The organism is Campylobacter sp. CNRCH_2013_0671h (assembly GCF_025773055.1).
Taxonomy (GTDB): Bacteria; Campylobacterota; Campylobacteria; order Campylobacterales; family Campylobacteraceae; genus Campylobacter_D; species Campylobacter_D lari_D.
On record NZ_JAKMTG010000005.1, the window covers coordinates 1 to 57671 of the forward strand.

56 protein-coding genes and 1 pseudogene (1 of these 57 running past the window's edge) are annotated in these 57671 nt (G+C 30.1%); 49 read left to right on the top strand and 8 right to left on the bottom strand.

What is annotated here, in order from left to right:
- Positions 1–35: 35 nt before the first annotated feature.
- Together L8X97_RS04545 and L8X97_RS04550 are read right to left on the bottom strand one after the other, a co-directional pair.
- Entirely contained in the window at positions 36–2555 is a 2520-nt protein-coding gene (locus L8X97_RS04545) for a molybdopterin guanine dinucleotide-containing S/N-oxide reductase (RefSeq protein WP_263662735.1), read from the bottom strand.
- A 1-nt stretch (position 2556) separates the two neighbouring features.
- Complete coding sequence (locus L8X97_RS04550) at positions 2557–3135, bottom strand: cytochrome c3 family protein (protein WP_133319461.1); 579 nt, start codon at positions 3133–3135, stop codon at positions 2557–2559.
- Between the two features lie 212 nt (positions 3136–3347).
- Here L8X97_RS04550 and L8X97_RS04555 point away from each other — a divergent pair, with 212 nt between their 5' ends.
- The 27 genes and pseudogenes from L8X97_RS04555 to L8X97_RS04685 all read left to right on the top strand — a co-directional run bounded on the left by L8X97_RS04555 (position 3348) and on the right by L8X97_RS04685 (position 36314).
- Positions 3348–7115: an Eco57I restriction-modification methylase domain-containing protein gene (locus tag L8X97_RS04555; RefSeq protein WP_263662736.1), complete on the top strand. Its 3768-nt coding sequence runs from the start codon at positions 3348–3350 to the stop codon at positions 7113–7115.
- 520 nt (positions 7116–7635) lie between these two features.
- Positions 7636–8194: pseudogene (locus L8X97_RS08400) on the top strand (pentapeptide repeat-containing protein); the annotation flags it as partial.
- An 884-nt stretch (positions 8195–9078) separates the two neighbouring features.
- Complete coding sequence (locus L8X97_RS04565; protein ID WP_259429215.1) at positions 9079–10734, top strand: L-lactate permease; 1656 nt, start codon at positions 9079–9081, stop codon at positions 10732–10734.
- 6 nt (positions 10735–10740) lie between these two features.
- Positions 10741–11481 carry a (Fe-S)-binding protein gene (locus L8X97_RS04570; RefSeq protein ID WP_115614003.1) on the top strand — a complete coding sequence of 247 codons (741 nt, stop codon included), beginning with the start codon at positions 10741–10743 and terminating at the stop codon, positions 11479–11481.
- Positions 11478–12893 carry a LutB/LldF family L-lactate oxidation iron-sulfur protein gene (locus L8X97_RS04575; protein WP_263662738.1) on the top strand — a complete coding sequence of 472 codons (1416 nt, stop codon included), beginning with the start codon at positions 11478–11480 and terminating at the stop codon, positions 12891–12893. Before L8X97_RS04570 ends, L8X97_RS04575 begins: the two co-directional genes overlap by 4 nt.
- The gene (locus tag L8X97_RS04580; protein WP_133319465.1) at positions 12886–13536 is read left to right on the top strand and encodes a LutC/YkgG family protein; all 651 of its coding nucleotides are present in this window, start codon (positions 12886–12888) and stop codon (positions 13534–13536) included. The genes L8X97_RS04575 and L8X97_RS04580 overlap by 8 nt, the downstream gene beginning before the upstream one ends.
- A 198-nt stretch (positions 13537–13734) precedes the next feature.
- Positions 13735–15678, top strand: a complete 1944-nt coding sequence (locus L8X97_RS04585; RefSeq protein ID WP_070255432.1) for a BCCT family transporter — start codon at positions 13735–13737, stop codon at positions 15676–15678.
- A 43-nt stretch (positions 15679–15721) separates the two neighbouring features.
- A complete protein-coding gene (locus L8X97_RS04590; RefSeq protein WP_263662739.1) occupies positions 15722–17257 on the top strand; it encodes an ABC transporter substrate-binding protein in 1536 nt (511 codons plus the stop codon).
- An 11-nt stretch (positions 17258–17268) separates the two neighbouring features.
- On the top strand, positions 17269–18207 hold the full coding sequence (locus tag L8X97_RS04595; RefSeq protein ID WP_318529650.1) for an ABC transporter permease: 939 nt from the start codon (positions 17269–17271) through the stop codon (positions 18205–18207).
- Complete coding sequence (locus tag L8X97_RS04600; protein WP_263662742.1) at positions 18200–18976, top strand: ABC transporter permease; 777 nt, start codon at positions 18200–18202, stop codon at positions 18974–18976. Before L8X97_RS04595 ends, L8X97_RS04600 begins: the two co-directional genes overlap by 8 nt.
- Positions 18973–19746, top strand: a complete 774-nt coding sequence (locus L8X97_RS04605) for an ATP-binding cassette domain-containing protein (protein WP_133319468.1) — start codon at positions 18973–18975, stop codon at positions 19744–19746. Before L8X97_RS04600 ends, L8X97_RS04605 begins: the two co-directional genes overlap by 4 nt.
- On the top strand, positions 19730–20398 hold the full coding sequence (locus L8X97_RS04610) for an ATP-binding cassette domain-containing protein (protein WP_263662743.1): 669 nt from the start codon (positions 19730–19732) through the stop codon (positions 20396–20398). The genes L8X97_RS04605 and L8X97_RS04610 overlap by 17 nt, the downstream gene beginning before the upstream one ends.
- Before the next feature lie 118 nt (positions 20399–20516).
- Complete coding sequence (locus L8X97_RS04615; RefSeq protein WP_220566531.1) at positions 20517–20936, top strand: NAD(P)H-quinone oxidoreductase subunit 3; 420 nt, start codon at positions 20517–20519, stop codon at positions 20934–20936.
- Positions 20915–21412 carry a NuoB/complex I 20 kDa subunit family protein gene (locus L8X97_RS04620; protein ID WP_039619352.1) on the top strand — a complete coding sequence of 166 codons (498 nt, stop codon included), beginning with the start codon at positions 20915–20917 and terminating at the stop codon, positions 21410–21412. The genes L8X97_RS04615 and L8X97_RS04620 overlap by 22 nt, the downstream gene beginning before the upstream one ends.
- A complete protein-coding gene (locus L8X97_RS04625; RefSeq protein WP_220566532.1) occupies positions 21412–22203 on the top strand; it encodes an NADH-quinone oxidoreductase subunit C in 792 nt (263 codons plus the stop codon). The genes L8X97_RS04620 and L8X97_RS04625 overlap by 1 nt, the downstream gene beginning before the upstream one ends.
- 1 nt (position 22204) lies before the next feature.
- Positions 22205–23431 carry an NADH dehydrogenase (quinone) subunit D gene (nuoD, locus tag L8X97_RS04630; RefSeq protein WP_263662747.1) on the top strand — a complete coding sequence of 409 codons (1227 nt, stop codon included), beginning with the start codon at positions 22205–22207 and terminating at the stop codon, positions 23429–23431.
- Positions 23428–23655: an NADH-ubiquinone oxidoreductase subunit E family protein gene (locus L8X97_RS04635; RefSeq protein WP_263662748.1), complete on the top strand. Its 228-nt coding sequence runs from the start codon at positions 23428–23430 to the stop codon at positions 23653–23655. The genes nuoD and L8X97_RS04635 overlap by 4 nt, the downstream gene beginning before the upstream one ends.
- Positions 23652–24368 (top strand): hypothetical protein, encoded by a 717-nt coding sequence (locus L8X97_RS04640; RefSeq protein ID WP_263662749.1) that lies wholly within the window; start codon positions 23652–23654, stop codon positions 24366–24368. The genes L8X97_RS04635 and L8X97_RS04640 overlap by 4 nt, the downstream gene beginning before the upstream one ends.
- The gene (locus L8X97_RS04645; RefSeq protein WP_263662750.1) at positions 24365–26818 is read left to right on the top strand and encodes an NADH-quinone oxidoreductase subunit G; all 2454 of its coding nucleotides are present in this window, start codon (positions 24365–24367) and stop codon (positions 26816–26818) included. Before L8X97_RS04640 ends, L8X97_RS04645 begins: the two co-directional genes overlap by 4 nt.
- A complete protein-coding gene (gene nuoH, locus L8X97_RS04650; RefSeq protein WP_263662751.1) occupies positions 26815–27813 on the top strand; it encodes an NADH-quinone oxidoreductase subunit NuoH in 999 nt (332 codons plus the stop codon). The genes L8X97_RS04645 and nuoH overlap by 4 nt, the downstream gene beginning before the upstream one ends.
- Positions 27814–27822: 9 nt before the next feature.
- A complete protein-coding gene (gene nuoI, locus L8X97_RS04655; RefSeq protein WP_133319477.1) occupies positions 27823–28455 on the top strand; it encodes an NADH-quinone oxidoreductase subunit NuoI in 633 nt (210 codons plus the stop codon).
- Positions 28448–28954, top strand: coding sequence for an NADH-quinone oxidoreductase subunit J (locus L8X97_RS04660; RefSeq protein WP_263662753.1), 507 nt, complete (start codon positions 28448–28450; stop codon positions 28952–28954). The genes nuoI and L8X97_RS04660 overlap by 8 nt, the downstream gene beginning before the upstream one ends.
- Positions 28954–29265 (top strand): NADH-quinone oxidoreductase subunit NuoK, encoded by a 312-nt coding sequence (nuoK, locus tag L8X97_RS04665; RefSeq protein WP_087699810.1) that lies wholly within the window; start codon positions 28954–28956, stop codon positions 29263–29265. Before L8X97_RS04660 ends, nuoK begins: the two co-directional genes overlap by 1 nt.
- Positions 29253–31055: an NADH-quinone oxidoreductase subunit L gene (gene nuoL / locus L8X97_RS04670; RefSeq protein ID WP_263662754.1), complete on the top strand. Its 1803-nt coding sequence runs from the start codon at positions 29253–29255 to the stop codon at positions 31053–31055. Before nuoK ends, nuoL begins: the two co-directional genes overlap by 13 nt.
- 1 nt (position 31056) lies before the next feature.
- Complete coding sequence (locus L8X97_RS04675; RefSeq protein ID WP_263662755.1) at positions 31057–32529, top strand: complex I subunit 4 family protein; 1473 nt, start codon at positions 31057–31059, stop codon at positions 32527–32529.
- The gene (locus tag L8X97_RS04680) at positions 32529–33926 is read left to right on the top strand and encodes an NADH-quinone oxidoreductase subunit N (RefSeq protein WP_263662756.1); all 1398 of its coding nucleotides are present in this window, start codon (positions 32529–32531) and stop codon (positions 33924–33926) included. Before L8X97_RS04675 ends, L8X97_RS04680 begins: the two co-directional genes overlap by 1 nt.
- 24 nt (positions 33927–33950) lie before the next feature.
- On the top strand, positions 33951–36314 hold the full coding sequence (locus L8X97_RS04685; protein WP_263662757.1) for a tetratricopeptide repeat protein: 2364 nt from the start codon (positions 33951–33953) through the stop codon (positions 36312–36314).
- Here L8X97_RS04685 and miaA read toward each other — a convergent pair.
- Positions 36305–37180: a tRNA (adenosine(37)-N6)-dimethylallyltransferase MiaA gene (gene miaA, locus L8X97_RS04690; protein WP_263662758.1), complete on the bottom strand. Its 876-nt coding sequence runs from the start codon at positions 37178–37180 to the stop codon at positions 36305–36307. The two genes, L8X97_RS04685 and miaA, sit on opposite strands and share 10 nt — an antisense overlap.
- A 69-nt stretch (positions 37181–37249) precedes the next feature.
- Here miaA and mqnP point away from each other — a divergent pair, with 69 nt between their 5' ends.
- The 19 genes from mqnP to trxB all read left to right on the top strand — a co-directional run bounded on the left by mqnP (position 37250) and on the right by trxB (position 50405).
- The gene (gene mqnP, locus L8X97_RS04695) at positions 37250–38125 is read left to right on the top strand and encodes a menaquinone biosynthesis prenyltransferase MqnP (RefSeq protein ID WP_263660452.1); all 876 of its coding nucleotides are present in this window, start codon (positions 37250–37252) and stop codon (positions 38123–38125) included.
- Positions 38122–38619: a hypothetical protein gene (locus L8X97_RS04700; RefSeq protein WP_263659526.1), complete on the top strand. Its 498-nt coding sequence runs from the start codon at positions 38122–38124 to the stop codon at positions 38617–38619. The genes mqnP and L8X97_RS04700 overlap by 4 nt, the downstream gene beginning before the upstream one ends.
- Positions 38612–39133: a DUF6115 domain-containing protein gene (locus L8X97_RS04705; RefSeq protein WP_133319486.1), complete on the top strand. Its 522-nt coding sequence runs from the start codon at positions 38612–38614 to the stop codon at positions 39131–39133. The genes L8X97_RS04700 and L8X97_RS04705 overlap by 8 nt, the downstream gene beginning before the upstream one ends.
- A gap of 9 nt (positions 39134–39142) precedes the next feature.
- Positions 39143–40111 (top strand): GTP 3',8-cyclase MoaA, encoded by a 969-nt coding sequence (moaA, locus tag L8X97_RS04710; protein ID WP_263660453.1) that lies wholly within the window; start codon positions 39143–39145, stop codon positions 40109–40111.
- A complete protein-coding gene (locus L8X97_RS04715) occupies positions 40111–40860 on the top strand; it encodes a 7-carboxy-7-deazaguanine synthase QueE (RefSeq protein ID WP_263660454.1) in 750 nt (249 codons plus the stop codon). Before moaA ends, L8X97_RS04715 begins: the two co-directional genes overlap by 1 nt.
- The gene (locus L8X97_RS04720) at positions 40857–41441 is read left to right on the top strand and encodes a 6-pyruvoyl trahydropterin synthase family protein (RefSeq protein ID WP_220566544.1); all 585 of its coding nucleotides are present in this window, start codon (positions 40857–40859) and stop codon (positions 41439–41441) included. Before L8X97_RS04715 ends, L8X97_RS04720 begins: the two co-directional genes overlap by 4 nt.
- Positions 41441–41641, top strand: coding sequence for a cytochrome C (locus L8X97_RS04725; RefSeq protein WP_133319490.1), 201 nt, complete (start codon positions 41441–41443; stop codon positions 41639–41641). The genes L8X97_RS04720 and L8X97_RS04725 overlap by 1 nt, the downstream gene beginning before the upstream one ends.
- Entirely contained in the window at positions 41641–42051 is a 411-nt protein-coding gene (locus tag L8X97_RS04730) for a hypothetical protein (protein ID WP_220566545.1), read from the top strand. Before L8X97_RS04725 ends, L8X97_RS04730 begins: the two co-directional genes overlap by 1 nt.
- On the top strand, positions 42051–42713 hold the full coding sequence (locus L8X97_RS04735) for a 16S rRNA (uracil(1498)-N(3))-methyltransferase (protein ID WP_263662759.1): 663 nt from the start codon (positions 42051–42053) through the stop codon (positions 42711–42713). The genes L8X97_RS04730 and L8X97_RS04735 overlap by 1 nt, the downstream gene beginning before the upstream one ends.
- 77 nt (positions 42714–42790) lie before the next feature.
- Positions 42791–42991, top strand: a complete 201-nt coding sequence (gene rpmE, locus L8X97_RS04740) for a 50S ribosomal protein L31 (protein ID WP_039664588.1) — start codon at positions 42791–42793, stop codon at positions 42989–42991.
- The gene (rsmI, locus tag L8X97_RS04745) at positions 42991–43809 is read left to right on the top strand and encodes a 16S rRNA (cytidine(1402)-2'-O)-methyltransferase (protein WP_263662760.1); all 819 of its coding nucleotides are present in this window, start codon (positions 42991–42993) and stop codon (positions 43807–43809) included. The genes rpmE and rsmI overlap by 1 nt, the downstream gene beginning before the upstream one ends.
- A gap of 19 nt (positions 43810–43828) precedes the next feature.
- The gene (gene rlmB, locus L8X97_RS04750) at positions 43829–44509 is read left to right on the top strand and encodes a 23S rRNA (guanosine(2251)-2'-O)-methyltransferase RlmB (protein ID WP_133319494.1); all 681 of its coding nucleotides are present in this window, start codon (positions 43829–43831) and stop codon (positions 44507–44509) included.
- Entirely contained in the window at positions 44502–45374 is an 873-nt protein-coding gene (locus L8X97_RS04755; RefSeq protein ID WP_263662761.1) for a hypothetical protein, read from the top strand. Before rlmB ends, L8X97_RS04755 begins: the two co-directional genes overlap by 8 nt.
- The gene (locus L8X97_RS04760) at positions 45368–46174 is read left to right on the top strand and encodes a hypothetical protein (protein ID WP_263662762.1); all 807 of its coding nucleotides are present in this window, start codon (positions 45368–45370) and stop codon (positions 46172–46174) included. Before L8X97_RS04755 ends, L8X97_RS04760 begins: the two co-directional genes overlap by 7 nt.
- A gap of 12 nt (positions 46175–46186) precedes the next feature.
- Positions 46187–47389, top strand: coding sequence for an LL-diaminopimelate aminotransferase (locus tag L8X97_RS04765; RefSeq protein WP_133319497.1), 1203 nt, complete (start codon positions 46187–46189; stop codon positions 47387–47389).
- A gap of 1 nt (position 47390) precedes the next feature.
- A complete protein-coding gene (locus tag L8X97_RS04770; protein ID WP_133319498.1) occupies positions 47391–48644 on the top strand; it encodes a homoserine dehydrogenase in 1254 nt (417 codons plus the stop codon).
- Entirely contained in the window at positions 48644–48982 is a 339-nt protein-coding gene (locus L8X97_RS04775) for a YraN family protein (RefSeq protein ID WP_133319499.1), read from the top strand. Before L8X97_RS04770 ends, L8X97_RS04775 begins: the two co-directional genes overlap by 1 nt.
- Before the next feature lie 52 nt (positions 48983–49034).
- The gene (trxA, locus tag L8X97_RS04780; RefSeq protein ID WP_039619298.1) at positions 49035–49349 is read left to right on the top strand and encodes a thioredoxin; all 315 of its coding nucleotides are present in this window, start codon (positions 49035–49037) and stop codon (positions 49347–49349) included.
- A 117-nt stretch (positions 49350–49466) separates the two neighbouring features.
- Positions 49467–50405 carry a thioredoxin-disulfide reductase gene (gene trxB / locus L8X97_RS04785; RefSeq protein WP_263662763.1) on the top strand — a complete coding sequence of 313 codons (939 nt, stop codon included), beginning with the start codon at positions 49467–49469 and terminating at the stop codon, positions 50403–50405.
- A gap of 19 nt (positions 50406–50424) precedes the next feature.
- On the opposite strand, the gene L8X97_RS04790 is transcribed toward trxB, so the two are convergent.
- The gene (locus L8X97_RS04790) at positions 50425–52206 is read right to left on the bottom strand and encodes a PhoX family protein (protein ID WP_263662764.1); all 1782 of its coding nucleotides are present in this window, start codon (positions 52204–52206) and stop codon (positions 50425–50427) included.
- A 135-nt stretch (positions 52207–52341) separates the two neighbouring features.
- On the opposite strand from L8X97_RS04790, the gene dapB reads away from it, so the two are divergent.
- Both dapB and purF read left to right on the top strand, forming a co-directional pair.
- Positions 52342–53070, top strand: a complete 729-nt coding sequence (gene dapB / locus L8X97_RS04795; RefSeq protein WP_263661500.1) for a 4-hydroxy-tetrahydrodipicolinate reductase — start codon at positions 52342–52344, stop codon at positions 53068–53070.
- Complete coding sequence (gene purF, locus L8X97_RS04800; protein WP_263662765.1) at positions 53071–54411, top strand: amidophosphoribosyltransferase; 1341 nt, start codon at positions 53071–53073, stop codon at positions 54409–54411. It begins immediately after the preceding gene.
- Between the two features lie 3 nt (positions 54412–54414).
- Here the strand turns inward: purF and L8X97_RS04805 are convergent, their stop codons facing one another.
- The 4 genes from L8X97_RS04805 to ilvE are packed head-to-tail and all read right to left on the bottom strand — an operon-like array spanning position 54415 to position 57496.
- Positions 54415–54945 carry a DUF2393 family protein gene (locus tag L8X97_RS04805; protein ID WP_220566554.1) on the bottom strand — a complete coding sequence of 177 codons (531 nt, stop codon included), beginning with the start codon at positions 54943–54945 and terminating at the stop codon, positions 54415–54417.
- On the bottom strand, positions 54945–55481 hold the full coding sequence (locus L8X97_RS04810) for a DUF2393 family protein (RefSeq protein WP_133319505.1): 537 nt from the start codon (positions 55479–55481) through the stop codon (positions 54945–54947). Before L8X97_RS04810 ends, L8X97_RS04805 begins: the two co-directional genes overlap by 1 nt.
- Before the next feature lie 17 nt (positions 55482–55498).
- Positions 55499–56569, bottom strand: coding sequence for a prohibitin family protein (locus L8X97_RS04815; protein WP_133319506.1), 1071 nt, complete (start codon positions 56567–56569; stop codon positions 55499–55501).
- A 12-nt stretch (positions 56570–56581) separates the two neighbouring features.
- Entirely contained in the window at positions 56582–57496 is a 915-nt protein-coding gene (gene ilvE / locus L8X97_RS04820; protein WP_263662766.1) for a branched-chain-amino-acid transaminase, read from the bottom strand.
- Between the two features lie 100 nt (positions 57497–57596).
- On the opposite strand from ilvE, the gene L8X97_RS04825 reads away from it, so the two are divergent.
- A protein-coding gene (locus tag L8X97_RS04825) for a tautomerase family protein (RefSeq protein ID WP_133319508.1) crosses the window boundary here: on the top strand, positions 57597–57671 show its beginning. It continues 132 nt past the right edge of the window; only the first 75 of its 207 coding nucleotides appear in the window; the start codon lies at positions 57597–57599; its stop codon lies off the right edge, out of view.

Consider the following 57671-nt stretch of genomic DNA (forward strand, 5'->3'; position numbering starts at 1 on the left):
TCTTAGAAGAAATTATCTTCTAAGAAAGAGAATGTTTATACAGCGCCTTTTGGAGCTGTAAATGCTGTTATTTTAGGTGGTAATCCTTTATATTTTTCTATATTTACTAAGCCTGTATGAGAAATGTTTCCGTTTGCTAATTCAGAAGTTGGCATATCAATAGTTAAGACATTTACATTTCCGTATTTGCACATTCCTTCATCATTTGGATCATACCAGCCACCTTCGCATAATCTTACAACATTTGGCATAATGTCTTTAGTTACCACAGCACCTGCGAGAACTTGACCTCTTTTATTGAAAACTCTTACAATATCACCATCTTTGATTCCAAGTTTTTTAGCATCAATAGGATTGATTAAGATAGGTTCTCTATCATTTACTGCATATTTTTCACGCAATGAGGTATGGCACATTTGAGAGTGAAGCCTATCTGTTGGATGATTAGTTAGTAGATGAAAAGGTGTTTCTTTAGTAGCATTTCCTAGCCATTCTATTGGCTCCATCCACATTGGATGTGCTTTGCAGTCTTTATAGTTATACTTTTCGATAGTTTTTGAGTAAATTTCTATCAAGCCTGATTCGGTGCCTAGAGCATTTAAGATAGGATCTTCAATAAATTCAGAAAATCTCACCCATTCCATGCTTTCTATGGTTGGAGAAAAAGTTATAGGCTCATTTTTGGCCCAAAATTCTTCAAAACTTGGCATTTTTGGCTCAAATACATCCCCATAAGCTTGAGTTTGTTTTAAAGCGCTATTGTAGTATTCTTTAATAAAATCTTTTGCTTTTTTACCATTTTCGGTATAAGCATTAAATACATCATCTCCATACACTTTACAAATATCAGCAAAAATTTCATAGTCATCTTTGCTCTCGCCTATTGGTAATACTGCTTGCTTCATTGGAGCTATATTCATATTAGAATAATCTCCACTCATGGTAATATCATCTCGTTCATAAGAACTTGTGGTAGGCATTACAATATCTGCCATTTTCGCAGTTGGAGTCCAATAAATTTCATTTACAACTATAGTTCTTGGTTTTTGCCATGCTTTGATGTTAGTGTTTGTATTTTGATGATGAACTAATGGATTTCCACCTGCCCAATAAATAAAGTCAATATCAGGATAGGTTATTTTAGAACCATTATTGTCTATAACTTTCCCAGGATTTAATAAAGCATCAGCTATTCTAGCTACAGGAAAAGAATAACTAGCAGTATTTTGTAGCCATTCAGCACCACCTTGAGATTCTCCATTTTTTGGCATACCTTTAAATTTACCATTTTCCCAAATTCCTACAGCTCCTGCTGTAATACCTCCTATAACACCACCTTTGCATGATGGAACACCGCCATTACTATAGTGATAACTTAAGCCAAATCCACCACCTTTAGTGCCAATTTGACCAAGCATTGAAGCTAGGGTTATTAACATCCAATGAGGTTGCTCGCCATGATGAGCTCTTTGCATGCCCCAACCACTCATGATCATAGTAGGGTTATCATAAAAACTTTCAGCTAGTGTTTTGATGATTTTTTCATCAATTCCACAAATTTTACTTGCCCATTTTGTATCTTTTTTAATGCCATCATTCTTGCCATCTAAATAAGCTTTGAACTTATCAAATCCACTTGTATAATTTTCTAAAAATTCATAATTGACTTTATTTTTTTCGATCAAATGACTAGCCATGCCTATCATCATAGCAACATCTGTATTTGGTTTTGGAGAGATCCATTGTGCATTTAAAAATTTAGCAGTTTCGGTTTTTATAGGATCTATGCAAATAACCTTGATTTTACTATTTTTTAATTTTTCAAAGTAAGCAAGACCTCTTTGATCGTTTGAAGTCCAAGCTATTCTTAAAGTAGCGATAGGATTAGCACCCCAAATAACTACTATTTTAGAATGTTCTAAAATGTTTTCCCATGAAGTTTGCTGTTCATATACTTCAATAGAGCCTACAACATAAGGCATTATTATTTGAGAAGCTCCGGTTGAGTAATCTCCGGTAGTCCCTACAAAACCACCTGTGACATTTAAAAATCTATGGAGCAATATTCTACAATTTTGCATATTTCCACTAGATTTCCATCCGTAGCTTCCACCAAATATAGCTTGAGTTCCTTTTTGCTCTCTTGTTTTTTTAAGTTCTTTTGCTATAAGTTTTATAGCCTCATCATAACTTACACGCACAAATTCATCTTTTCCTCTAAGTTCAGGTTTTGGACTGTCGGGATTTTCAAGATAGCTTTTTCTAACATAAGGATATTTCACGCGCGATTTGTAGATCATATCTGCTGTATAGTGTTGTAAAGGATTGTCAATTTGTGTTACTTTTTCCCATGGCTCACTTTTAATTACCACACCATCTTTAATGGTAAGTTTTAAAATTCCCCAATGTGCTGCTGTTATCACACTTCCATTTTTTACTAAACCAGAATTTATTTGAGAAACTTCTATATTTTTACTCATGGCTAAACTAGGAGCTAAAGGCAACACGCTTAACCCTGCTCCGATTTTTAAAAATTTTCTTCTATCAAGTCCCATTTTATTTTACCTCCTTAAAATCTTTTGCATTTTTTTGCAAATACTGTATCACTAGCCAATGATCTTTTTTATCAATTCCTGTTCTATTTACCATTGATCTAAAAGTAGCAGGCCAGCCATTAGCACTAAATTCACTTTCTTTATGAACGCTATGACAAATTCCGCAATTATTCATATAAAGCTCTTTAGCTTTTATAAACATTTCTTTGTTGCTTTTTGCAAAATCTTTCTTGTCAGTCCAAACTTCTATGGTAGCTTTATCCCATTTTCCATTTTTGCTTTTAGTATAAGTTTTAAAATCAAGTTTTGTATTTTTAGAAAATGCAGCAACTATGATTCTTTGACTATCGTTGTAATAAAGCACAGAAGGCGAAGCAGGATTAACATAGCCTGTGATCTTGACTAAAACTTTATTTCCATCAGTTTTTAATACTTCAAAAGGATTTGTGGGTAGCAATCTACCAACAGCTTTTGTGTCATTTTTGCTTAAGTAAAGTGAGCTTACTTCACTTGTAAAAAATTCATTTTTAGCGCAAACAAAAGAAACAAGCGCTAAACAGAAAACTAAAATTTTTCCCATTTTGCCTCCTTGATATTTTTAATATAAACTTATTGTATAACTTTAGTATTAAAATTTTCTTAGTATAAAAATATAAAAAATGCAATAATAAATATTATCTAATAATTTTTTATTAATTTTTAATTTATTTGTTTTTATATTTTCATAAAGTCTTTTCAATCCTTTAAAGTAAATTTTAGTAAAATATAAAATATTCTTTATAAAGGTTAAAAATGCACTTTACTTTGCTAAATGAAAAAGATTTTTTCAACCCCTACTACCGCAAAAAGCAAATTACACAAAATGAATTTGACACTTTTAGCAAGGCTTTAATGCAGTATCTAGAAAGGCTTGAAAGCTCACAAAGTGAAAATGAAGATTATCTTGTAGCTAACACACTTAGTCCATTTTTAACCACTCTAAATTTCAAAACCCACATCAAAACCAAGCAAAAAGGCAAAAGCGAGATTGATTTAGCCATTGCTAAAGATGAGTTTAGCAAAGACTTAGAAGTTCTCATCGAAGCTAAAAAGCCCAACTCAAAAGAATTCATCATCCACGCAAAGCCAAATTCCAAAGCCTTGCATGAAGCCATTTTGTATTATTTTAGAAACAGAGAGCATAGCTTTAGTTTGAAATTTATCATCATCACAGACTTTTATAAATTCTACATTTTCAAAGCTAGTGAATTTGAAGAGCTTTTTTATAAAAACACAAGCTTTAAAAAGCTTTTTGAAGAATTTCAAAGCCCAAATTCACTTTTTAAAGGCAACACCGATGAATTTTACAAAGAAGCAAGCAAACTCATAGAAAATTCCAAAGAAAGCTTAAAAGGCTTTTTTATCGATTTAGCATTTTTAAAAGACAAGCAAAAGTCAAATTTCAAAAACCTAGCAAGCATTTTTAAAACCTTTCATAGAGACTTTTTGCTAAATGAATTTAGCCCAAATGACGCAAACTCATTAAACAACGCATTCTATAAAGAGCTTTTATACATCTTAGGTTTAAGCGAGAGCAAACAACTTTCTAAATTCATCATCACACAAAGTGAGCAAAGCAAACAAGCCCAAGGCACGCTTTATCATCTCATAGCGAGCAAGCTTCCAAAGCATGACTTTGAAGAGGTGTTAAAATTCATCATACTTTGGCTAAACCGCATTTTATTTTTAAAGCTTATCGAGTCTAATTTAGTTAGATTTAATGATGATAAAACCCTTAAATTTCTAAACTATGAAAAAATTCCAAATTTTACTACCCTTTCACACCTTTTCTTTGATATCTTGGCTAAAGAAAAGCACACAAGGACGCAGAGTAAATTTAGCTATTTGCCTTATTTAAATTCATCACTTTTTGAAAAACAAGCCATCGAAAAAACCACACTAGAAATTGCCGCTTTAGAAAATGACGCTTTGCTAGAGTATCACCCACACACGCAGTTAAAAGATGACAAAGGCAAAAGTAAAAAAGGCAAAGTAGGTTTGCTTGAGTATTTGTTTGAGTTTTTAGATAGCTTTGATTTTGGAGCAGATGAGCAAAGCGAAGAACTCATCAAGCAAAAAGAACTCATCAACTCAAGCGTTTTAGGAAATGTCTTTGAAAAGCTAAATGGCTACAAAGAAGGTAGTTTTTATACCCCAAGCTTTATCACTTCATATATGTGTAAAGCAAGCATAGAAAAAGTTGTGCTAGATAAGTTTAACCATACTTTTAAGCTAAATGCCACCAAGCTAAGTGAGCTAAGAACCCAGCTACGCCAAGAAAAAATCCCTCAAGAGCAAAAACTAGCCTTGCTAAATTCCATTCGCATTTGCGATCCTGCGGTGGGAAGTGGGCATTTTTTAGTTTCAGCTTTAAATGCCATGCTTATGGTGCATTATGAGCTTGGTTTGTTTGAAGAGGACTTTTACCTAAGCGTGCAAAATGATGAAATTTTAGTGCAAAATCACAAAGGCCAGTTTTTAGAATATAAACGCCCTGATTTTGACAAAGACAAAACCCACCTTTGTCAAAAAGAACTTTTCGAGCGTAAAAAAGACATCATAGAAAACAATCTTTTTGGAGTAGATATCAACCCAAACTCATGCGAGATCACTAAACTAAGACTTTGGATAGAGCTTTTAAAACACAGCTTTTATGAAAGCTTTGATGATACAAACTATCATGATCTTAAAACCCTGCCAAACATCGATATCAACATAAAATGCGGAAATTCGCTTATAAGTTATTTTGAAATTCACAAAAGCCTTTCTCACTACCCCAACATCAAAGAACGCATGGATAAATACAAACGCATAGTCAAAGACTACAAAGAAGGCTTTTACACCGATAAAACTCTCATCGCAAAAGAGATCAAAAACCTCAAAGAGTCTTTTAAAAATTTCTGCTTAAAAGACAAATTTGCCAAAGAGATCAAGCAACTTACCAACGGCGCTAATGAATACTCTAAAAAATACGGCGATTTTTTAGCACAAGATGAAAAAGATGAGAATTTTAGAGCATTTTTCTCTAAAAATATGTTTGAATTTGACTTTGATGAAAGCACAGCTAAGAAAGAATTTAAAAAGCTTAAAAAGCTTTATGAGAGTATATTTGACTTAGAAAGTGCAAATCCTTTTGAATGGCGTTTTGAATTTAGCGAAGTGCTTGATGAGGGCGGGAGCTTTCAAGGGTTTGATCTCATCATCGGCAATCCACCTTACATCAGACAAGAAGACATCAAAGAACTAAAGCCAAATTTAGCTAAAAACTATAAAGTGTATAAAGGCACAAGCGACATTTATACTTACTTTTATGAGCTTGGGTTTAATGTGCTAAAGCAAAATGGTGTTTTGTCTTTCATCACTTCAAACAAATACACAAGAGCAGGTTATGGAGAGCCTTTGCGTGAATTTTTACTTAAAAATACTACGCTTTTAGAATACATCGATCTAAATGGTATAAAAGTCTTTGATAGTGCTACGGTAGATACTTCCATACTAAGCTTTGAAAAAGCAAAAACTAAAGATAATAGCTTCAAATATCTAGCCCCAAATACCGAGCTTTTAAAAGAAAACGACTTTAATATAGAAAGCATTTTAAATTTTAACAAAATCGCACAAAATTCTTTAAGTAAAGAAAGCTTTACTTTTAACGATGAGGGCACAAACGCGCTAAAAGCAAAGATAGAAAAGCACGGCACTCCACTTAAAGACTGGCATGGGCTTAATATAAACTATGGCATAAAAACGGGTTATAATGAAGCCTTTATTATCACTACTGAAAAAAGAGATGAAATTTTAGCTAAATGCAAAGATGAAGCCGAAAAAGAACGCACCGCCAAACTCATACGCAAAATGCTACGCGGTAGAGATATAAAAAGATATAGTTATGAGTGGGCAGGGCTTTGGGTGATCAACACTCACAATGGCTATAAAAGCAAAAGTGGAGAAAAGATAGAAGCGATAAACATAGATGAGTACCCTAGCTTAAAACAGCATTTAAAGCCGTATTATAAAACTTTAGAAAAAAGAACTGACAAAGGAAAAACACCTTATAACCTTAGAAATTGTGCTTATTTGGAAGAATTTGAAAAAGAAAAGATAGTGTATAGTGAAATAGTAAGAAAACCACAATTTTATTTAGATACAAAGTCAAATTTTTACGCAGAAGCAACAAGTTTTATTTTAACAGGGGAAAATCTAAAATATCTCATTGCTTTTTTAAACAACGATTTTGTGGCTTTTATGTTTAAAATGTTTTATGCCGGTGGAAACTTAGGTGAAAATGGGTTTAGATATAAAAAGGCATTTTTAGAAAGACTTCCTATACCAAAAATAAATTCTAAAAATGAAAAACTAGCAAACGAGCTTATAAGCTTAGTCGATGAGATTTTAGTTTTAAAAGAACAAGACAAAAAAGCAAATACCAAAACCCAAGAAGATAAAATAAACTCTATCGTTTACAAGCTTTATAACCTAAACGAAGAAGAAATATCAATAATCGAAGGCAAGTTATATGCATAAAGGAAGAGAAGATTTAATTTCTCCAAAAGAAGCAGAAGAAGGTATTGAAATAGTTTCTAAAATATGTGGAGTTGATAAAGAAAAAATAAATTATCCGACTGTAGAATGTAATGGGGTAATCATAAGTGAGCATAATTTTGATTTTTTTCCTAGAGAGTTGTTAGATGTGGATTTTAAACATGAAATTAAATTTATTAATTGTAAATTTGGCTCTTGGGAAAACTTTAATTTATATAATACTTCAAGTAATTTTTTGGTTTTTGAAAATTGTGAGTTTGATTATATATGCTTAAATAATGATTTAGTTACTGATAATATATTTGAATTAAATAATAAATTATATTTTTTTGGTTGTAAATTTAATGGAGATATTGATGTTGGAAAAGCTAATATTAATAGAGAAATAAAATTTAAAGGCTGTGATTTTAAATATAGTTTTCATTTTAATATTGAAAAATATTTGGAAATTATTAAAATAAAAAATTGTATTTTTCATAAATCATTTTTTATGTCAGGCAGTTTTAAAAATAATTTATATTTTAACAATTCTCATTTTAAAGATTATGCTGATTTTCATGAATGTGAATTTGAGAAGACAGCTAGTTTTTATGGAGTGACATTTGAAAAAACTCCAAATTTTTCTCAAGCAGTTTTCAAAGGAAATTTGAACATAGTCAATGCAAATTTAAATTTCACATTCGATGATTTGCAAGAAAAAATTAAGCAAGAATATGAAGATTTTAATAAAGGTAAAAACGAGCAATATAAAAAACCTTTGGATAAATTCGCAAATGATTTTAGAGATTCTTTTAGAGTTTTTAAAAATGCATTGATAAAAGATAACAATCTTTTAGAGGCTTCAAATTTTCACAAATATGAACTTTATTGTAAAGAGATAGAATTAAATTCAAACGATATACTCTCAAAATATGAAAGAGATGGGGTTTTTGATAAGTTATCTTTGCGTTTTAAACAAAAAGTCGATTGGTATTTGTTGTTGTTTTATAGAAAACTTAGTGATCATCATACAGATTTGCTTAAAGTGATAAATAATTGTTTTATATTGATAGCAATATATTTTATATGTATATTTAATTTTACAAATATTGATTTTTTAGGAATAAAAGAAATTAATATTTTTTCTTTTTTAAAGTCATTTAGTTTTTATGGTGATGATAAAATTGTTGCAGCTGCTAAGGCTCCACTTTTATATTTCTTGCTTTTATTGTTTTTTGCTCCAGTAGTTATATTCATTGCTTCATTGTATTATAGTGACAAACAAAAAAGAAGTGTTATTTTTAAAAAAATTAAATTTAAAGTAGGCAAATTTTTATTGATTGTTGCCATTTTTGCTGTGATGCAGTTAATACTTTTTGTGATAAATTTCGACTTATTTGTTCCTTTGATTAAAATAGTTGTTTTTTTGGGTATATTTTTTTTAGTGATTTGTATTGACTCTTTGTATTTAAGATATTATTGTGTTATATTAAGTTATATAAATTTTATTATAGTTATTGTGTATTATCCTATTATTTTAAATCCACTCATAGGTAAAGCTTTAAACGATAAAATAAAAATTGAAGATCCGTTAGTAATGGTAATGACATTTACTTATACCATCTTAATGTTCTTAGTTCTTTTCTCGCTCCAAAAAACCGCACGCAAAAACTCCATAGTGCCAAGCTAAAAGCAAAATCATGCTTTTAGCTTTAAAGTGTGATGAAAAATTTGATTTAAAAATGCTTTTGATATAAATATTTTTATTATATTTATATTTTGTTTCAAATATAAACAATACTTTATATTTCATTTGTAAAGTGTAAATTTTTGTTTTTATTAAAAGAGAATTTTTATACTAAATGTTACTCTTATACCCATATAGTTAATTTTTTCTAACAAAAATACACAAAAATAAAAATATTTGTTAAGCTAGATATTGGAAATTTTTATCAAAAGGAAAAATATGTGGCAACAAATATATAATCCATTTGACAACATACTTTTAAGTGCTTTGGTGGCTTTTTTGCCTATTTTGTGCTTTTTGCTTTCTCTTGTAGTTTTCAAACTCAAAGGCTATCAAGCAGGCTTTTTAACTCTTATTTTATCAAGTGTTGTGGCATTGTTTGCTTATGATATGCCGTTTTCTTTATTAGGTGCTAGCTTTATACAAGGTTTTGCAAATGGTATTTGGCCTATAGCTTGGATCATCATCGCGGCCATATTTTTATATAAACTTTCTATCAAATCAGGCTCGTTTGAAGTGATAAAACAAAGTGTTATGAGTATCACTCCAGATCATAGAATTCAAGTGATTTTGATTGGATTTTGTTTTGGTTCTTTTTTAGAAGGTGCTATAGGTTTTGGAGGGCCAGTGGCTATTACCGCTGCATTACTTGTAGGACTTGGGCTTAGACCATTATATGCCGCAGGACTTTGTCTCATAGCCAATACCGCTCCGGTAGCTTTTGGAGCAGTTGGGATTCCTATTATAGCGATGAGTAATCTAGCAGGTATAGAACAGCACGGTGTTTCAGCTATGGTGGGTAGAATGCTTGTGCCTCTTAGCTTGACTATACCATTTTTTATAGTATTTTTAATGGATGGTTTAAAAGGGGTTAAAGAAACCTTTCCTGCTATTTTTGTTGCAGCCGTTTCTTTTACTGCTACACAATTTTGGAGTTCAAATCATTTAGGCGCAGAACTTCCAGATATTATTTCAGCGGTTGTTTCTTTGTCTATTACTACGATATTTTTAAAATTTTGGAAGCCAAAAAATATTTTTAGATTAGATGATGTAAAAGACTTTGAAAACTCACAAAAGCTAGAATTTAAAAAAGTATTTTTAGCTTGGATTCCTTTTATACTTTTGATTATTTGTATTATTATATGGACGCAACCTTGGTTTAAGGCTTTATTTGCTAAAGATGGAATATTAAATTTTATGCAATTTACTTTGAAATTTAATGAAGCCTTAGGAGCTATCATAAGTCCTGATATAGTTAATCCACAAATCACAAAAACAATGATTCCATCACATACTATAGATTTAGTAGCACAAGCAGGAACTGCTATTTTAGTGGCTGCTTTAATGAGCATTGTTGTGTTGAAAATAAAAATCAACGAAGCTACCGAGTGTTTTTGGGAAACTTTAAAAGAAATGGCCACTCCATGCTTAACTATAGGCTTAGTAGTTGCTTTTGCCTTTATAGCTAAAAATAGCGGTATGAGTACTACTTTAGGACTTGCTTTTTCAAATACAGGCGATGCTTATGCATTTTTTTCTCCCATCATAGGATGGATAGGTGTGTTTTTAACAGGTTCTGATACTAGTTCAAATTTGCTTTTTGGGACATTACAGCAAGTTAGTGCTCAAAAATTAGGAATTTCAGAAACTTTATTTTTAGCAGCAAATTCTGTTGGTGGAGTTGTGGGTAAAATGATATCTCCTCAAAGTATAGCGGTAGCTTGCGCAGCAGTTGGACTTGTAGGAAAAGAATCTGAATTGTTTAGATTTACTTTAAAATACTCAATAGGTTTTATAATTCTAATAGGAATTTGGACTTTTGTTATAGCATTTTTCTTCCACGGGATCATCCCTGAAGCAGTGCTTTTAAAATAAGGATTGATGATGAAAAAAGTGTATTTATTTGCTACTTGTTTGGGTAGTGCGATAATGCAAGAAAGTGTTTTAAACGCGGTTAGACTTTTAAGAAGAGAGGGAGTTGAGGTTATATTTAAAAAGCAGCAAACTTGCTGCTCTCAACCCTCATTTAATTCAGGGTATTTTAAAGAAAGTAAAAATATAGCTTTGCATAATATAAAACTTTTTACTCAAGATTATCCTATAGTAGTGCCAAGCGGTTCTTGTGCGGGGATGATGAGTCATGATTATTTAGAGCTTTTCAAAGATGATGAGCATTTTAACTTGGTAAAGGAATTTAGCTCTAGGGTGATTGATCTTAGCCAGTATTTAGATGAGGTTTTAAAGGTTGATTATGAAGATAAAGGCGAGCCTATAAAAGTGACTTGGCACTCTAACTGCCATGCATTAAGAATTCAAAAAAGCATACAAGCGAGCAAAAATCTGCTAAAAAAACTCAAAAATGTGGAATTAATTCCTCTAGAATTTGAAGAAGAATGCTGTGGTTTTGGAGGAACTTTTTCTGTGAAAGAGCCTCAAATTTCAAACTCTATGGCACAAGAAAAAATCAAAGATATCCAAAATACAGGCGTAAAATATGTATTAAGTTCTGATGGTGGGTGTTTGATGAATATTGCAGGCACGATGAGTAAAATGGGGCTTGATATAAAGGGAATTCATTTGTATGATTTTTTAAACAAGCGTCTTGAAGGAGTTGCGATATGAAAATGACACATGAACAAATTGTGGATGTGAAAATTCATGATAAGCAAATGCGAGAGAATTTAAGATCTGCCATGCATACTTTGCAAAAAAATCGTTTAAAAGTTATAGATGAGAAATTTAATGATTGGCAAGGACTAAGATCTAAAGCTAAGCAAGCTAAAAACAATGCTTTATCAACTTTACACGATAGGCTTTTAGAATTTGAACAAAATGCCACTAAAAATGGCATAAATGTCCATTGGGCGAGTTCTGATGAGGATGCCTGTGAGATTATATATGAATTAATGGTAGAAAAAAACATCGGTAAAATTCTAAAAGGTAAATCTATGGCTAGTGAGGAAATAGGTTTAAACCACTACCTAGAATCCAAAGGCTTAAAAGCCATAGAAACAGATTTAGGCGAACTTATATTGCAGTTAAATGATGAAACTCCCGTGCATATTGTAGTTCCAGCGGTACATAAGAACCGCTATGAAATTGGTAAAATTTTTCAAGAAAAATTAGGCTCTAATTTAGAAAGTGAGCCAGAAAAGCTAAATTCTATTGCAAGAAAGCATTTAAGAGATGAATTTGAAGGGCTTAAAATGGGACTTAGCGGAGTAAATTTTGCTATGTCTAAAGAAGGTGCTTTTTGGCTTATAGAAAATGAGGGAAATGGTAGGATGTGCACCACAGCAAGTGATATACATGTAGCACTTTGTGGTATAGAAAAAGTTATGGAAAGCTTTGAAGATGCTGCCACTATGGTGTCTTTACTTACTCCATCAGCTACGGGTCAATTTATACCAACTTATAACAATATCATTACAGGACCTAGAAAAAATGGAGATTTAGATGGCCCAAAAGAAGTGCATATTATTCTTTTTGATCATAATAGAAGCAAAATGCTAAATGATGAAGATTATTATGAAGCTTTGCGTTGTATAAGATGTGGGGCTTGTATGAATTTTTGTCCTGTGTATGATAAAATAGGTGGCCATACTTATCAAAGTGTATATCCAGGGCCGATTGGAGAAGTCATAAGTCCTAATCTTTTTGGTATGCAAGAAAATGGTGATATTCTTACTTTTTGCTCGCTTTGTGGAAGATGTTCTGAAGTTTGTCCAGTAAGAATTCCTCTTGCGGATTTAATACGCAAATTAAGAGCAGCAAAAGTAGGTCAAGGAAGTTTTGATAATATCGCTCCAAATACTGTTGAAACTATGGCATTTAAGATTTTTGAAAAAGTAGCTACAAGTCCTATTATTTGGAAAAATACTTTAGCAAATTTACATAATTTTAATTGGCTTTTGCAAAAAGGAAAAAATTCTTTACCAGTAGTTAAAAAATGGAGTGCTTATAAGGAATTTCCACAAATAAAACTTGATCTTTATAAAGAACTTGAAAATATGCAAGGAGTAAAGTGTGAGTAGAATAAATGAAATTTCTTCACAAAGCAAAAAAGCTATTTTGGATAAGATTAAAAATACACATTTATCTTTTGAAAAAATTCCGACTATGGATCCTATAGAGCATATCAAAACAAGTGATGATATGTATAGTGAGTTAAAAGAAAAAATGAGTGCAAATAAATACATAGTAGAAGAAAGCTCGTTAGAAAAATTAGAAGAAAAAATCAATCAAATTGTTAAAAGTTATGGCTATAAAAGTCTTATTTATCCTGATAATTTAAATTTAGATATAAATAAAATTGAAGCCGAAAAAAAGACTTGTTTTAATCAAGAGATTGAAAAAATACGAAAAGAAGTTTTTCATAGTGATTTTTCTATCATCCAAGCAAGAGTTGGAGTAAGCTCACATGGCGTTGCTTTAGTTTTGTCTGATAAAACTCAACCAAGAATGCTTTCTTTGGCTCCTATGCTTTGTATTGTCTTATTAAAAAAAGAAAATATTGTAAAAAGCATTAGCCAAGCATTGAATTTAGTAAAAGAAGAAAATGAAATTTTACCTAGCAATATTTTGTTTATAGCAGGGCCATCAAGAACTGCAGATATTGAACTTATCACTGTTTTTGGAGTTCATGGATCTCAAAAGGTTCATATTATACTTTATTGATTTATTTAGAATTTGCACTTAGTGTAAATTCTAAAATCACCTTCAAATCAAAAATTAACTTCTTGGTTTTTAAAACATTAATTAAATTATATTTTTATCAACCTTTGCTATTTTATTGATTTTAGTTATATTTAAGATATTTTTTGACATAGTAAAAAAGGTATTAACTTAAATTTTAAAACTATAAAAAGGAAAATCATGTTAAAAACAAGTTTTAAAAAGGCAGTATTTTTACCAAGTATTAGTATTATAGTTGTTTTAAGCCTTAGTTGTATTTTCTTGCCTAAACTTACAAATGATTTTATCAATCATATAAAAAGTGGAATTTTTGCAAATTTTTCATGGTTTTATATATTAAGTGTGAGCTTTTTTGTGTGTTTTATGCTCGCACTTGCACTTTCAAAATTTGGCGATATTAAACTCGGCGATGATGATGAAAAACCTCATTTTAAATTTACTTCTTGGCTTGCTATGCTTTTTGCTACGGGTATGGGCGTGGGGCTTATGTATTTTGGTGTGGCTGAACCTCTCATACATAAAAAAGCCTTGCAAACAAGCGATGAAGAAGCTATGCTACATACTATCTTTCACTGGGGAATTCACCCATGGGCTATTTATGGGGTGTGTGCTTTGGCTATGGCGTATTTTGGTTTTAGATATAAAATGCCTCTTAGTTTGCGTAGTGCTTTTTACCCTTTGCTTAAAGATAAAATTTATGGTTTTTGGGGAAATTTAGTCGATATGCTAGCTTTAATTGTCACGGTTTTTGGCATTAGTACCACACTTGGTTATAGTGCATCTCAACTAAATGCGGGCTTTTCAAATTTGGGTATTTTAAACGGACAAAGCTTTTTAGAACAAAGCGTGATTATAATCATCATTATTTCTTTGGCCACGCTCTCATCGATTAGTGGCTTAACAAAGGGTTTAAAAATTTTAAGTGAAGCAAATTTAGTTTTTGCAGTGTGTTTAATGCTTTTTGTGCTTTTTTCAACAAATACCATCCAAATTCTTTCACAATTTAGCTCTAATATTGGAAATTATTTGCAAAATTTAATTTCTTTGAGCTTTAAGACTTATTATTATGAAAAAGAACATATAGAATGGTTTAATAATTGGACTATTTATTATTGGGCTTGGTGGCTTAGTTGGGCGCCTTTTGTGGGCTTTTTCATTGCTAAGATTTCTCGTGGTAGAACGATAAGGGAATTTATTTTTGGCGTGCTTGTAGTGCCTACTAGTTTTAATATACTTTGGTTTAGCATTTTTGGCAATAGTGCTTTAAATTTCAATGATATTTTAAGTCCTTTTACTTCAGCACCTGAAAGTTTGCTTTTTTATTTTTTACAAAATTTTTCTTTTTCTTATTTTAGTTCTTTGCTTGCGCTTTTGGTTTTAGCTTTGTTTTTCATCACTTCAGCAGATAGTGGGATATTTGTGTTAAATTCTTTAAGTAGTGGTGGCGCTCATGAGCCATACAAATGGCAAAATATCCTTTGGGGTTTTGTGCTTGCGCTTTTAGCTACTTCTTTACTGTATTCAGGCGGCTTGGGGGCGATTTTAAGTATCACTATGATAGTGGCTTTACCTTTTGCATTTTTGCTTTGTTTGATGTGTTTTTCATTGCTTAAAGGCTTAATTGTAGATGTGAATTACTCTTTAACTAAGCTTAGTCAAAGTAGTGTGTATTTTACAGGAGAATTTTGGCAAGAAAGACTTGCTAGAATTTTAAAACAAAGCAAAGAACAAGACATACAAAATTTCTTAAATACCAAAGTTAAAAATGCTATGGAATCACTCAGCCAAAGTCTAAAAAACTACGGCTTGAAAACACAGATCGTTCAAGAAAAATCAAGTATAAGTTTGATTATAAAAAAAGAATTTGCAAAAGATTTTATCTATGGAGTGCAAGTAGTAAAAAAACAAGCAAGCCAAAGCATAATCGATGATAAATTTATGCCAACTTATTCTAAAGAATTTATCTTTGAGCCACAAACTTTCTTTGCTGATTCGCGTAATGGTTATAATATAGAGTATTTAAACGAGCAAGAAATCATCGTAGATATACTAAAGCAATATGAGAGGTATTTGCAACTTTTATTTGATGATAAAAATGAAATTTTTACCAAAGCTTATGATTAAAAAGCGTTATAATTACACTTTATTCTTATAAGAAAGGCCTTTTATGTTGAGATTTTTTTTAATGTTTTTTTGTGCTTTAAATCTTTTTGCTATTACGCCAAAAGATACGATCGTTATAGCAGTGGAAAATGAGCCAGAGCGTATAAATCCGCTTTTTAGTGAAGATCATGATGTGGCAATTGCTCTTGTGTTTTCAGGACTTACACGCTTTGATGAAAATATGAGCTTAGCGCCTGATCTTGCTAGATCTTGGAAAGTTAGTAAAGATGGGCTTGTTTATGAATTTACTTTAAGAGATGATATATTGTGGCATGATGGGACTAAATTTAGTGCCAAAGATGTGGAATTTAGTATAAATGCTTTAAAAGATGAGAAGTTAAATTCACCCTCAAAGGTAAATTTTGACGCAGTTAAAGAAGTAAAAATCATCGATGATTATCGTTTGTCCATCACACTTTCAAAGCCTTTTCCTGCATTTTTAGACGCTTTGAGTGTGGGAATTTTACCAAAACATTTACTTGAAAAAGAAAATTTAAATACTACTAAATTTAATCAAATGCCTATAGGAACAGGACCATATAAGCTAAAACAATGGAAAAAAGGTCAATACATGATCTTAGAAGCAAATGAAAATTATCATTTAGCTAAGGTAAAAACACCAAAACTCATACTAAAACATATTAAAGATCCAAGTATTAGCGCTATTGAGCTTAAAAATGGTTCTATTGATGTAGCTTTAGTCGATTTTGCTCTAGCTTCAAATTTTGCAAATGATAAAAACTTTAAAATGCTTATAGAGCCTTCGGCTGATTATCGTGCTTTGATGTTTAATTTTAATCATGAGTTTTTAAAAGATCAAAATGTGCGTTTAGCACTAAATTATGCTATCGATAAGAAAGCTATTGTGGATTCTCTTTTGCATTCTTTTGGAAAAGTAGCAAATCATCCTTTGGAAAAATCATGGGCAAATCCTAAAGAATTTGCAACTTATACTTATGATGTAAAAAAAGCAAATGAGCTTTTAGCAAAAGCAGGCTTTGTGAAAAACAAAAATGGAATTTTAGAAAAAAATGGCAAAGAATTTAGCTTTGAAATGTATGCTATGAGTGAAGATCCACTAAGAATAGCTTTGGTAAATATCTTACAAAGTGAGTTTTTAAAGCTTGGCATTAAGGCAAAGGCAGTTGCTAAGCCGAGTGGAAGTTTTGACTATACTAAGATTGACAGCTTTTTGGTAGGTTGGGGTAGTCCTTATGATCCTGATTTTCATACTTTTAGAGTTTTTGAAAGCTCTCAAGATAGTGCTTTAAACTCTAGTGGATGGAATTTTGGTCATTATCAAAATGCTAAAGTTGATGAAGCTTTGATAAAAGCTAGAAATTCACTTGATGTAAATGAAAGAAAAAAATACTATAAAGAATTTATTGACGCTTTATATAAAGATCCTGCATTTTTATTTATAGCTTATATCGATTATCCTTTAGTTTTTGCTAAAAATATCCAAGGTATAAAACCTCATATTTTAGGTCATCATGGGGTAGGTTTTACTTGGAATGCTTATGAGTGGAGCAAAAATTAGTGCTAAAACTCATTTTTAAACGCCTTTTATGGGCGTTTTTTTTGATGATTTTTGCAAGTTTTTTATGTTTTGTGATGATTTATCATGCTAAAGGAAGTGTGGTTTTTGCTAGTGTGCCTCAAGGAACTAGCCTTAAAATAAAAGAAGAAATTGAGCATAATTTAAATTTAGACAAGCCTTTATTAGAGCAGTATGAAAATTGGCTTTTTAATGCCATGAAAGGCGACTTTTCCTACTCTTTAATCAGCGGAGAAAAGGTTAGTGAAATTTTAAAAGAAAAACTTCCCTATACCATCATACTAGGAAGTTTGGCTTTTTTGGTGCTTTTTGTGTTGTCTTTGGTTTTGGCACTTTTTTGCGTTCTTTATAAAGATAGTTTTTTGGATAAAATTATTACCTTTTCAACGATGAGTTTTTTTGCATTGCCTACTTTTTCTTTATCGCTAATGCTTATTTTAGTTTTTGCTGTATTTTTTAAGCTTTTTCCAAGTTCGGCTATTGCTGATATTGGCTTTGAAGATGATATATTTAATCGTTTGTGGCATTTGTTTTTACCAGTGTGTGCTTTAGTGCTTTCCCATTTAGCTGTTTTTGTGCGTTTTATAAGGACAAGTTTGATTGATAGTTTAAATCAGGGCTTTATAGAAAGTGCTTTTGCAAGAGGACTTAGTAAAAAAAGAATTTATTTGCATTTTGTATTAAAAGATGCTTTTGCTTCTATACTCGCGTATTTTGGTGCTTCCTTTGTGAGTTTTTTAATGGGAACTTATATAGTAGAAAGTGTGTTTTCTTACGAGGGTGTTGGAAATTTAGTGATTAAAAGTATATTGTTTAAAGACTATCCTGTGGTGCTAGCTGTGGTAATTTTTAGCATTTTAGTGGTAGTGCTTGTAAATTTTATCGTAGAGATAATTTGCAAGATGATTAATCCAAGGTTTGCTAATGCGTAAGTTTTATGTGATGATGATTTTGCTAAGTTTTATTTTAGCACTTTTTGCACCTTTAATAAGCTCTTATGATCCTAATTTAGTGGATTTAAGCAAGGCTAAAATAGCCCCAAATTTAAGTCATATTTTTGGCACAGATTTACTTGGTAGAGATGTTTTTACGCGTATTTTATATGCCTTGCGTATTTCTTTATTTGTAGGGGTAATGGCGGCATTTTTTAGCGTACTTTTTGCTTGTGTTTATGTGTTTTTAACAAGATTTTTTGCTTATGCTTTTTTTGCTAGAGTGCTTGATATGCTTTTGGCTTTACCTTCTTTACTTGTGATTATGTTTTTTCAAAGTTTTTTGGCGGGATCTTTGTGGAGTATGATTTTTATCATCGCTTTGGGGCATTTTGCTTTTGTGGCAAAAGTACTTGATACTCAGCTTAATAAATTTCAAAAACTTGAGTTTTATCAAAATGCTATCATTCTAGGCTCTAGTAAGATGAAAGCTTTATTTAGTGAGCTTTTACCTGCTTGTTGGAATTTGCTTTTTGTGCTTTTTGTTTTAAATATCGCCCATGCTATTACAAGTGAAGCTACTTTAAGCTTTTTTGGCTTGGGTGTAGAGCTTTGGACTCCAAGTTTAGGAAATATGTTAAATGAAGCAAGTAAGGCTGTGTTTTTAGGATTTTGGTGGATGATAGTTTTTCCAGTAGCCTTTATACTTATGCTTATCCTACCTTTGCTTGCTTTGGGTAATGACTTACAAGAAGAGATTAAAGCATGATAGAAATTGCAAATTTAAATCTTAGCTTTAAAGATAAGATCTTATTAAAAGATATAAATCTTAATTTAGAAGATGGTAAAGCTTTGGCTATCATGGGTAAAAGTGGAGCGGGAAAAAGCTTGCTTTTAAAAAGCATGATTAAGCTTTTTGATAAACACTATAAACTCAATGCACAAAAATTTAGGATAGATCAAAAAGATATTTTAATTTTAAAAGAAAAAGAGCTAAATATTTTAAGAACTAAGGTAAATTTACTTTTTCAAGATGTTTATGGGAGTTTTTATCCTCTTGTTGATATAGGGAGTTATTTTAATATAGTTTTAAAAACTCATACTAATTTAAGCACAAAAGAGATTAAAGAAAAGGCCTTTTATTATTTTGAGTGTTTAGGGCTTAAAAATCATGATCTTTTATGGCATTCTTTTATATATCAGCTAAGTGGTGGTATGGCAAGACGCATTCAAATAGCTCTAGCTTTACTAAGCGAGGCTAAGTATTTATTGTGTGATGAGATTACAAGCTCACTTGATAGAGCTAATGAAGAAAAAATCATCGCTATTTTAAAAGAGTTAAAAACACAATTTAAAAATCTCATTTTCATTACTCATGATATAAATTTAGCTAAAGAGCTTTGTGATGAGGTGGCTATCATAGAAGATAAAACTTTGATTTATCAAATGCCCGTGAAAGAGTTTTTAAGCAATCCAAAAGGTGTTTTTGCTAAAGAATTGTTAAATTATTTTGAGAATGAGAATGTTTTTAGAAGTTAAAAATTTAAGCAAATCTTATAAATTTAAAAAACATTGGTATTTAAAGGAAGAGGAAATTTTTGTTTTTAAAGATGTGAGTTTTTCTCTAAATCAAAATGAAAATTTATTGCTTTGTGGGGAAAGTGGTAGTGGTAAAAGCACTTTGGCTAAAATTCTTTGTATGCTTGAATGTGCAAATACTGGAGAAGTTTTGTTTGAAAATGAAAATATATTAAATTTAGATTTTAACGCTCAAAGAAAATTACGCCAAAAAATTCAATATATTTTCCAAGATCAAAAGCTAGCTTTAAATCCTTACAAAAGTGCCAAAAGACTTTTGATTGATGTATATGAAAATTTTAAACTTAAGCCTGATTTTGAAGAGCTTTTTAAGCTTTTTGATGTTTTTGAACTTGAAAAAGATATTTTAAATTTAAAACCTTCTAAATTAAGTGGCGGTCAAAGCCAAAGATTAGGTTTGATTAGAGCTTTGCTTTTAAAACCAAAATTGCTTATTTTAGATGAAATCACAGCAGCACTTGATATACCAACTGCTTGTAAAATTCTAAATTATTTATATGCTTTTCAAAAAAAATACGATATTACTTATATTTTTATTTCTCATCAGGAAAAAATCTTACAAGATATTTGCCATAAAAAAATGTATTTATAATAAAGATAAAAACTGTTTCATTTTGAAATACATAAAAATTTATTTTTTTGATAATAAGTTTTTATATAGCTAAATTGAAGTAAAATAAATTTAATTATGCTTAAATAAAAGGTTTATTATGACGCACGCAACTATAGAGCATCAATACTTTGGCATCTTTGCAATGCTTGTTATTGCAAGTGTTATATTTTTTACTTTGGTGTATATTTCTTCTAAAATAGGTTCTAAGCTAGCCTCTCATAATAGAAAAAAACTTGGACTAGGAATTTATGAGTGCGGGCCTATGGCTTCTAAACAAGCAAATAAAATCAATTCTCAATTTTTTGTTTTTGCTTTGATTTTTATTTTGCTTGATATTGAAGTGGTGTTTTTATTTCCTTGGGCGGTGATTTTTAAAGATTTAACCGCAGAACTTTCAAAATATGGCTTATCTTTATTTGCCTTGGTGGAAGTGTTTGTTTTTATTTTATTACTTGCAGTAGGCTTTTTATATGCTTATAAAAAAGGAGCATTTGCATGGCAGAGTATCAAAAAATGAGTAATGCGCCAGTTGTTTTAACTACGGTTGATAAGTTAGTGCAATGGGGTAGAAGTAATTCTTTATGGGCACTATCTTATGGACTTGCCTGTTGTGCTATTGAAATGATGGCAGCAGGTGGTGCAAGATATGATTTTGATAGATTTGGAACAATTTTTAGAGCAAGTCCAAGACAATCTGAAGTAATGATTATAGCGGGTACTTTAAGTAAAAAACATGCTGAATTTACAAGAAGACTTTATGATCAAATGCCTGATCCTAAATGGGTTATTTCTATGGGTTCTTGTGCAAATACCGGCGGTATGTTTAATACCTATTCTACTGTCCAAGGAGTGGATAGGATTATTCCTGTTGATATTTATGTGCCAGGCTGTGCCCCGCGTCCTGAAACTTTTCAATTTGCTTTGATGATTTTGCAAAAAAGAATTCGTAAAGAAAAAGCAAGCAGAAAAATAGCTCCAAAAAGGCTTATATGATGAGAAAATATAGCAATAAGAAAAATGCTCAGTTAAAAAATTATTATGAGGATAGATTTTACCATGCACCTGCAACTAAAAAACTAAGCACAGAGAGTAGTGTTTTTGAGAGTGATCATCAAATTTTAAGTCAAGAATTTGAGTTAAAAAATTCTTTTATAGAGCTTGATTTTTGGGTGATTGAGATAAACAAAGATGATAATGTTACTATTCTTGATAAGCTTAAGAATTTAGGTTATAGCTGTTTTACTGACGCAAGTGCGATTGATTTTGTCGCTCAAAAACAGGGTTTTGAAGTATATTATCAGCTTTTAAATATGGAGAAAAATTTAAGAGTGAGAATAAAAACTTTCGTTGGTTTAAAAGAAAGGCTTCAAAGTGTTATGAGTGTTTTTAAGGGTGCTAATTGGTGTGAGAGAGAAATATATGATATGTTTGGAATTTTCATCATCAATCATCCAAATTTAAAAAGACTTTTAATGCCTGATGATTGGTATGGACATCCTTTTTTAAAAAGCTATCCTTTGCATGGTGATGAATTTGCTAAGTGGTATGAGATAGATAAAATTTTTGGAAAAGAATACCGCGAGGTTGTAGGTGAAGAAAATAGAGATCCAGGTTTTGTAGATGAAAAAGACACGCTAAACTTTAGTAGAATTTATCATGAGGTTGGTAAAGGCGAAGCTCCAAGAGAGGATAAATACCTACAAGAATATCAAGAAGAAGGTGGCGTGCCTTTTGTGAAAAAAGCCAAAAGAACGCAAGTAAAAATTTTAGATAAGAGAAGATAAAATGCAAATTTCTACTAAATTAAAACCTTATTATGAAAATATAAGCTTTGAGCGTGAAGATGGCACCATGATAGTAAATCTTGGCCCTCAACATCCAAGTGCTCATGGAAATTTACGCCTTATTTTAGAGCTTGATGGAGAAGAAATCACCAAGGCTGCTCCTTGTATAGGTTATATGCATCGTGGTATGGAAAAGATGGCTGAAAATATGATCTATCAAGAGTTTATCCCAACTACTGATAGAATGGATTATATCGCAGCTAGTGCAAATAATTATGCCTATGTAGCTGCTGTGGAAAAACTTTGTGGTTTGGAAATTCCACGCAGAGCAAGTGTGATAAGGATGATTTTACTTGAGTTAAACCGTATTGCTTCGCATTTGTTATGGCTTGCTACACATGCACTTGATATTGGTGCGATGACAGTATTTTTATACTGCTTTAGAGAGCGTGAGTATGTGCTTGATCTAATAGAAAAATATTGCGGGGCAAGACTTACGCATTCATCTATGAGAATAGGCGGGGTAATGCTTGATTTACCTGAAGGTTTTTTAGATGAACTTTTGGTATTTTGTAATAAATTTCCAAATGATATAAAAGATTATGAAGCTTTGCTTGATGATAATAGAATTTGGCGTGCAAGAACTGAAAATGTAGGAGTTGTAAGCAAAGAACAAGCACTAAGTTGGGGTTGTAGTGGGGTTATGCTAAGAGGAAGTGGTATTGCTTATGATGTTAGAAAAGAAGAGCCTTATTTGCTTTATGATGAGGTAGATTTTGGCGTGCCTGTGGCCAAAATGGGTGATTCTTATGCAAGATATAAGGTTTATATGCAAGAATTTAGAGAAAGTTTGAAAATTTTAGTTCAATGTGCTAAGCTTTATCAAGATACTCCGCCTGAAATTTTATGCAATCATCCTGAATATGTAAGCGCTTCAAAAGAGCAAATCATAACGCAAAATTATTCTCTTATGCAACATTTTGTCCTAGTAACCCAAGGTCTAAAACCACCAAAAGGAGAGGTGTATGTGCCAACTGAAAGTCCAAAAGGCGAACTTGGATTTTTTATCCACTCAGATGGTAGCGGTAGGCCATATAGATTAAGAGCTAGAACCCCAAGCTTTTTTCATTGTGCATTTTTAGAAGAAATGCTTGTAGGATCATATTTGGCTGATGCGGTGGCGATTTTAGGAAGTATTAATATAGTTTTAGGTGAGATAGACCGATGAGACGCGTGGATTTAAGAAAAAGTCAAGATTTATTTAAGGATTTAGAACAAATCATTCAAAAAGCTTATATGGGTGAAGTTTTAGTAGTTTTATTTGAAATAGGAGATTTTTCTAATGTAGAAAAAAGTTTTGCTTTCATAAAAGAGCGAAATTGTGAACTTTTAAATTCTTTAAAATTTAATCAAGTAGATTGGACTATAGTTTTTAAAAAGGTAGGACAATGAAATTAGCAAAATATCAAGAAGGCTTAAATGCTTTGTGTTTTGTGGATTTGCTTTCTTTAAAAAATCCTTCACTTTGCGCTAAGCTTAACAAAAGTAAAAATTATAATATTTCTTGTTTAGAGGATAAAAATTTAAAAGCAAACTTTTATAAATGTGAGATTGCAAGTGCGCCTTTCGTGCTTGCTTTGCTTTGTAAGATGAGCTTGGAGACTGAATTTAACGAATTTGATGAGGGGTATTTAAGTGCTGAATCTTGCTTTGGTGAAGAAGAAGCTTTAGAGATTTTAGAGTTTTTAAAAGAAGCAAAATGTATTATTTTTGATGAAAATTTATATCAACATAAAGATTTTGAAAATATTAAGTATTTTTTAGAAAAACTTTGTCATAAATTTAATCTTTTGCTAATTTGCTCTAATGAAAATGAAGAAAATTTATTAATACAAAATTCTTTTAGTGAGCTTTTAGAACTTGATAATTTTGATGGAACTATTATCATGCAAGCACCTTTGGGAGACAAAAATTTGCATTGCTCTTCTTCTTTTGCTTTAATTGCTAAGGTTAAGGATGGGGATAAAATTAATTTAAAAATAAACACTCAAGAATTTACAACTATAGTAAAAATCAATCATGATTTGAAAGGCACGGTGGCTTTGTTTGATTATGAAAGCGCTGATTTTGCTTTTTCAAAAGCTCAAGTTAAGGTTATAAAATGAAAGTTATCATTAATGGTATAGAATGTGAGGCAAATGAGGGTGAGTATATCTTAAATGTCGCAAGAAAAAATGATATTTTCATTCCTGCAATTTGTTATTTAAATGGTTGTTCTCCAACACTTGCTTGTCGTATGTGTATGGTAGAAGCTGATGGTAAAAAGGTTTATTCTTGCAATACTAAAGTTAAAGAAGGTATGGTAGTAGAGAGTGATTTGTCAAATTTATGGGATGAGCGCAATGCGATTATGCAAGCATATTGTATCAACCACCCTTTACAATGTGGAGTATGTGATAAATCCGGTGAGTGTGAGCTTCAAAACTTTACACACAAAGCAAGAGTAAATGTGCAAAATTATTGGATTAAAGATACCCATAAAGAGCATAAAAAATGGGGCGAGATTAATTATGATCCAGCTTTATGTATCGTGTGTGAAAGATGTATTACAGTTTGTAAAGATAAAATAGGAGAAAGCGCTTTAAAAACTACTTCAAGAGGAGCAAGCGCGCCCGATGCAAGCTTTAAAGAAAGTATGAGTAAAGATGCGCTAGCTATTTGGACTAAATTTCAAAAGAGTTTAATTGCACCGAGTAGTGGCGATATGCTTGATTGTTCTTTTTGCGGAGAATGTACAAGTGTATGTCCAACGGGAGCTTTGGTGGGTTCGGCTTTTCAATATACATCTAATGCTTGGGAGTTAAAGAAAATTCCAGCTAGTAATCCACATTCAAGTGATTGTGAGTTGATATATTATGATATTAAACAAACTAGTATTAATAATCAAAAAGAAAAAATTTATAGAGTGAGCAATGATTTTGCTTTTGCTACGCTAAATAAAGCTGCAAGATATGGTTTTAATACTCAAAATGAAGTTCAAGGTAAAGACGAAAAAGCTTTTGAAAAATTAGTAAATATGATAAAAAATGATGAAATAAAAAATATTTTATTTAATAGTTTTATTACTAACGAAGAAGCTTTAATCTTGCAAAATTTAAGTAAAAAATTTAATCTTAATCTTATAAATCATGAAGCTAAAAAATTCCAAGATTTCCTAGCTTGTTTTTATCAAAATGCAAATGCAATGTATAATGCAAATACAGACGATATCACTCAAAGTGATTTTTTAATCATCGTAGGTTCATTTTTACGCTATGATGCGCCAACGCTAGGATATAAAGTTAATAACGCTTTGGTAATGAATAAAGGTGCAGGGCTATATTTTCACCCTATAAAAGATAAAGGTGTGGATAAATATTCTAAAAATTTCTTGCAGATTAATCATGATATTAAAGATAATGAAAGTATTTTATTATTTATCTTGCAAAAATTTGCCAAAGAGCTTCCGCAGGATTTTAAAAACACATTAGAAAATGCGTATTATCAAGATACAAAAGAAATAGAAGAAACTATTAATGAAGAAGTTACTGAAAAGATAGAAAAGCAAAATGAAAACGGCGAAACTATTATAGAAGAAGTTAAAAAACTTGTGCCTAAAAAAATTAAAAAAAGCATAGAGGTACAAAGATCAAATTATGCGAAAAATCTTGGCATAGATGAGGATATTTTAGAGACTTTACTCGCAAAAAAGCAAAAATTTACACTTATTATAGGAAGTGATTTTTACTATGATGAGCAAAGTGCCAAGCTAGCAAAACTTTGTGCTTTGGTACAAAAATATACTGAATTTAAAGTCTTTTTAAATCCAACTTGTACTAATACCTTAGGTGTGAGTTTGATTTGTGATTTAAGTCAAGATTTTCAAGTAGGAAAAATATTAGGTTATAACGAAAAAGGCGATTTTGCTTTTTCTTATGATGGGCATTTTGATCTTGCAAGTTCTAGTTTAAATCAACAAGAAGGTAGCTTTGTAAATTATGATAAAAGATTAGTTCCTACAAATGCGGCTTTAGAATTTAAAGGTTATTTTTTAAATGATTTGGCAAATGCCTTAGGTTTTGATGAAGAATTTACGATCAACTATACTAAATTTTTACCACAAAATAAAGGCTTTAGGGTAATTGACTTTGATGAGTTAGAAAATCATTATGATAATGGTGGGGTAAATCATAGAGGTTATGAGCTTGATTTTTCCCATTTTGAGTTTGAAAAAACATTAAGCATTCAAGAAGTTAAAGAGCAAAATGAAGGAAATTTAACCTTATATCATGCAAATAGCATTCATCAGTTTTCAAAACTTAGTAATAGAGCTTTTAATGAGGTTGGGGCTTTATTTTTATCGTCTGATTTAATGCAAAAATTTGATTTAAACCAAGATGATAGTGTTATTTTAAAAAATGAAAAAACTCAAATTGCTATAAGTGTAAAATGTGATGAATCTTTAGAAAATGGTGCGTATTTAGGGGATTATGATAGTAAGATTGATTATAAATCTTTATTTGATAATACTCGATATGTAAAAGTTTGGCTTGAAAAAGCAGGAGCTAAAATATGAGTGATATTACTTTTTTTATTGTAGAAACAATTATAAAATGTGTGCTTGTTATAGCTATTTTTGCTACTTTAGCAGGCTTGGCAACTTATCTTGAAAGAAAGGCTTTGGCTTTATTTCATCGTCGTTTAGGGCCTGATATGGTAGGTCCTTTTGGATTGCTTCAAGTAGTTGCTGATATGATTAAACTTTTTACTAAAGAGGATATAGTGCCAACTTATGCTCAAAAAGTGGTGTTTTTAATCGCTCCATTGATTGCAGCAATTTGTGCTTTTGTAGCAATTGCAGCTATACCTATTTTTCCTGAATTTACTTTATTTGGTAGAGTGATTCGTCCTATTATCGCTGATATTAATGTAGCCTTGCTTTTTGTTGTAGGTATGGGTGGAGTTAGTTTTTATGCGATTTTTTTAGGAGGTTTAGCAAGTAATAATAAATGGTCGCTGCTAGGCGGGGCAAGAGGGCTTGTTTCTATTATCTCTTATGAGAGCGTTGCAGGGCTTTCTTTGGTGTGTGTTGTAATGCTTGTTGGATCTTTGTCTTTAGTAGATATTAATAACTATCAAAGTGATGGCATGCTTTCTTGGCTTATTTTTAAACAACCTTTAGCTTTTATTTTATTTGTGATAGCTATTTTTATAGAAACTAATAGAACTCCACTTTGTTTAAGTGAAAACGAAACTGAACTTGTTTCAGGTTATGGCACTGAATATAGCGGACTTAGATGGGGTATGTTTTTTATCGGAGAATATACAGCCATGATTACCGGAGCGATTATGATATCGCTTTTATTTTTGGGTGGATTTAATGATTTTTGGATTATACCAGGGGCTATTATGATGCTTTTGAAAGTGTCTTTTGTGTTCTTTTGGTATTTTTGGGCTAGAGGTGCTTTTCCGCAACTGCGTCCTGATCAAGTAATGAGAATGTGTTATTTGATTTTAATACCTTTAGCGGTTTTAAATTTATTAATTAGTGCTTTAGTGCTTGTGATATAGGAAAAAACAATGAAAAAAGGTTATTTTAAAGTAGATTTTGAGCGTAAAAATCCTCAAAATACTTATGAAAAATTCATACAAGTAATCAAGCGTTCTTTAAATACAGAGCTTTTTGTAGGTTTATTTGTCGTATTAAGAGAAATGTTTAAAAAAAACAATAGCGCAACGATTAAATATCCTATGGAAAAAGTTGCTTTAGATGATAGATATCGTGCAGTTCATCGTTTGATGCGTTTTATTGAAAGTGAAAATGAATGTTGTATTGGTTGTGGCTTGTGTGAAAAAATTTGCATTAGTAATTGTATAAGAATGGAAACGAGTTTAAGCGAAGATGGACGCAAAAAGGTCGAAAATTATAGTATTAATTTAGGGCGTTGTATTTATTGTGGATTTTGCGCTGATGTTTGTCCTGAACTTGCCATTGTGCATGGTAAAGAATATGAAAATGCCGCAGAGCAAAGATCTTATTTTGGTCAAAAGGAAGATTTTTTAACCCCTATCGATGAGCTTAAAAATCAAGTGGTGTTTGAAGGAAGTGGTAGTTTAAGAAAAGATGCTGATGATTTAGTAAAGAAAACTCCAAATTATTATGAGATAGATTTGCAAAGACAGCAAGATGCTCCAAAGGAAGAAAATGTTTGAAACGATAGCTTTTTGTTTATTAAGTGTTTTGGTGTTGGGATTTTTTTTAATTAGTGTTTTAAGCACTAGCGTGCTTTATGCTATCAGTTCTTTGGCTGTGGCTATGGTTTTTTTAAGTGGATTTTATTTTTTACTTAATGCTGAATTTATTGGAGCAATTCAAATAATTGTTTACAGTGGAGCTATTTTAGGTCTTTATAGTTTTGCTATGATGTTTTTTGATGCTTCTATAAAAGTAAAAGAAAGTTTAAAAGGTAAAAGAATCTTCATTTTTGCTGTGATTTTTAGTGCTGTTTTATTAGTTAGTATTATTATGGGATATGAGTTTGGTTTAAATGAAACTAGTGAAGTTTATAGTCTTGATTCTACTCAGCAAATAGGCTTTGCTCTATTTACAAAATATATGCTTGCTTTTGAATTTATGGCAATTTTACTTTTAATAGCTTTAATTTGTGCTATAGCACTTACTCAAAAAAATGTAAAAAAGGACGAACAATGATGTTAGAAAAATACTACATTGTGGCTATTTTGATGTTTATCATTGGTCTAATAGGTATCATAAAACGCCAAAATTTAATTATGCTTTTTATTTCAAGTGAAATTCTATTAAATGCTGCTAATTTGGCTTTAGTTACAGCAGGAGCTTCTCATAAAGACATAGAAGGTCAAATTTTTGCTTTATTTGTAATGGGAGTTGCAGCTTGTGAAGTAGCTGTTGGGATAGCGCTTTGTGTTTTATGGTATAGAAAAACAGGAACACTAGAGCTTAGCTCTTTAGCTGAAAAAGGAGAGATAAAATGCAAAATTTAGCTTTAATTGCACTTTTTTCTCCTTTGGCTTCAGCTGTTATTTTAGGTATTTTTGCTTTTAGTGCTAAGAAAATTATTTTAGGTTATTTAGCTTCTTTATTTATAGCTTTTTCAGCTCTTGCTTCAATTATTTTATTAAATAATGGAGTGCATTTTAATTTTGAACTTGGTACTTGGATATCTTTAGTAGATGTTAGTTTTGGTTTTAAAATAGACTCTATTACTTTGATTATGATGAATGTGGTAAGTATAGTAGCGACTTTTGTGCATTTATATAGTATATTTTATATGGAGCATGATGAAGGGTTTAATCGCTATTTTAGCTATTTGGGACTTTTTGTTTTTTCTATGATGTTTTTGATTATGAGTGATAATTTCTTAGGACTTTTTATAGGTTGGGAAGGTGTTGGACTTTGCTCATGGCTTTTGATAGGTTTTTGGTATCATAATGAAAAATACACTTTTGCTGCTAATGAAGCATTTATCATGAATAGAATTGCAGATTTGGCTTTGCTTTTAGGAATTTTCTTAATTTATATAGAATTTAACTCTTTAAAATATGATGAATTTTTTACCCTTTTATCTTTAGGGCATGAAAATGATGTGATTTTGATTTTAATAGCACTTTTACTTTTTGTAGGTGCTATGGGTAAATCAGCACAATTTCCTTTCCATACTTGGCTTGCTGATGCTATGGCAGGACCTACGCCAGTTTCAGCTCTAATCCATGCTGCTACTATGGTTACTGCGGGAGTTTATTTGGTAATTCGCGCAGGGGAGCTTTATTTACAAGTTCCTGAAGTAGGGTATTTTATCGCTATACTTGGAGCTTTTGTAGCACTTTTTGCTGCTTCTATGGCCATGGTGGCTAAAGATTTAAAAAGAATTATTGCATATTCGACGCTTTCTCAACTTGGGTATATGTTTGTAGCAGCAGGTCTTGGAGCTTATGCAATAGCTTTATTTCATCTTGCAACTCATGCATTTTTTAAATCTTTATTATTCTTAGGTGCGGGTAATGTTATGCATGCTATGAATGATAAGCTTGACATTAGTAAAATGGGTGGACTTTATAAAAGTATGCGTTTTAGTGCTATTTTAATGCTTATAGGTTCTTTAGCTTTAGCAGGAATTTATCCTTTTGCAGGATTTTTCTCTAAAGATTTAATTTTAGGATTTTCTTTTATAAGCCATCATCATGGAATTTTTTTAGTACTTTTAATAGCAGCTTTTATGACAGCTTTTTATAGCTTTAGACTTTTAATGCTTGTATTTTTTACTCCAAAAAGACATGAAGAACATCCCCATGAAGCTAGTAAAATAGCTTTGCTTGCGATGAGTCCTTTGGCTTTACTTGCTATTATAGCAGGATTTTTTGAGCATAGCTTTATGGATTTTGTAAGTAAAAATTTAGCTTTTATTGATGGTCAAAATTCTTTAGTTATGATACTTGCAAGTGTTTCTGCGGTACTTGGAGTGCTTTTAGCTATCATAGCTTATTGGAAAAATTGGTTTAAACCATCACTTTCTAAAACAAGTATTTACAAACTTTTGTTTAATGAATACTACATACCAAAATTTTATCATCAATTTATTGTTAGTAAGTATGCTTTATTTTGTGAATTTTTAAGAAAAGCTGATAAAGAAATTTTAGATGCTTTGGTAGATAGTATTGCATTTTTCCTTAAAACATTTGCTAGGGTTCTTAGTATGGGTAAGGATTATTCTTTGGCTTTAAGAATTGTAGTTTTGGCTTTTGTGTGTTTATTTTGTTTAGCTTTGGCGGTGTAATATGCTCGGTTTATTAATGTTATTTCCATTTTTTGCGGCTTTTATAGCTTTATTTTTACAAAAAGAAGATAGCAAGTCCTTTGCTGTTTTAGTTAGTTTTTTGATTTTAGTTTTTAATGTTTTTTTGTTATTTAACTACGATGGTGGCATGGCTTATGAATTTAGTTTAAATTCTTTGATAGTTAATTTTCACATAGGTGTAGATGCTATAGCGCTTTATTTAATATTACTTTGTTCTATTATGATTTTTTTATCTTTTATATGTTTGGATATTCAAGATAAAAGTGTTGTAATAAGTATATTTTTATTACAATTTTGCATTGTAGGACTTTTTGCTTCATTGGATGCTTTATTGTTTTATGTATTTTGGGAGTTTTCTCTTATACCGCTTATTTATTTAATAGGTAGATATTCAGATAATTATAAGGCAGGGATTAAATTTTTCATTTATGCATTTTGCGGTTCTATGCTTATGCTTTTAGCTATTATTTATGTGGGATTTTTGTATTATCAAAGTTTTGGATATTGGAGTTTTGATTTGTTAGCTTGGTATAAGAGTGAATTTTTTATACCTGAGAATGCACAAAATCTAATATTTGTAGGATTTTTTATTGCTTTTGCGATTAAAAGTCCTTTATTTCCTTTTCATACTTGGGCTCCAAAGGTTTATACCAAAAGTCCGACTTTAGTATCTGTAATGCTTGTAAGCTTTAAAATGACACCTTTTGGGTTTTTAAGATTTATTTTGCCTTTAGCGCCTGATACTTTGAATCATTATTATTCTTTACTTGCTATTTTATGTATAGTTGGAATTTTATATGCAGCCTTAATTGCTTTTAAAGCCAAGGATTTAAAAGAATTAATTGCTTATAGCTCAATTTCGCATTTGGGTGTGGTAATTTTAGGTATCGTAACTTTTACTTATAATGGGGTTAGTGGTTCTGTATTTTATATGTTTGCACATGGTATAGTAACAGGTGGCTTATTTTTAGCCGCTTATATGCTTTACAAAAGATATCATACTTTTGATTTAGACTTTTATAAAAATTTAGCTAAAACAGCCCCATTATTTAGCTTTTTCTTTGCAGTATTGTTGTTTTCATCTATTTCATTGCCTTTGACTATTTCCTTTGTAGGTGAGTTTTTGATCTTGCAAGGTGTGGCAAGTGTAAATTTATGGTATGCATTATTTGCAGGCGGTGTAATCGTTTTAGGAGCTATTTATATGCTAAATATTTATAGAAATATGTTTTTTGCTACTTGTGAAGAAGAAGTGTGCAGTAAATTTACGCTTAAAAAAGGTGAAATTTTTGTTTTAAGTATTTTAAGTGCATTAGTGATTTATTTAGGGGTAGCTCCAAGTGCTATGCTAGATCAAATTGCTTCTAATGTAAATAGTATTCTTGAAGTTATGCAAACAAGAAATATCGCCATAGAAAATCAAAAAATCATAGATAGTATAAGAGGTTTTTAATGAGTGGTTTTAGTTTAGAAAAATTAAATTTTGTATTATTATTTCCTGTGTTGTCATTGCTTTTTTGGGCTATTGCATTACTTTTATTGAGTGCATTTAAAAAACTTTCTAGAAATTTTTATATAGGAGCAAGTGTTATAGCTTTGCTTAGCACTTTGTGTTTTTTATTGCTTTATAATGGTTTTGTTTTAGATAATTCTCATGCTTTTTTTGGTTTATTTGTAAGCGATAATTATGCAATTTTTGCGCAAATAATTATTTTGTTTTTTTCTATGCTTTATTTGCTTATAGACAAAGATGAACAAAGAGCAGAATTTTTTTCTTTATTTTTGTTTATGGTTGCTTCCTTAATATTAATGGTTTCAAGTACTAATTTAATTGTGATTTTCCTAGCTTTAGAAGGATCTTCTTTAGCTCTTTATACATTAATAGCATTAAGAGGAACTCATAATGCTATTAGTTCTAGCATAAAATATTTTGCCTTAGCTGCAGTAGGGGCTGGATTTTTTGTTTTTGCTTGTGCTTTTGTGTATTTAAAAACAAAGTCTTTGGATTTGGATAATTTATTGCATTCTGAATATATTTCAGATCCTATATTATTATGTGCTGGAGTAATGTTTTTGGTTATTGTTGGAGTAAAACTTTCTATCGCTCCTTTTCATTTTTGGCTAAAAGATGTATATTGTGGAGTTCATACAAATTTTATAGCTTTCATATCTATTGTTCCAAAAATTGCTATGATAATAGTAGTTTTAAGAATTTTTTCTGCTTTAGGCGGTGGAGTAAAATTTGAATACATAGTCGCATCGTTAGCAATTTTTTCTATGCTTGCTGTAAGCATAGTAGCTTTAATTCAAAAAGATGCAAAAAAAATGCTTGCATATAGCTCTATTACTCATTCTTCTTTTATATTGGCTGTTATTGTTTCTAGTATGAGTGTGAGTTCTCAAGGAGATGGAACTTCTTACCTGCTTTCAATTTTTGCCTTGTTCGTTTATTGGGTTTCTTTTGCTTTTGCAAACTATGGAATTTTTTTAATCTTAAGTTTATTTCAAAAAAGCTCATTTGAAAGTTTTTCTGGCTTATTTGATCAAAGACCCGTATTATCTATAATATTAGCTATGTTTATTTTATGTATAGCAGGAATTCCACCTTTTGGGATTTTTTGGGGTAAAATTTTAATTTTAGCTTCTATTTTAAATTCGGGCTATTATGTGCTTATATTTGCTATAGCTTTAAGTTCCATGATCATGCTTTATGCTTATTTGAAAATTTTAATTTATATCTTTTTTAAAAAAAGTCAATCTATAAAGAGTATAAATTTAGATATTAAGCAAAAGATTATTTTAAGTTTATGTTTTATCGGAAGCTTATCATGTGCGTTTTTGCTTTTGTGAAATAATATTGCTATAATCACGCTCATGATAAGGATTTTATTTTTATTATTATTAAGCATAAATTATATATTTTCTTTTGAGGTTATTGTTAATAAAGGGGAAGAACAAAATCGTCCCTTTACACTTTTGCATTTAAAAGATAATAAAGATTTTACTTGCAAGAGTATTTTTGAATTTGAAAAAACTCATTTTGAGTGCAATGTTTTGGGCGTTAGTAATATGCAATTTCAAAATAAAGAATTTGATGATTTTACAATTTATTTTGAAAAACACCAAACTTTTTTGACAATTAAAATATATCCTAAAATTTTAGCTAAAATGTTTAATTATTCTCAAGATATTTTTAATGCTAAAGAAATTCAAAGTCAAAATGGAGATACTTCTAAACATTTTGTGTTTATTTTTACTAAGGATTTAAGGTATTATAAACCTAGCGATGGACTTGATTTTGATATTTATTTTGATGATGCATTAATGCCTTATATTGGAGCATTGGATTTAAATTCTAATCCTATGGAAACTTCAAAAAGTGCAGATTTTAATGCATATTTTAATATCAAACAAGAATATGAAGCCAAAAAATACGATCAAGTTTTACGAGATGCTGTTAATGCTATTAAGCGTTATCAAGGTAGTGTATTTATGAATGAATTTGAGCTTTATAAATTAAGAGCGCAAAATAAGCTTTACACTTATGAGCTTGATAAAGATCAGCAAATTTTAGAGCAAATGCTAGATGATGCTAAAAGATGGGTGAGAACTTATATTAATGATAAAGATTATACGGAAGTAATGTATATCATGATGAGAGTTTATATGGGCTTATCTCAAAGATCTAATGTCGATTATATTATTGATACTTTAAGTACTGAGCATAAAGACGATAAATATACCATAATAGCTTTACTTGATTATGCAGATTATTTATATCATTTGGGTAAAAAAAATATAGCAAATAATATTTATCAAGATGTATATTATTCTACTCCGAATGCAGATTTAGCTAGTAGAGCTGCTTTATTTTTGTCTAAAAATTATTTAGAAGCGCAAAATACAAAAGAAGCCAAGGAGTTAGCAAGTAAAATTTTAGAATCAAATCCTGAATTTTTTATGAGTGATTTAGAAAATTCTTTATCTTTAGCTAAGGCTTTTAGTAATCATAGAATTTATGATTTAAGTTCTAAAATTTATGAGTATATTTTTACGCATTTGACTAAAGTCGATAAAGAATATGAAAGAGTATTAAAAGATCTTTCTTTGGCTTTGTTGAATGCAAATGAACATACTAAAGCTCAAAAGTATTTAGATCTTTACACAGAAGATTTTCCTTTGGGTGAATATGTGAGTTTAATAAAAGAAGCTCAAGATAAAAATTTCTTATATTTAAAAGATAATAATGCAAGTTTTTTACATCAAAGATATGAAGAGATCATGCAAAAGTATGCTGGAGAAATTTCTAGTATGGCTTTATTTGATAATGTGAGATTATATTTTCAAGAAAAAAATTATGAAAAAGTTGTAAGTTATCAAAAAGACATAGAAAAATATTCCAACAAAGAAATCAAAAATCTTTTAGAACAAGCTGCTATTTTAGTTTTAGAACAAAATTTAAAAAATGATGAGTGCTTAGCTGCTGTTAAAGTATATGATGATTTTAAGGTCTATGATGTGGGAAATAAAATACAAAATAAAAAACAAATGCTTGAATGCTTTAAGCGTACTACTCGTATAGAAGAAGCTAAAAAATATATAGTGGAAAATGAAAATGATGATATTATTTTTTATAAACTCCAAAGTGCAGATTTAGCGCTTAAAGATAAGCGTTATCGTTTTGTTGTAAAAACAATTAATGATATTTTAAATACAAGAACTATTATTAGCGATGATGAAAAATTTGAAGCAAATTATATTAAATTTTTTGCTGAACTTAAATTGCAAGATTATAATGCTATGATAAGAACTTTGCAAAAACTAGAGCAATTTCCTATGAATTATCGTATGGTGGAATTATATTATGAGTTTTTGCGTTATTGTGAAAAAAATAATTTTCTAACAAGTATTTTAACTTATGCTCCAAAGGCTATTGATTATCAAAATTTAAAAGGAGTAAATCTTTTTAGTCCGGATTTAGAATTTATCTATATCAAAGCTTTAAAACAAAACAATCAAGCTCAACAAGCCTTAACTTTGTTTAAAGATTTGCTTGCTAATCCTTTAAAAGATGATGAGCGCGCAAGAGCTTTTTATATGCAAAGTAATATTTATGAAGATTTAAAAGATATGCAAAATCAAAAGCAAAGTTTGCAAAATTGTATAGATATTAACACAACAAGCAATTGGCAAAATTTATGTAAAGATAAATTAAATGTCTTAAACACTCAGCCTTGATGTTTTTTTAAAATATAAGCTTTTAAATTTTCATAAGCGTTTTGAAAATCTAAAATTTCTTTGTTGAATTTTTTATTAAAAGTTCTTTGTCTTTTGGCAAGTTGTCTTGTGTGAATGATGATGAGTTCTTCAAGCTCGTTTAAATTTATTTTTTTATCTAAAAAATCTTTACATTCTTTTAAGCCTATGGAATTTAGTGCTTTTAAATGATGATCGTAGTTACTATATAGCATTTTAGCTTCATCTATTAAACCCTCATCAAGCATATTTTTAGTGCGTTTAATAATGCGTTTTTCCAAAAGATCTTTTTGCCAAGAAATTTCAAAAATATCAAGTTTTTTAATTAAAGCTTCTTGTTTTGTTTCTTTTAAAACTTCGCTTGGGATTTTATTAGTTTGCTCATAAATTCCAAGCCATTTTTTTAAGCGATAGGTGTCGTTTTTTTCTATTTTGGTATGTGGATCAATTTTTATCATTAAATGATAAATTTCATCATTACTTAGCGTGCTTTGACTTTCTTTGAAATTTTCACTCAAGCCATCCATTAAAGCTTTTAAATAAAAACTAGTTCCACCTGTGATGATAAGCATTTGATTGTTTTTTTGAGCAAAGGCTTTTGCTTTTTTGTATTCTTCAAAAAACAAAGCGATATTAAAATGCTCATTAACATTTAATAAATTTATTCCAAAATAATCAAGCTCATCTAAGGTTTTTTGCTCTGTTTTGGCTGAAGCGATGTTGATTTGTTTATACACGCAAAGACTATCAAGGCTTAAAATACTTGCATTAAATTCATAAGCTAGTTTGTTAGCAAGTTCTGTTTTGCCACTTGCAGTAGTTCCAATGAGTGCAAATTCAAAAAACATCGTAAAAATATCCTAAATTTAAAATTATTTTAGTAAAATCATAACAAAAATATATTATAAAGAGAAAAAATGCCTTTATTAAAAGAAAAATTAAAAGATATTTTGGATTTGATTGTTTTTAAGCATTCTATTTTTGCTTTACCATTTTTGTTTGTTTCTATGATTGTAGCTTCTGTTATTTTAAATGATAGCACTTGGTTTGGTTTTAAAGCTTTGTTTTTGGGTGTTATTTGCGCGGTAAGTGCAAGAAATTTTGCAATGGCAATCAATCGTTTGATGGATGAGGACATTGATAAAAACAACCCAAGATGTGCAAATAGACCTAATATCGATGGTCGTATAGGTAAAACTAGCATTTTACTTTTTATTATTTTAAATGCTATTATTTTTGTTTTGGCAAGTTATTTTATCAACAAACTAGCCTTTGCTCTTTCTTTGCCGGTATTGTTTATTTTAGCTATTTATTCAGCCTTTAAAAGATTTTCATCCCTAGCGCATTTAGTATTAGGATTTTGCTTAGGACTTGCTCCTATTGCAGGCAGTATTGTGGTTTTGGGAAGTATTGAAATTTATAGTGTTATTTTGTGTTTGGGTGTTACTTTTTGGACAGCTGGTTTTGATTTACTTTATGCTTTGCAAGATATGGAGTATGATAAAAAGACAGGCTTGCACTCTATACCTGCTAAATTTGGGCTTGAAGCGACCTTGTTTATCTCAGCATTTTGTCATGTTTTAGCAGTGCTTTTTTGGTTTTTATTTGTTTGGGTAGCTCCAACAGGAAATATTGCATTTTTAGGTGTGATTGTTAGTGCTGTTATTTTATTTTTTGAGCACCGCATTGTTAGAAAGAATTTTGCAAAAATTGACAAAGCATTTTTTACTTTAAATGGGTATTTAAGTATAGTCTTTTTTATTTTTATATGGGTTGATCTTTTATGGAGATGAAATTTTTTAAAAGCTCTTTGGAATTAGAATTTGAAGAGAGCAAAGAAAGATATGAAGAGTTTTTGCAAGAATATGTTTCAAGTAATAATTATGTCAATTTAAGCAAATGGAAAAAGCTTGCTTCAAGGGTAGAATTTAGCGAGGGTGAGCAGTTGATTTTTGATTTGCTTATGGATTTAAAGCAAGAATTGTATTTGATAAAAAATGATATTAATAAAACAAAATTATTTGTTAATTTAAAATATAAATCTTTTGTGATTGGGGTAAATTTTACACATATTCAATTTAAAGATAGGTGTTTAATGCAAGATGAAGATTATTATGCTAGATTTAATTTAAATGGTCAAAAAATTAGTATTTTTTTTAAAGCATTAAATGAGAATGAAGCAAAAATCACGCAAATAAAAGCAGAAGATGAGCTTGTGTATGATAATTTTGTAGCAAATATGCAAAGAGCAATGATTAAAATTTTAAAGGAGCAAGAAAATGGATAGTGATTTATTATTGTGGCTAGTTGTAGCTTTATTAATTTTTGCTATGTTTGCTTATATGATGATTAAAGAAAAAGAAAGTATTGTTAAGATTAATGAGCTTGGTAAAATGATAGAAGATTTAAATAAACAATATCATTATTTAAAAAAAGAAAGTTTAGATGAGCAAGAGCAAGAAAAAGAAGAAATAGACACTGAAGCCATAAGAGAAGAATTAAAAGAAGAGCTTTTGCAGGTGCTAGAACAAAAAATCAATCAAAATATTATTCCTATTTTAAGTGCTTTAAAAGAAGTGGAAGAAGTAATTGAAGAATTTCAAAGTGAGCAAAAAAATCGTTTATTAAATTTAGAACAAAAAACTCAAAGTATTACAAAATTAAGCCCAAGCTATGATAATGAAGAGCAAAAAGTTATAGAACTTTTTAATCAAAAAAAATCCATAGAGCAAATTGCCAAAGATTTGCGTATAGGTATGGGCAGGGTTGAGCTTATTTTAAAATTTAATAAATTATTATAAAGGCCTTTGATGTTAGTAGATAGCTATGGAAGAGTGATTGATTATTTAAGAATTTCAGTAACACAAAGATGTAATTTTCGTTGCCTTTATTGTATGCCAAAAACTCCATTTGAATGGAGTGCTAAGGAAAATCTTTTATCATTTGAAGAACTTTTTATGTTTGTTAAAGTTTGCATTGATGAAGGAGTTAAGAAAATTCGTATTACAGGTGGTGAGCCTTTAGTAAGAAAAGATTTGCATAAATTTATTGCTATGATTAGTGAGTATAAGCAAGATATAGATCTAGCGCTTACTACTAATGCTTCTTTATTAAAACAACAAGCAAAGGATTTAAAACAAGCGGGCTTAAAAAGAATTAACATCTCTTTGGATACTTTAAAAGAAGAAGTGGCCTTTAAATTAGCTCAAAAAAACATACTCAAAGATGTGTTAAATGGTATTAATGAGGCTTTAGAATTAGGTTTTAATATTAAATTTAACACCGTAGCTCTTAAAGGGATTAATGATAGTGAATTTATCGATCTTTTAGAATTTGCTAAAGCACGCAAAAGCCAAATTCGCTTTATAGAATTTATGGAAAATTATCATGCTTATGGAGATTTAAAAGGCTTGAAATCAACAGAAATTTTAAATATCATTGCTCAAAAGTATTCTTTTAAACAAGGACAAAAAAGTCCAAATGCACCTGCGACTATTTATGAACTTGAAGATGGGTATGAGTTTGGCATTATTGATCCACATAGCCATGATTTTTGTGATAGTTGTAACCGTATAAGGCTTTCAGCCGAAGGGCTTTTAATACCTTGTTTATATTATGATGAGGCTTTAAGCATTAAAAAAGCTATACGCAATAAAGACATAGCAAGTGCTTGTGAAGTTTTAAAAACCGTGATAAAAAATAAATCAGAAAAAAATAGATGGGCAGAAAATGATGCCAATCAAAGTTCTACAAGAGCCTTTTATCAAACAGGTGGATAATGGAAGTTGTTGAAACTTTTTTAAGCTTGCAAGGTGAGGGAAAATATAGTGGAAATTTGGCTATATTTGTAAGATTTGCCGGGTGTAATTTTAACTGCGCAGGCTTTGGAGTAAAAAAAGAAAAAGATTCTAAAATACTTTTGGGCTGTGATACTATAAGAGCTGTTTTTACTAAAGAATTTAAAACTTGTTATAAAACATATACTTCAGCAAAGCTTTTTGATGAGGTTTTGAAGCTAGCAAATTCACGCAAAGTTATAGTTGTAATTACAGGCGGTGAGCCTTTGTTAAATTATCAAAATAAAGATTTTTTGTGTTTTATTAATTTACTTTTAGAAAATGATTTTATGGTGCATTTTGAAACAAATGCAAGTATTGAAATTGATTTTGAAAAATATCCTTTGTATAAAAAATGTTATTTTGCTTTAGGAGTAAAGCTTAGCAATAGTGGTGTAAAAAAAGAAAAAAGAATTAATGAAAAAGCTTTGAAAGCTTTTAAAAATTATGCTAAGGAAAGTTTTTATAAATTTGTTTTGGATAAGGATTTTTTACAAGAAAATAAAGCCTTCAAAGAAATCAATGAAATTTTACAAGTTTGTAAAAATGATGTTTTTTGTATGCCTATGGGGTCAAATGAAGAAGAAATTTCCAAAAACGCCTTAAGTGTTGCTGAATTTTGTATAAAAAATGGATATAATTACTCCGATAGATTGCATATTAGAATTTGGGGAGATAAAGAAGGCGTATGATTATTAGAAAAATGTTTGAATTTGAAAATGCTCATATTGTTAGATTTTGTAGCTCCAAGCGATGTAAAACAAGCATACATGGCCACTCTTATAAGGTAGAAATTTTACTTGAGAGTAAATACCTTGATAATGCTGGAATGGTGTATGATTTTGGTTTGTTAAAAGATGAGATAAAACAAATTATTGATAGTTTTGATCATGCTATTACGCTTTTTAAAGATGATGATAAAGCTTATTTAGAAGATATGAAAAAGCACTCGCAAAGATGGGTGAGTTTACCTGTGAATGTAAGTGCGGAAAATTTTGTACGCATATTTTTTGTACTGATTGATACTTTGCTTTTAAAGACTAAGATGGTCAATGGTGAGCAAGGTGTTAGTTTAAAAAGCATTATTGTGCATGAAACAAGAACAGGTTATGCACAAGGTTTTAGAGAAGATGCTTATAGTGAATTTTTACCAAAGATTGATTTGGCAGATATTGACTTTTCACAAGCTATAAGAGATGAATGGAAAGATAAAGATTTTTTTGAAAAACTTCAAGATGTAAATTTTGTTTTTATCAATCAAAAGGAGGTGTAATGAAAAAGATTTTATTGATTGTGCCAATATTGCTTTTTATGGCTTGTTCAAATCAAGAGAATAAAAATATAAAAAAAGAAATACAAACCGAGCAAGTTCAGATTGAACAAAGTGATTCTAATGTCATTATAGATGATGAAACACTTCCTATACCTGTTGATGATGATATACAAGATGAAAATAATACACAAGGACAATAATGGATCAAAGTTATGAATTTTTTTTAGCATTGCATGTGTATAGTTTATATACAAATGGTTTTTTAATGTTGTTTTATTTGTATTTGACTCAAAGTAACTTCTCACAAGAATTTATCTTTATAAAAAGAATTCGTCTATTTTTGCCAATTTATTATTTGTTTTTAGCAATTACACTTTTTACTGGAAGTTTGTTATGGGCTTTAAAGCATTTTGAATTTAATTTCTATGTGCTTTCTATGTGGTTTTGTTGGATTTTGATTTTTGCTTTGGCTATTTATCAATTTGTTTTATTTAAAAAAGCAAGATTGTTTAAACGCTATGCTAAATTTAGATTTTTAAGTTTTTTTATTTTGTGTTTAGGTATATTCTTACTTTTTGTACCTTATTTACTTAAGAGGTTTTATTTTTAATGCAATTTTTATATCACCCACAAAGTGGTACTGCAAGTTTAGAGCTAGAAAATGAAGCCTTTTTGCACTTAAAGGCTCGAAGAATTAAAGTGAGTGATAAAATTATATTAAAGAATTTGAAAGATTTTTATACTTACACTTATGAATGCATAGAGCTTTCTAGACGCTCTTGCGTATTAAATTTACTTGACAAAAAAGAAGAAAAACAAGAATTAAAAACATATATACATTTAGCTTTGGCGGTGATTGATCCAAAGGTTATAGAAAAAACTTTACCTTTTTTAAATGAACTTGGAGTAGCAAAACTTTCTTTTGTGTATATGGAATACTCGCAAAAAAATTTTAAATTAGATTTTAAAAGAATGGAAAAAATTCTTATAGAATCATCCCAGCAATGCGGTCGTGCTTCTTTAATGGAACTTGAAAGTTTTGATGACTTTAAAAAATTTCAGCAAGCTTATGAAAATATTGTTTTGATAGATTTTGAAGGTAAAGATTTGATGAATTTTGATCCCGATAGATATGTATTTTTGGTTGGGGCTGAAGGCGGATTTTCGCAAAAAGAAAGAGAAATAAATATAAAAAGAGCAAAATTACAAGCCAACTATATACTTAAAGCACAAACAGCACTTATAGGGGTTGCTTCAAAATTTATAATTTAAAAGCATGCTTAAATTTAGCTATTTTTTATATAAAAATCTATATAATTACGCCTTAATGTTTTGAAAAAGGATAAACAATGAAGAAAGAAATTCACCCAGAATATGTAGAGTGTAAAGTTAGTTGTGCTTGTGGAAATTCTTTTACTACTAAGTCAAATAAATCAGAAATTAAAGTTGATATTTGTTCAAGCTGCCACCCATTCTTTACAGGCAGTGAAAAAATCGTAGATGCTGCGGGTCGTGTAGAGAAATTTAAGAAAAAATACGCAATGCAATAATGTTATATTTTATTCCTACGCCCATAGGAAATTTAAACGATATTTCTTTTCATTCTTTAGAAATTTTACAAAAATGCAAGCTCTTTTTATGTGAAGATACAAGAGTTTGCAAATCTTTAATTCATCTTCTTAATGAAAAATTTAATTTAGAAATAAAACCTGATAAATATCTAGCCTTACATACTCATAATGAAAAAGATTTTTTAGCAAAAATAGATGAGGATTTTTTTAAACAAGATATTGCATATTTAAGTGATGCAGGTATGCCAGGTATTAGCGATCCGGGGCAATTTTTAATCGAATATGCTATTAAAAACAATATTGACTATGAAGTCTTAACAGGATCAAATGCTGCTTTGCTTGCATTGGTTTCAAGCGCATTTTGTAAAAAAGAATTTATTTTTATGGGTTTTTTGGCTAATAAAAATCCTCAAAGACAAAAAGATATTGAAAATTTAATGCTTAATCCTTATCCTAGTATAGTTTATGAAGCACCTACTAGAATACTTAATTTAGTAGAAGAAATTAGTAAAATTGATCCTTTAAGAGAAATTTTTATCATAAAAGAAGCAACAAAGAAATTTGAAACTAAATTTAGGGCAGAAGCTTTAGAGGTTTTGGAAAAATTAAAAACAATGGATTTACGCGGTGAGTGGTGTGTAGTGGTAAATGCTAAAGAAAAGCAATTTCATCAAAATACCTTGTGTGAGCAAGATATTTATGAGCTTGATTTATCTTTAAAGGCAAAGGCAAAACTTCTTTCGAAAATCAATGCAAAATCTCCAAAAGAAAATTATCAAAAACTGCTTTTAAGTTGAATTTGGTTATTATTTAAAAATGATAGTTTATGGTAAGCAAGTGTTTTTTTATATCTTAGAAAAGCATGAAGAAAAAATTAAAGAAATTTATTTAGCGAAAGAATGTGAAAAAGCTGATTTTTCAAAAATAACAAGGGCATCAAAAAAAATTAAAAAACTCGATTTTAAAGCCGCACAAAGCTTGGCAAGAGGTGGAAATCATCAAGGTTTTTTAATGGAAATTGATGAATTTGAATTTAGCTCTTTTGAGAGTTTAAAAGAAAAAGATTTTATAGTTATTTTATATAATATTAGCGATGTTGGAAATATAGGTGCCATCGTGCGTAGTGCTTATGCTTTAGGTGCTGATGGGGTTATTTTGGTAGCTAAAAGCGTGGCTATGGATGGAGTTATTCGTGCAAGTAGTGGAGCAGCTTTAGATATGAAAATAGTCTTAAATGATGATATTTTAAGCATGATAAATGAGTTAAAACAAAAAGGTTTTTATATCTATGCTAGTGCAAGCGGAGGTAGTGATATACATACTATCAAGGCTAAAGATAAAAAAGTTTTGATTATGGGAAGTGAAGGTTTTGGTATAGCGCCAAAGGTGCTTAAAAAATGCGATGAGTGCGTAGGTATAAAAATGCACAATGATTTTGATAGTTTAAATGTTAGTGCAGCATTTGCAATACTTTGCGATAGGATGAAAAATGGATAGTTGGAAAAAATTAGAAGATTTAAATTTGTTAGAAGTTCAAAAAAGAACACAAATAGAAATAGCTTGTCTTGAATATATCATTAAGAAAGATTTTAAGTCTTTATCCCGCTTTAATGTAAATGGCTTTATTAAAATTTTACAAAGAGAGTATGAGCTTGACTTTTCTAATTTTTTAGAAGAATATCATGCCTATTTAGAAGAAAATGGTATTGAGAAAAAAAATCATGTGCATATTTCACCTAGAATGAACTCATATACCAAAGAAAGCTCAAGTGTATGGTATATTGTGATTATAATAGTAGTACTTTTGATAGTAGCTTTGGCCTGGGGTGTTTCAAGATTTTTTCAAAGTTCTACTTTAGATGAAAATACTACCAATGTATTAAATCAAGAGCAGGTTGTTTTAGAAGAAAAAGTTGATGAAAATGAAACACCAGTTCTTAATTTTTTTGCTGATGATGCTATGGAAAATAATGAAACAAACGCGACTATTTTAGAACCAATAAGCGAGAACAATAATACAGAAAAAACATTAGAAGATAATGCTAGCTCAAATATGCCTGAAGAAAATATCATTTTACTCAATGAAAGCATTATAAAACCAAGTGCAGAGCTTTGGCTTGGTATGGTGGATTTAAAAACTTTTAGAAAGAGCTCTTTAACTATTAAAAATGATTATGTTTTACCTTTGGATAAAGATATGTTAATTACCACAGGCCACGCTGCTTTTAGCTTAAACGATGAAAATAATAATACTTTAGAGTTTAAAAACGGTGTGTCTAAATTTTTAATGATTAAAGATGGTAAAATCAAACAAATTACAAAAGCTGAATTTATCAAAGAAAATAGAGGAAAATTATGGTAAGAATTTTAATATTTTCCATTTTTTTTACTCTTAACGCTTTTGCACTAAGTGCTTTAGAAGTTGCAAAACATATTGTTAATGATAATTCTAAAGATGCAAAATTAGAGCTTTTGTTTGCAAGGAATGATTATAAAGATGAACGCGGAAATGTAGATATTTACACTATTTCTCAAATTTTAAAAACTAATTCTTTGGCAAATTTTATATTAAATGAGCCAAAAACTCTAACTTTTAGTTTTAAAGCTCAAGCTGATTCTGTTTTATTTTTTAAAACTATTAATGATACTTTAAACGAATTAGGCTATGTGTATTTTATACCAACTGAATTAACTTTAAGGGAAAATTATATTACCTATAAGTTAGCTGTAGATTCTCAATATATGCTTGATCCAGGAGTTTTCTATAAAGCCTTGTTATCAAGCTCTGTTTTTATTAAAGATATTTCTAAAATTTCAGAATTAAATTATGAGTATGAGCTAGATTTTTCAAAAGCAAAACCTAAAGTTAATACTCAAATTCCACTAAATACCATCACTCAATTAAATAAGCCTTTAAGGGAATATATTGTTGATTTACAAGGAGCAAAAAGCATAGAGCTTAGTGCGCACAATCTTGATTCTTGGTTTTGTAAAATTCAATTTTTAGATAAAAATTTAAATTTTATTCAAGGTATAGAAAACACGCACAAACAAAATGAAGTTAATATAAATATCCCATTGGGTGCAAAATATGCTATCATTGGCGATATGTTTAGCCTTGATAACATAAAAAGGGGTTTAAAGATTTACTTAAGACGCTAAAAAGGATGGAAAATGTTTGAAGAAATTCATTTTAATACCATAGAAAGACTTCCAAATTATGTTTTTGCTGAAGTTAATGCGATTAAAATGGCAGCAAGAAGAGCAGGGGAGGATATAATAGATTTTTCTATGGGAAATCCTGATGGTAAAACTCCTCAACACATTATAGATAAACTTTGCGAAAGTGCAAATAAAGAAAAAACTTCTGGTTATTCTGCTTCGAGTGGAATTTATAAACTAAGACTTGCAATTTGCAATTGGTATAAAAGAAAATACGATGTTGATTTAGATCCTGAAAGTGAAGTAGTTGCAACGATGGGTTCTAAAGAAGGCTTTGTAAATTTAGCAAGAGCCGTTATTAACCCAGGAGATGTAGCTATTGTACCTACACCCGCTTACCCTATACACACTCAAGCTTTTATCATAGCAGGTGGTAATGTAGCAACTATGAATTTTGATTTTAATGAAAATTATGAATTAAATGAAAATACTTTTTTTGAAAATTTACAAAAAACACTACATGAAAGTATTCCGCGTCCAAAATATGTAGTAGTAAATTTTCCGCACAATCCTACAACAGTCACTGTGGAAAGAAGTTTTTATGAGAGATTAGTTGCAATGGCAAAAAAAGAAAGATTTTATATTATTTCTGATATTGCTTATGCAGATTTGACTTTTGGTTCTTATAAAACCCCTTCTATTTTTGAAGTTGAAGGTGCTAAAGATGTAGCGGTAGAAACTTATACACTTTCAAAGTCTTACAATATGGCAGGTTGGCGTGTAGGTTTTGTAGTGGGTAATAAACGCTTAATTGCGGCTTTGAAAAAAATCAAGTCTTGGTTTGATTATGGTATGTATACTCCTATACAAGTTGCTGCTACTATAGCTTTAGATGGAGATCAAACTTGTGTTGAAGAGATTAAGGCAACTTATGCAAAAAGATTAGAAGTCTTGCTTGATTCATTTTTTCAGGCAGGATGGGAGCTGAAAAAACCTAATGCAAGTATGTTTGTTTGGGCAAAACTCCCTCAAGGTAAAGCTCACCTTGGAAGTATGGAATTTTCTAAACAGCTTTTGCAAAAAGCAAATGTAGCGGTAAGTCCTGGAGTTGGTTTTGGTGAAGCGGGTAATGAGTATGTTAGAATAGCTTTAATAGAAAATGAAAATCGCATTCGTCAAGCAGCAAGAAATATAAAAAAATATTTAAGAGAATAAAATGAAAATCGCAATTTTGGGATATGGTACGGTAGGAAGTGCTGTTGTAGAGACTTTGCTAAAAAATCAAGATTTAATCAAAGCAAGATGTGATGAAGAAATTATTCCAGTAATTGCTTTGGCAAGAAATCCAAAACCAAATGCATTAATTCCTGTGGTAAATGATATTGATGAGGTTTTAGAGCGTGAAGATATTGATGTATTTGTGGAGTTAATGGGTGGTATTGATTTACCCTTTGAGATAATTTCAAAAATTTTAAAAAGAAAAAAAGCAGTGGTAACTGCTAATAAAGCTTTGCTTGCTTATCATCGTTATGAGCTTGAAAAATTAGCACAAGATACAGCTTTTGGTTATGAGGCGAGTGTGGCGGGTGGAATTCCTATTATTAAAATTTTAAAAGAGGGCTTGAGTGCTAATAATATTGTTTCTATTAAAGGCATTTTAAATGGCACAAGCAATTATATTTTAAGTAAAATGACCGAAGATAATACCAAATTCCAAGAGGTGTTAAAAAAAGCACAAGATTTAGGATATGCTGAAGCTAATCCCACTTTTGATATAGAGGGTTTTGATGCAGCGCATAAACTTTTGATTTTAGCAAATATTGCCTATGGATTAAGAGTAAAACCTGAAGATATTTTGATTGAGGGTATTAGCAAAGTAAGTAATGAGGATATTTATTTTGCAAAAGAATTTGAATATACCATAAAACACTTGGGTATTGCTAAGATTAAAGATGAAAAAATAGAATTAAGAGTTCATCCTACCATGCTTAGCAAAGATAAAATACTAGCAAAAGTTGATGGGGTAATGAATGCTATTAGTATTGATGGAGATGTATTGGGTGAAAGTTTATATTATGGCCCAGGAGCAGGTGGCAGGGCAACTGCAAGTGCTGTTATAGCTGATTTAATCGATATAGCAAGAAAAGAAAAAAATAGTGCTATTTTTGGGTATTTAAATGATACTTCTTATAAACTTTTAAGTAAAGATGAAATTTATACAAGATATTATTTAAGATTAAAGGTATTAGATAAAATAGGAGTTTTATCAAAAATCACACAATTAATGAGTGAACATCAAATTTCAATCGATACTTTCTTGCAAAAGCCTAAAAAAGAAAAGCAAGATTATAGCACTTTATTTTTCATCACTCATCAAACTTATGAAAAAAATATACAAATTTTAACTCAAAAGCTTAGAGAACAAGAATTTGTAAAAGATGATGTTTTTATGATGAGAATAGAAGAGTAATGGCATTATTTGAATATCTTTTTGGTAAAAAAGGAGAAGAGTTAGCGTGTGAATTTTTAAAAACACAAGGATTTGAAATTTTAAAAAGGAATTTTTATTCTAAATTTGGAGAAATTGATATTATTGCTAAAAAAGATAAAATTTTACATTTTATTGAAGTTAAAAGCACGCAAGGTGATTATGAGGTAGAATATAGATTGGATAATAAAAAATATAATAAAATTATTAAGACTATAGAATATTACTTTATGAAACATAAAAATGATGAAAATTATCAACTAGATTTACTTTGCGTATATAAAGATGATATAAAACTTTTAGAGAACATTAGTTATTAAGGGAATGTTTATTCTATTTTAATAGAATTTGAAAAAACAAAGGAGAAAAAAAATGGGAAAATATATTGATTTAACTACAGAAAATTTTGCACAAGCAAAAGAAGGTGTAGCTTTAGTAGATTTTTGGGCTCCATGGTGCGGACCTTGCAGAATGCTTGCACCGGTAATTGATGAGCTTGCAAATGATTTTGATGGTAAAGCTAAAATTTGTAAAGTAAATACAGATGAGCAAGGTGATTTGGCTGCACAATTTGGTGTAAGATCTATCCCAACTATCATTTTCTTTAAAGATGGTGAAGTGGTTGATCAACTAGTTGGTGCTCAATCAAAACAAGCTTTAGCAGATAAACTAAACTCACTTTTATAATCTTAAGCCACTTTTTGTGGCTTTTCTTCATATTTTTTACTATTTAATAATTTTTATTATTTATAATTAAAGAAAAATTTGTATAATACTTATAAATAAAACTATAAGGAAAATATCATGTTAGATTTAGCTATTATAGGTGGTGGACCTGCAGGTTTGAGCGCAGGTTTATATGCTACAAGAGGTGGATTAAAAAATGTTGTAATGTTTGAAAAAGGTATGCCTGGTGGGCAGATTACTTCGAGTTCAGAGATAGAAAATTATCCTGGAGTTGCTCAAGTTTTAGATGGAATTTCTTTTATGGCTCCTTGGAATGAACAATGTATGCGTTTTGGTTTAAAACATGAGATGGTAGGTGTTGAGCAAATTAGTAAAAATTCTGATGGAAGTTTTAATATAAAATTGGAAGGCGGTAAAAACGAACAAGCAAAAGCAGTTATTGTTTGCACAGGTTCTACTCCGCGTCGTGCTGGTTTTAAAGGCGAGGACGAATTTTTTGGTAAAGGTGTGAGTACTTGTGCAACTTGCGATGGCTTTTTTTATAAAAATAAAGAAGTGGCTGTTTTAGGTGGGGGAGATACTGCTTTAGAAGAAGCTTTGTATCTAGCTAATATTTGTTCAAAAGTGTATTTAATCCACAGAAGAGATGAGTTTAGAGCAGCACCTTCAACAGTTGAAAAAGTAAAAAATAATGACAAAATAGAATTAATCACAAATGCGGTTGTTGATGAGGTTTGCGGTGATAATATGGGTGTTAATAAAATTAAAATAGCATTTAATGATGGTTCTAAAAGAGAGCTTGATATGCCTGGAATCTTTACCTTTGTTGGATTAAATGTAAGAAATGAAATCTTAAAACAAGACAATGGTGAATTTTTATGTGCTATGGAAGAAGGTGGTCAAGTTAGCGTTGATCTTAAAATGCAAACTAATATAGCAGGGTTATTTGCAGCAGGTGATTTAAGAAAAGATGCTCCAAAACAAGTAATATGTGCAGCAGGTGATGGAGCGGTTGCAGCACTTAGCGCTTTAGCTTATATTGAAAATTTACACTAGAATTTCTAGTGTAAATTGATTAACTTCCAATAACTCCGCCATCAATTTTACTTATTGCTATTATACTTGATCTTGGTGTTTTGCCATAAGGAAATTGACTGCCTTTTAATTTCTCTCCTGGATGTTGAATTCCAACAAACATAGTTTTATAATCTTGACTAAAAGCAATTCCTGTTATTTCGCAAGCTATTGGTCCTGTTAAAAATCTTTTTATTTCCCCTGTTTTTGGATTAGCTGCTAACATACAATTATTTCCCATGCCTTCAAATTCTTCTTGATTAGAATAGTTTCCATCAGTTTGTATCCAAAGGCGACCATCTCTATCAAAACTTAATCCATCAGGGGAATTAAATTTATTATTACTTGTAATGTTGTTTGAGCCTTTATTTAAACTTGTTTGATTGTCAGGGTTTCCTGCAAGTGCAAAAATTTCCCAAGTAAATTCATCATCTTTATGAGAATTTTTATGCTCCCATTTAATTATTTGTCCGTAAATATTTTTTGTTCTCGGGTTTGCTGGATTTGGGTTATTATTTTTTTTATTGTTTGTTAAGGTAGCAAATACTTCTTTTGAGCCACTTTCTTTATGGCTTGCTATCCATTCGCATCTATCCATAGGAGTTGCATTTACAATAGATCCAGCAATTCTAGCATTGATTAACACATCTGCTTGAGAGTTAAAACCATTTTCTTTATTAAGGTTATTTTTACCATATTCTAACTCAATCCATTTTCCACTCCCTCTAAAATCTCCTATTTTTCCATTAAATTGTGCTACATATAAGGTTCCTTCATCTAAAATTTTGCTAGTATCTAGACCTTTTTTATATTTATGTTTGCTTATAAATTTATAAATAAATTCATTGGCTTCATCATCTCCCATATAAATTACAACGGTTCCATCATCTTCTACAATTAATTCTGCATTTTCGTGTTTAAATCTTCCAAGAGCTGTTCTTTTTATAGGTATGCTGTTTGGATCAAATGGATCAATTTCTACAACCCATCCAAATTTATTTGCCTCGTTTGGATTTTTACTTAAATCAAATCTTTCATCAAATTTTTCCCACCCATATTGACTTTGAGTTTTAAATCCAAATCTAAGTTGCTCTTTTGAAAATTTAATTTTTTCATCTAAACTTCCAAAAAAATCATTTATATTTTCTTCGCAAGTAAGATAAGTCCCCCAAGGTGTTTTTCCATTGGCACAATTATTTAAAGTTCCATATATAAAATTTTCATTTTGAAGTACTTGTTGTTTTGCTGGACCACTAATGCTCATTTTTGTATTTGCATCGATTCTGCGATTGTATTTAGAATCAAGCACCACAGACCATTGATCTTTTTCTTTTTTTATTTCAAAAATGCTCACTCCTAAATTTGCTTGTTCATATAAAATATCTTCTAAGCTAAGATTTTTACCTTGATGTTTAAACATAATTTCAGGATTTATATATTCATTATTAATAGCTAGTATAGCCCTATCTTTTGAAAGAGGAAAAAAACTCATACCATCGTTATTGTCTCCAAAAGTTAATTTAGCATTTTCCACAGCTTTTTTATCGATATTTTTTTCTTCATCATAAATAGATGCTTTGCTAAAAAGAGGATCGCCCCATGAGATTAAAATATCTGCTTTGTAGCCATCTGGTACGATAACTTTATCTTCTGTGCTAGCAGGTATTTCTTTAAAATTTAGCAAATCTTTATCTTTTAATAAACTCGCATTTAAATTTGAGCTAGCAAAAAATGCTACCATAGAACCCAAAGCTGAACCTTTCAAAAATGTTCTTCTTTTCATAAAACTCCTTTTAAAAATGTGTTATAAATTTAAAGTTTTTTGGAAACTTTTTGGAAACTTTTGCTCATGGTATGTAATATTGTATTAATTAACTTAGTGATACAATTTCTCACTGCAAATATAAAGGATAAATTTATGATATGTATAGGAATTCATGGGAGCAATGGTCGCATGGGTAAACAAATTGAAAATTGTTTACAAGATCAAAAAGATGTTAAAGCAAGTGCATTTTTTTATCAAGGATCAAGCTATGAAGAATTTTTTAACAAATGCGATGTAATAATTGATTTTTCTTCCCCGAAAGGTTGTGAGGATTTGTTGTTATACGCAAGAAGCAATCCTAAACCTTTAGTGATAGGTACTACAGGATTAGATGCTAAGCAAAATGAGTTAATGCAAAGTGCAAGCATTACTATGCCAATTCTTTATGCTACCAATATGTCTTTGGGTGTAGCTATTTTAAAAAAACTTTCATGTTTAGCAAGTGAAGCTTTAAGGGATTTTGATATAGAAATACTTGAAATGCACCATAATAAGAAAAAAGACGCCCCAAGTGGTACAGCTATGACTTTAGCACAAAATGTCGCTAAGGCTAGGAATTTAGATTTGGAAAAGGTTAGAGTAAGTGGTAGAGATGGGATTATTGGTCAAAGAAGTAAAGATGAAATCGCAGTGATGAGCTTAAGAGGTGGTGATATAGTGGGTTCTCATAGAGTTGGATTTTATAATGATGGTGAATTTATAGAATTAAATCATAGTGCTACTTCAAGAGCTACTTTTGCTATGGGGGCTATTAGATGTGCTAAATGGCTGGTTTCTCAAGAAAATGGCTTATATGATATAGACGATTGTTTAGGAATTTAAATGTGTGCGGTAGTTGGAGTAATTAATTCAAAAAATGCAAGCACGGTGGCTTATTATGCTTTATTTGCTATGCAACATCGTGGCCAAGAAGCAAGTGGAATTAGCGTGAGTGATGGTTTAAATATCAAAACTCATAAAGCTAAAGGTGAAGTAGGACAAATTTTTAATACTCAAATTTTAGCAGATTTAAAAGGTAGTATAGCTGTAGGGCATAATCGTTATTCTACCGCTGGAAATTCTTCTTTGCATGATGCACAGCCTGTCGCAGCTACTTGTTCTTTGGGTGATATTTCTTTAGTGCATAATGGAAATTTGATTAATAAAGAAGAAGTTAGAAAAGAATTAATTGACAATGGGGCTATTTTTCATTCTAATATGGACACAGAAAATGTTGTACATTTAATAGCAAAAAGCAAAAAAGAAACTTTAAAAGATAGGTTTATAGAAAGTCTAATGCAAAGTAAGGGTGCATATTGCTTTATGTTAGCTAGTAAAAATCAACTTTTTGTGGTAAGAGATCCTTATGGGGTTAGACCTTTATCTTTGGGAAAATTAAAAGATGGTGGATATATTGTAGCGAGTGAAACTTGTGCTTTTGATTTGATAGAAGCTGAATTTATCCGCGATATAAAGCCCGGTGAAATGCTAGTTTTTACTCAAGGTAGTGATGAGTTTGAAAGCATTCAAGTTTTTGATAAAACAGATCCAAGAATTTGTGCATTTGAATATATTTATTTTGCTAGACCTGATAGTATTATAGAAGGTAAAAGTGTATATGAAGTGCGTAAAAAAATGGGTGAAGCCTTGGCTAAAAAATTTAAAGAAAAAGTAGATTTTGTAGTGCCTGTTCCTGATAGTGGAGTAAGTGCTGCTATAGGTTTTGCGCAATATTTAAAAATTCCACTTGAAATGGCCATAGTTAGAAATCACTATGTTGGAAGAACTTTCATAGAACCAACTCAAGAAATGAGAAATTTAAAAGTAAAACTGAAATTAAATCCTATGAAGAAAGTTTTAGAAGGTAAAGATATAGTGGTGATTGATGATAGTGTAGTAAGAGGAACAACTTCTAAAAAAATCATCACACTTTTAAGACAAGCAAGTGCTAGAAAAATTCATTTGGCTATAGCTTGCCCAGAAATCAAATTTCCTGATATTTATGGTATAGACACTCCAACTTTTGAAGAGTTAATTTCAGCTAATAAGAGTATTGAAGAGGTTAGAGAATATACAGGTGCAGATAGTTTGACTTTTTTAGATATTAATGAGCTAGTTTCAAGCATAGGCAATGAAAGAAAATATTCTTTGATTAGTTTTGATGGGGATTATTTTATTAAATAATCCTTATCTGCATTTTAATTGTTTAAAAATTTTATAACTTTGAAAATGAGGTGGCAATCCTACTTCAAAAGAAAAGTCTTTGTAGGTATGACCTGATAATTGATTTGCAATGTTAATATTATACGAAACATCTCTTTGTTGTTGATTTGCTTTTTTTATACTATCAAAATTTTGTTGATTAAAAATTTCTCCACTGATTTCATGCTTTTTATTATTATCAATAATTCTAAGTTCTAAAAAGCATTCTGAAATTTTAAAATTAGTATCGTTGGTTACTCTACCTTTTATAATAATACTTTCTGTAGCTAAGCGTCTGTAGGTTGAAAAATTACTCAAACTAGCTTTTTTTGTGTATTGATCTATAGTTAATAATAAAGAAATAGTTAAGATTGAGGCTAATATAAAACTTATTATGCAAAAAATTATCATATATTTTTTGTTTTGTATTTTTAAATAGAATAAAATCCAAGTAAGGAAAGTTGAAGCTAGCATAATAAAAATGATAAGAATATGAAAAAAAGTAAAATATCCCATTAAAAACACTTTGAATTAATTTTAATGTCAAAATCTTGACCTTCATTAAAATCGGAAAATTTGGTTTTTAGATTAATAGTTTGGTTGGGACTTATTGTTTTTTCGATAGTGGTAGATTTACTTCTTAATGGTTTTAATAAATGTATTAAATTTTTAAAAGTATTATTTTCATCGCTTTTTCTAAATACTTCTACTTTTATTTTGCAAAATTTAAAACTTTTTTTAGAAGTATTTGTCAAGCTATAATCAACACTTAAAGAATTATCATATACAAAAAATTGAGCATTATCTAAGCTAGCTATTCTAGATCTAACTTTAGTATCAATTAAAAAATATCCCAAATACGCAATACTAAGTGAACATAAAATTCCTAAAAAAATTATAATAAAAGCAAAAGTAGGTTTGTTTCTAACAATCAAAGCAATAAATAAAGTGATAATGAAAAAGAATACAACTAAAGCCATTAACAAAAAATCGATCAAGTGCAAATGAGCTGTATAAAAGATCATTTGCTCTCGGATATGTTGAACATTCATTATCACTTCTTTATTTTTTAATTTGCTACTGAACTTGTTCTTTTATTATCTTTGCTATCAACCCAAATATTTGGCACAGCTCCACCTGGTGTTAAGAAAATTTTAGCATCTTTATTGACTTTAAGTGCTTCATTAAATTGCTTTTGGGTTTCAATTTGTTTTAAATCAAGTAAAGGATTATTTAAACTTTTTGCTATTTCTCTATTTGAATATGCTTGTGCATCAGCTTCAATTTTTACCGCACTTGCTCTACCTTTAGCACTAATAATAGTTGCATTTGCCTCCCCTTCAGCTAAAGCCGCTTTTTTAAGTGCTTCTTGGTTAGCTCTTTCAACTTCATATTTAGTTCTTTCAGCTTCTTGTTTAGCAATTTGTACTCTTTCGATTTGTTCTTTTACTTTTATAGGTAAGATAATTTCTCTAAGCTGAACTGCTTGAAGCTCTGCTGGCTCATTTGGTTGGCTTTCAATAGTTTTTCTAATACCCTGATCAATTTGCACCGCTATAGTATTACGATTTGTTGGAAGCTCTTCTGCAGTGTATTGACCTACAACATTTCTTACAACATCTCTTACTACTGGATCTATGATTTTATTTTCCCAATTAAGCCCCCATGTTGCGATAGTTTGAGGAACTTGTAAAGGATTTAATCTGTATTGAACGGTTACATCAATAGATACAGGCAAGCCTCTTGAATCAAGCACTGAAATACTATTTTTATTAACAACGCCTGATCCTATTTGTAAATTTTCATTTATTCCTTCGATTGAAGCATAGTTGATTTGTCTTACTCTGGTATCTACGATAGTGATTTTTTGCAGTATAGGCATAAAAAAATGAAGTCCTGGTTCAAGTGGGGTAGGGCTGTATTTACCTGTAGTGGATTTGATCCCCATTTCCCCTGAATTTACTATTGCAAAAGGTTTAAAAAGTGCAAAAACTAAAATAATTGCAATTGCACTATAAATTAATGGGGAAAATTTCCCAAAACCTTTGAAATTAAATTCTGGTGTTTTGAAGTTTAAATTTTGCTTATTGTTGTTTTGATTGTTTTTTTTATTAAAATAATCATTCAAATCAGCTGGCATTTAGTTCCTTTGTTAAATATAAGTTAGCATAGAAGCGTATTTTTCATTGCGTCCATAAACTATATCAAAATACGCATTTTGAAGCTTTGTCGTTAGCTCACCTCTTTTTCCATCTCCTATAATTCTTGCATCAATATTATTTATCGGAGTTATTTCTGCTGCAGTTCCTGTGAAAAATGCTTCATCAGCTACATAAACTTCATCTCTTGAAATTCTTTGACGCACTACACTTATGCCCAAATCATGTGCAATTTTTAAAACAGTATCTTGAGTGATACTTTTTAATGAAAAATCATTTGGTGGTGTGATTAGCTTATTATCTTTAATCATAAAAAAACACTCACCTGTTCCTTCTGCTACAAAACCTTCTTCATCGAGCATTAAGGCTTCCTCATATCCTGCTTCTATAGCTTCATATTTAGCCATTTGAGAATTTAAATAATTTGCACTTGCTTTTGCTTTACCTAAGCTAGATTTTACACTATTTCTAGCAAAAGAAGAAATTTTAACCTTAATACCTTTTTCTAAGCTTTCTTCACCTAAATAAGCACCCCATTCCCAAGCAGCAATAGCTACCCTAACAGGAGCTTTAGCATGATAAACTCCCATAGTGCCATCACCTAAAAAGATTAATGGTCGCAAATAGGTGTTATTTTGAAAATCATTTGCTCTTAAAAGTTCAACTTGTGCATTTTCAAGTTCTTCTTGAGAAAAAGGAGAATTAATTAAAGTAATTTTTGCAGACTCTAAAAGTCTTTTGGTGTGTTCTTTTAATCTAAAAATTGCTAAACCATTTTGTGTTTTATAAGCCCTTGTTCCTTCAAAAACTGCATTTGCATAATGTAATGAATGTGTTAAAACATGAATTTTTGCATCATCAAAATCAATGATTTTTCCATCCATCCAAATTTTTTTTGCCCTAATCATAACTAAGCCTTTTTGTTGAAAATAAAACTAATTTTATCAAAAATATACTAATAATTACTAGAATATAGTAAAATTATTATATTTGAAACAAGGAAAAATCATGCCAATTATAAATATCAAATTAGCTAAACCAGAATTTAGCAAAACACAAAAAGAAGAGTTAATAGCAGATATT

Excerpts from the sequence above, each read along its gene's own strand:
- L8X97_RS04635 (WP_263662748.1), top strand. The coding sequence starts at position 23,428 with ATGAGACGCGTGGATTTAAGAAAAAGTCAAGATTTATTTAAGGATTTA.
- L8X97_RS04570 (WP_115614003.1), top strand. The coding sequence starts at position 10,741 with ATGATGAAAAAAGTGTATTTATTTGCTACTTGTTTGGGTAGTGCGATA.
- L8X97_RS04805 (WP_220566554.1), bottom strand. The coding sequence starts at position 54,945 with ATGGGATATTTTACTTTTTTTCATATTCTTATCATTTTTATTATGCTA.
- nuoK (WP_087699810.1), top strand. The coding sequence starts at position 28,954 with ATGTTAGAAAAATACTACATTGTGGCTATTTTGATGTTTATCATTGGT.
- L8X97_RS04675 (WP_263662755.1), top strand. The coding sequence starts at position 31,057 with ATGCTCGGTTTATTAATGTTATTTCCATTTTTTGCGGCTTTTATAGCT.
- rsmI (WP_263662760.1), top strand. The coding sequence starts at position 42,991 with ATGTTATATTTTATTCCTACGCCCATAGGAAATTTAAACGATATTTCT.
- L8X97_RS04660 (WP_263662753.1), top strand. The coding sequence starts at position 28,448 with ATGTTTGAAACGATAGCTTTTTGTTTATTAAGTGTTTTGGTGTTGGGA.
- L8X97_RS04565 (WP_259429215.1), top strand. The coding sequence starts at position 9,079 with ATGTGGCAACAAATATATAATCCATTTGACAACATACTTTTAAGTGCT.
- L8X97_RS04705 (WP_133319486.1), top strand. The coding sequence starts at position 38,612 with ATGGATAGTGATTTATTATTGTGGCTAGTTGTAGCTTTATTAATTTTT.
- rlmB (WP_133319494.1), top strand. The coding sequence starts at position 43,829 with ATGATAGTTTATGGTAAGCAAGTGTTTTTTTATATCTTAGAAAAGCAT.
- L8X97_RS04760 (WP_263662762.1), top strand. The coding sequence starts at position 45,368 with ATGGTAAGAATTTTAATATTTTCCATTTTTTTTACTCTTAACGCTTTT.
- L8X97_RS04575 (WP_263662738.1), top strand. The coding sequence starts at position 11,478 with ATGAAAATGACACATGAACAAATTGTGGATGTGAAAATTCATGATAAG.
- nuoI (WP_133319477.1), top strand. The coding sequence starts at position 27,823 with ATGAAAAAAGGTTATTTTAAAGTAGATTTTGAGCGTAAAAATCCTCAA.
- L8X97_RS04685 (WP_263662757.1), top strand. The coding sequence starts at position 33,951 with ATGATAAGGATTTTATTTTTATTATTATTAAGCATAAATTATATATTT.
- moaA (WP_263660453.1), top strand. The coding sequence starts at position 39,143 with ATGTTAGTAGATAGCTATGGAAGAGTGATTGATTATTTAAGAATTTCA.
- L8X97_RS04765 (WP_133319497.1), top strand. The coding sequence starts at position 46,187 with ATGTTTGAAGAAATTCATTTTAATACCATAGAAAGACTTCCAAATTAT.
- trxA (WP_039619298.1), top strand. The coding sequence starts at position 49,035 with ATGGGAAAATATATTGATTTAACTACAGAAAATTTTGCACAAGCAAAA.
- purF (WP_263662765.1), top strand. The coding sequence starts at position 53,071 with ATGTGTGCGGTAGTTGGAGTAATTAATTCAAAAAATGCAAGCACGGTG.
- rpmE (WP_039664588.1), top strand. The coding sequence starts at position 42,791 with ATGAAGAAAGAAATTCACCCAGAATATGTAGAGTGTAAAGTTAGTTGT.
- L8X97_RS04590 (WP_263662739.1), top strand. The coding sequence starts at position 15,722 with ATGTTGAGATTTTTTTTAATGTTTTTTTGTGCTTTAAATCTTTTTGCT.
- ilvE (WP_263662766.1), bottom strand. The coding sequence starts at position 57,496 with ATGATTAGGGCAAAAAAAATTTGGATGGATGGAAAAATCATTGATTTT.
- L8X97_RS04725 (WP_133319490.1), top strand. The coding sequence starts at position 41,441 with ATGAAAAAGATTTTATTGATTGTGCCAATATTGCTTTTTATGGCTTGT.
- L8X97_RS04600 (WP_263662742.1), top strand. The coding sequence starts at position 18,200 with ATGCGTAAGTTTTATGTGATGATGATTTTGCTAAGTTTTATTTTAGCA.
- L8X97_RS04605 (WP_133319468.1), top strand. The coding sequence starts at position 18,973 with ATGATAGAAATTGCAAATTTAAATCTTAGCTTTAAAGATAAGATCTTA.
- trxB (WP_263662763.1), top strand. The coding sequence starts at position 49,467 with ATGTTAGATTTAGCTATTATAGGTGGTGGACCTGCAGGTTTGAGCGCA.
- L8X97_RS04700 (WP_263659526.1), top strand. The coding sequence starts at position 38,122 with ATGAAATTTTTTAAAAGCTCTTTGGAATTAGAATTTGAAGAGAGCAAA.
- miaA (WP_263662758.1), bottom strand. The coding sequence starts at position 37,180 with ATGTTTTTTGAATTTGCACTCATTGGAACTACTGCAAGTGGCAAAACA.
- L8X97_RS04815 (WP_133319506.1), bottom strand. The coding sequence starts at position 56,569 with ATGCCAGCTGATTTGAATGATTATTTTAATAAAAAAAACAATCAAAAC.
- L8X97_RS04775 (WP_133319499.1), top strand. The coding sequence starts at position 48,644 with ATGGCATTATTTGAATATCTTTTTGGTAAAAAAGGAGAAGAGTTAGCG.
- L8X97_RS04640 (WP_263662749.1), top strand. The coding sequence starts at position 23,652 with ATGAAATTAGCAAAATATCAAGAAGGCTTAAATGCTTTGTGTTTTGTG.
- L8X97_RS04735 (WP_263662759.1), top strand. The coding sequence starts at position 42,051 with ATGCAATTTTTATATCACCCACAAAGTGGTACTGCAAGTTTAGAGCTA.
- L8X97_RS04755 (WP_263662761.1), top strand. The coding sequence starts at position 44,502 with ATGGATAGTTGGAAAAAATTAGAAGATTTAAATTTGTTAGAAGTTCAA.
- L8X97_RS04610 (WP_263662743.1), top strand. The coding sequence starts at position 19,730 with ATGTTTTTAGAAGTTAAAAATTTAAGCAAATCTTATAAATTTAAAAAA.
- L8X97_RS04680 (WP_263662756.1), top strand. The coding sequence starts at position 32,529 with ATGAGTGGTTTTAGTTTAGAAAAATTAAATTTTGTATTATTATTTCCT.
- L8X97_RS04715 (WP_263660454.1), top strand. The coding sequence starts at position 40,111 with ATGGAAGTTGTTGAAACTTTTTTAAGCTTGCAAGGTGAGGGAAAATAT.
- L8X97_RS04645 (WP_263662750.1), top strand. The coding sequence starts at position 24,365 with ATGAAAGTTATCATTAATGGTATAGAATGTGAGGCAAATGAGGGTGAG.
- dapB (WP_263661500.1), top strand. The coding sequence starts at position 52,342 with ATGATATGTATAGGAATTCATGGGAGCAATGGTCGCATGGGTAAACAA.
- nuoH (WP_263662751.1), top strand. The coding sequence starts at position 26,815 with ATGAGTGATATTACTTTTTTTATTGTAGAAACAATTATAAAATGTGTG.
- L8X97_RS04730 (WP_220566545.1), top strand. The coding sequence starts at position 41,641 with ATGGATCAAAGTTATGAATTTTTTTTAGCATTGCATGTGTATAGTTTA.
- L8X97_RS04720 (WP_220566544.1), top strand. The coding sequence starts at position 40,857 with ATGATTATTAGAAAAATGTTTGAATTTGAAAATGCTCATATTGTTAGA.
- L8X97_RS04810 (WP_133319505.1), bottom strand. The coding sequence starts at position 55,481 with ATGAATGTTCAACATATCCGAGAGCAAATGATCTTTTATACAGCTCAT.
- L8X97_RS04790 (WP_263662764.1), bottom strand. The coding sequence starts at position 52,206 with ATGAAAAGAAGAACATTTTTGAAAGGTTCAGCTTTGGGTTCTATGGTA.
- mqnP (WP_263660452.1), top strand. The coding sequence starts at position 37,250 with ATGCCTTTATTAAAAGAAAAATTAAAAGATATTTTGGATTTGATTGTT.
- L8X97_RS04545 (WP_263662735.1), bottom strand. The coding sequence starts at position 2,555 with ATGGGACTTGATAGAAGAAAATTTTTAAAAATCGGAGCAGGGTTAAGC.
- L8X97_RS04550 (WP_133319461.1), bottom strand. The coding sequence starts at position 3,135 with ATGGGAAAAATTTTAGTTTTCTGTTTAGCGCTTGTTTCTTTTGTTTGC.
- L8X97_RS04625 (WP_220566532.1), top strand. The coding sequence starts at position 21,412 with ATGAGAAAATATAGCAATAAGAAAAATGCTCAGTTAAAAAATTATTAT.
- nuoL (WP_263662754.1), top strand. The coding sequence starts at position 29,253 with ATGCAAAATTTAGCTTTAATTGCACTTTTTTCTCCTTTGGCTTCAGCT.
- L8X97_RS04770 (WP_133319498.1), top strand. The coding sequence starts at position 47,391 with ATGAAAATCGCAATTTTGGGATATGGTACGGTAGGAAGTGCTGTTGTA.
- L8X97_RS04555 (WP_263662736.1), top strand. The coding sequence starts at position 3,348 with ATGCACTTTACTTTGCTAAATGAAAAAGATTTTTTCAACCCCTACTAC.
- L8X97_RS04585 (WP_070255432.1), top strand. The coding sequence starts at position 13,735 with ATGTTAAAAACAAGTTTTAAAAAGGCAGTATTTTTACCAAGTATTAGT.
- L8X97_RS04620 (WP_039619352.1), top strand. The coding sequence starts at position 20,915 with ATGGCAGAGTATCAAAAAATGAGTAATGCGCCAGTTGTTTTAACTACG.
- nuoD (WP_263662747.1), top strand. The coding sequence starts at position 22,205 with ATGCAAATTTCTACTAAATTAAAACCTTATTATGAAAATATAAGCTTT.
- L8X97_RS04615 (WP_220566531.1), top strand. The coding sequence starts at position 20,517 with ATGACGCACGCAACTATAGAGCATCAATACTTTGGCATCTTTGCAATG.